Consider the following 57671-nt stretch of genomic DNA (forward strand, 5'->3'; position numbering starts at 1 on the left):
GGCTGAAAACGGTGCATCATCATTCGCTTCACGAGCAACGACAGTTTCACCATCTTCAAGCGTGCCTTCAATCGCTTTTACTTCCAGCGGTGAAGGCATGTATTCAACAACGGCATCAAGCACCGCCTGAACACCTTTATTCTTAAAAGCAGAACCACAAGTCACTAACACCACTTCATTATTAAGGGTGCGCGCTCGTAGACCCGCTTTTACATCCTCAACGGACAAATCCCCTTCTTCAAGGTACTTATCCATCAATTCTTCATTTGCTTCTGCTGCGGCTTCCAACATCTGCTCACGCCATTCAGTAGCAACATCAACAAGATCAGCGGGAATATCTTCCAAACGGTAAGTCATCCCCTGATCTTCTTCATTCCACATGATGGCTTTCATCAGCACCAAATCCACCACGCCTTTGAAATCTTCTTCAGCGCCAATGTTAATTTGGATTGGAACAGCATTAGCCCCCAAACGAGACTTTAATTGCTCAACAACAGAAAAATAATCCGCTCCCGTACGATCCATCTTATTGACGAATACCATACGAGGCACTTCATATTTATTTGCCTGACGCCAAACCGTCTCAGTTTGAGGCTGAACGCCAGAAGAACCACAAAGCACAACGACAGCACCATCTAACACACGTAAAGAACGCTCTACCTCAATGGTAAAATCTACGTGTCCAGGCGTATCAATAATATTGATACGGTGCTGATCAAACTGCTGACTCATCCCACTCCAGAAACATGTTGTTGCTGCTGAAGTAATCGTAATACCACGCTCTTGTTCTTGCTCCATCCAATCCATCGTTGCTGCGCCATCATGCACCTCACCGATTTTATGGGATAGACCAGTATAGAAAAGAACGCGTTCAGTCGTCGTCGTTTTACCTGCATCAACGTGCGCACAGATACCGATATTTCGGTAGCGGTTGATAGGGGTTTTACGTGCCACTGTGTATGCTTCTCCGGACGATTAGAAACGGTAGTGAGAGAATGCTTTGTTCGCTTCTGCCATACGGTGAACGTCTTCACGTTTCTTAACAGCAGAACCTTTGTTCTCAGCAGCATCTAGGATCTCGCCTGCTAGACGTAGAGCCATTGATTTTTCACCGCGCTTACGAGAAGACTCAACCAACCAACGCATAGACAATGCTGCACGACGAGCTGGACGTACCTCTACAGGTACTTGGTAGGTAGCACCACCAACACGGCGAGATTTAACCTCAACCATTGGTTGGATAGACTCTAACGCTTTTTCGAAGATAGCCATTGGCTCTTCAGTTTTAGCGCGTTCTGCTACAGTATTTAGGGCACTGTATACAATGTGCTCTGCAACAGATTTCTTGCCACTAACCATTACGTGGTTAATGAATTTTGCAAGCAACTGACTTCCATGCTTAGGATCTGGAAGTACTTCACGCTTAGCGACGACGCGTCTTCTAGGCATTTTTATATCCTCTTCAGGTTAGCCCGAGACAATAGGATTACTGCTCGGCCTTACTGTATTAAAAAATTATTTCTAAACGATGAACTAAGTAATGAAACTTACTTAGGACGTTTAGTACCGTACTTAGAACGGCCTTGCTTACGATTTTGTACGCCTGAAGTATCCAAGCTACCACGTACTGTGTGGTAACGAACACCTGGAAGGTCTTTTACACGACCGCCGCGAATCAGCACTACGCTGTGTTCTTGCAGGTTGTGACCTTCACCACCGATGTAGGAAGTTACTTCGAAGCCGTTAGTCAAACGAACACGACATACTTTACGCAAAGCTGAGTTAGGCTTTTTAGGCGTAGTTGTATATACGCGAGTGCAGACACCGCGGCGTTGCGGACAAGCTTGTAACGCAGGAACGTCACTCTTTGCCACTTTACGTTTACGTGGTTTACGAACCAACTGGTTAACGGTTGCCATTAGACAAGCTCCAAAAATCCAATTCTTATGGCGGAAATCGCCAAAATTAAGGAGGCGCAAGTTTAATTTGCGCCTATAAAACAGTCAATAGGGAGGCGACTAAAAAATCGCCTCCCTATCGATTTAAAGCAAAGAATTAGTCTTTCAGTGCTGCACTTAATGCTTCTTCCACATCAGATGCACTTACTGTAGGACTTCCTTCATTTGCCATTTGCGCAGAATCTTTCTTCTTCTTACGCTCACTGTGGTAAGCCAAACCTGTACCCGCTGGGATCAGACGACCTACAACAACGTTTTCTTTCAAGCCACGAAGATGGTCTTTCTTACCTGTTACCGCACCTTCCGTTAAGACACGAGTTGTCTCTTGGAATGATGCCGCAGAGATGAAGGACTCTGTTGCCAAAGAAGCTTTGGTAATACCTAGCAACACACGCTCAAACTTAGCAGGGAATTTACTCTCTACTTCGGCTTTTTCGTTTGCATCTAGAAGTTGAGTTAACTCAACCTGATCACCTTGGATAAGATCTGTATCACCAGACTCACCCACTTCTACCTTACGTAGCATTTGACGAACGATAACTTCAATGTGTTTATCGTTAATCACAACACCTTGCAAACGATAGACTTCTTGCACTTCATTAGTAATGTAGTCAGCCAAAGCTTCTACACCTTGAAGGCGCAAAATATCGTGTGGGCTCAAAGGACCGTCGGCGATAATCTCACCTTTTGCCACTTCCTCACCATCGAAGATGTTGATTTGACGCCATTTTGGAATCAGCGTCTCAATTGGATCACCGCCATCTTGTGGCGAGATTACCAAGCGAATCTTACCTTTTGTTTCTTTACCGAAACTCACCACACCGCTGGCTTCTGCCATAACAGCTGGATCTTTAGGACGACGCGCTTCAAACAAGTCTGCCACTCGTGGAAGACCACCGGTGATATCCTTGTTACCTTGCGATTCCTGAGGAATACGAGCCAATACTTCACCAGACTTAACCGTTGAACCATGATCCAAGCTCAACAAAGCTTTCTCAGGCAACATGTACTGTACTGGCGAGTCGGTACCAGGAATATGCACTGGATTACCTTCTGCATCGACCACAGAAATCATTGGACGAAGATCTTTACCCGCCGAAGGACGGTCTTTCACTTCCATGACCTCAATGGTAGTCAAACCGGTCATTTCATCAGATTGGCGACGAATGGTGACATTCTCTTCCATTCCGCTGAATTCCAGACGACCTTTCATCTCAGAAACGATTGGGTGAGTGTGTGGATCCCAGTTAGCAACGATCTGGCCAGCTTCAACAGCATCACCTTCACGAACACTCAATACCGCACCATAAGGTAGCTTGTAACGCTCTTTCTCACGACCAGCTTCATCAGCAATTGCCAATTCAGAGGAACGAGACGCCACAACCAAATGACCCGTATCACGTTCAATACTCTTCATTTTATGGAAACGAACAGTACCTGCGCTCTTCACCTGCACACTATCGACAGCAGATGCTCGAGACGCCGCACCACCGATGTGGAAGGTACGCATGGTCAACTGTGTACCAGGCTCACCGATTGATTGCGCTGCCACAACACCGATTGCTTCACCAATGTTAACTTGATGACCACGCGCCAAGTCACGACCGTAACACTTGGCACACACACCATGACGCGTATCACAAGTAATAACAGAACGGATCAACATCTCGTCAACGCCTGCTGCTTCGATATCACGCACATCGTGCTCATCAATCAAAGTACCAGCCGAAAGCACTAGATTGCCTTTGGTGTCATTAACATCTTGCGCAACCACACGACCAAGAACACGCTGGCCTAGAGGAACAACAACATCACCACCTTCGATCATCGCATTCACGACGATACCATTGGTTGACCCACAATCTACTTCAGTGATTACCAAATCCTGCGCAACATCAACAAGACGACGAGTCAGGTAACCAGAGTTCGCGGTTTTCAATGCCGTATCAGCTAGACCCTTACGAGCACCGTGAGTAGAGGTAAAGTACTGAAGTACTGATAGACCTTCACGGAAGTTCGCTGTGATTGGTGTTTCGATGATGGAACCATCTGGTTTCGCCATCAGACCACGCATACCACCTAGCTGACGCATCTGAGCCACACTACCACGGGCGCCGGAGTCGGCCATCATGTAGACAGAGTTAAAAGATTGTTGCTCAACCTCTTCACCGTCTTTATTAATGGTTGTCTCTTTTGCCAAGTTATCCATCATAGCTTCAGTAACGGTTTCATTGGTACGAGACCACAAGTCAATTACCTTGTTGTATTTCTCGCCCTGCGTCACCAAACCATCAGCATACTGATATTCGATTTCTTTTACTTCTTCTTCCGCTTTAGCAATGATTTCTGCTTTTTCTGGCGGAATAACGAAGTCATCTACACCAACCGATGAACCGGATGCTGTTGCGTACGCGAAACCTGTGTACATCAACTGGTCAGCAAAGATACAGCTCTCTTTCAAGCCAACTTTACGGTAACACTCGTTGATTAGGTTAGAGATCGCCTTTTTCTTCATTGGTTGGTTAACCACTGAGAATGGTAGGCCATCTGGCACGACATCAAACAATAAAGCACGACCAACAGTGGTATCTGCAATGAAAGTAGAAGCGACTTTCTCGCCTTCTAGCGTCGTATCAACTTGGTTAATACGTACTTTTACTTTGGCATGCAAATCAACTTGTTTCGCGCCGTATGCACGGTGTACTTCTTTGATGTCAGAAAACGCCATGCCTTCACCTTTGGCATTGATTTTCTCACGTGTCATGTAGTACAAGCCTAATACCACGTCCTGAGAAGGTACGATAATAGGCTCACCGTTTGCAGGTGATAGGATGTTATTCGTCGACATCATCAAAGCACGCGCTTCAAGCTGAGCTTCGATCGTCAAAGGAACGTGAACCGCCATTTGGTCACCGTCAAAGTCAGCGTTGTACGCTGCACAAACTAACGGATGCAATTGGATTGCTTTACCTTCAATCAACATAGGTTCAAACGCTTGGATACCCAAACGGTGAAGTGTTGGTGCACGGTTTAGCATTACTGGGTGTTCGCGGATAACTTCATCAAGAATATCCCACACCTCAGGTGTTTCACGTTCTACCATTTTCTTCGCCGCTTTGATGGTTGTCGCCATGCCGCGCAACTCAAGCTTAGAGAAGATAAATGGTTTAAACAGTTCCAGCGCCATCTTCTTAGGAAGACCACACTGATGTAGACGCAAAGATGGACCTACTGTGATGACAGAACGACCAGAATAGTCTACACGCTTACCAAGTAGGTTCTGACGGAAACGACCTTGCTTACCTTTGATCATGTCTGCCAAAGATTTCAGTGGGCGTTTGTTAGAACCAGTGATAGCACGACCGCGACGACCATTATCAAGCAAGGCATCAACAGACTCTTGCAACATACGCTTTTCGTTACGTACGATGATGTCTGGAGCCGATAGCTCTAATAGACGCTTCAAACGGTTGTTACGGTTGATTACTCGACGGTACAAATCGTTCAAGTCAGATGTCGCAAAACGACCACCCTCAAGCGGCACCAATGGGCGCAGATCAGGCGGAAGAACTGGCAATACATCAAGCACCATCCACTCTGGGTTGTTACCAGAATGATAGAAAGCTTCAACCAATTTCAAACGCTTAGACAGCTTCTTGATACGAGTTTCAGAATTCGTGCTGTTTAGCTCTTCACGCATTCTGTTGATTTCTTCCGGCATATCCAGATCGCGTAGTAGCATCTGAACCGCTTCAGCACCCATGCGGGCATCAAACTCATCACCAAACTCTTCTAGCGCTTCAAAGTATTGCTCATCATTAAGCAATTGACCTTTATCAAGCGTCGTCATACCTGGATCGATCACGATGAAAGACTCGAAGTACAAAACTCGCTCAATATCACGCAAGGTCATATCCATGATAAGACCGATACGGGATGGCAAAGATTTCAGGAACCAAATGTGAGCGACTGGCGATGCAAGCTCGATATGCCCCATGCGTTCACGACGCACTTTAGACAGAGCCACTTCAACGCCACACTTCTCACAAATAACACCACGGTGTTTCAAACGCTTGTATTTACCACACAAGCACTCATAGTCCTTAATAGGACCAAAGATTTTTGCACAGAACAAACCGTCACGTTCTGGTTTGAACGTACGGTAGTTAATGGTCTCAGGCTTTTTAACTTCGCCATAAGACCATGAACGAATCATATCTGGTGATGCCAAGCCAATGCGGATCGCATCAAACTCGTCAGATTGTCCTTGTGATTTTAGAAGACCTAATAAGTCTTTCATGGATATTCGCCCCACTCATAAGGCTGGGGAATAACTTCCCCAGCAGGTCAAATGTGATTCGTGCTTATTCGTTTTCCAACTCGATGTCGATACCAAGAGAACGGATCTCTTTCACCAACACGTTGAAGGACTCAGGCATGCCTGGTTCCATGCGGTGATCGCCATCTACGATGTTCTTATACATCTTAGTACGACCATTCACATCATCCGACTTAACCGTCAACATTTCTTGTAGCGTGTATGCCGCACCGTATGCTTCTAGTGCCCATACCTCCATCTCACCGAAACGCTGACCACCGAACTGCGCTTTACCACCCAGCGGCTGCTGAGTAACCAAGCTGTAAGAACCAGTAGAACGCGCGTGCATCTTGTCATCAACCAAGTGGTTCAATTTCAACATGTACATGTAACCAACCGTAACAGGACGCTCGAAGGCATCACCAGTACGACCGTTGTACAAGGTAACCTGACCACTTTCATTCAAGCCAGCTAGACGCAACATACGTTTAATTTCTGCCTCTTTCGCACCATCAAAGGCACCAGACGCCATTGGAACACCACCTTTAAGGTTGGCTGCCAAGGTTAGAATTTCTTCGTCTGTAAAGCTGTCCAGATCTTCCGTACGTGCACATTGCAAGTCACCTTCATAGCCATTGTAGATTTCATTTAGGAATCCACGTAACTCAGTCACTGCTTCTGCTTTTTCACGCTCTGCCGCAAGCATTTCATTGATCTTGCGACCCAAACCTTTCGACGCCGCACCCAAGTGAGTCTCAAGAACCTGACCAACGTTCATACGCGAAGGAACACCTAACGGGTTCAACACGATGTCCACAGGATCACCGTTCTCATCGTATGGCATGTCTTCTACCGGCATGATTTTAGAGATTACACCCTTGTTACCATGACGGCCGGCCATTTTATCACCAGGCTGAATACGACGTTTAATTGCCACATAAACTTTCACGATCTTAAGAACGCCAGGCGCTAAATCATCACCTGTTTGTAGTTTACGTTTCTTGTCTTCAAATTTCGCATCAAGCTCTTTACGACGCTCGATCAAAGCCGCTTGCGCTTTTTCAAGCTGCTCGCTTGCTTCTTCGTTTGCCACACGAATCTTAAACCACTCTGGGTGATCTAAATTCGCTAGGTAATCCTCAGTGATCACTGCATTACGCGCTAATCCTGGACCACCTTCAGCTTGCTGACCCACTAGGGCTTCAGCCAAACGTTCGAATGTCGCTTTCTCAACAATACGGAATTCTTCGTTCAAGTCTTTACGAACTTGATCCAACTGAGATTTCTCAATGGACTTAGCACGCTCATCTTTCTCGATACCATCACGAGTGAAGACTTGTACGTCGATTACAGTACCGCGAGTACCTGTTTTAACACGCTGAGACGTATCTTTAACGTCCGAAGCTTTTTCACCGAAGATGGCACGCAATAGCTTCTCTTCTGGCGTCAGCTGAGTTTCACCTTTCGGTGTCACTTTACCAACCAGAATATCGCCTGGCTCAACTTCCGCACCGATGTAAACCACACCAGAAGTATCAAGTTTCGATAGCGCACCTTCACCAACATTCGGAATGTCGGCTGTAATCTCTTCAGGCCCAAGCTTAGTATCACGAGCCACACACGTCAGTTCCTGAATGTGGATGGAAGTAAAACGATCTTCCTCAACCACACGCTCAGAAACCAAGATGGAATCCTCGAAGTTAAAACCGTTCCAAGGCATGAAAGCGATACGCATGTTTTGACCAAGAGCCAAATCACCCATATCAACAGAAGGACCGTCCGCCATAATATCGCCAGACGCTACTTTTTCACCCTTCATTACCAAAGTACGCTGATTAATACAGGTATTTTGGTTTGAACGAACGTATTTCGTTAAGCTGTAGATATCCACACCCGCTTCACCAGCTACCGTTTCTTCCGAGTTAACTCGAACAACGATACGACTAGCATCAACAGATTCAATCTCACCACCACGACGTGCAACGATACAAACGCCAGAATCTTTCGCGACGTTTTTCTCCATACCTGTACCGACTACTGGCTTATCTGCCTTAAGTGTTGGTACGGCTTGACGTTGCATGTTCGATCCCATCAAGGCACGGTTGGCATCATCGTGCTCAAGGAATGGAATCAAAGACGCCGCAACAGATACAACCTGGCGTGGCGATACGTCCATCAAGTTTACTTTTTCTTTTGGAATCAAAGTGGTTTCGTGCATATGACGAACCTGAACCAACTCATCAACCAAACGGCCTTCTTCATCTACATTTGCAGACGCTTGGGCAATAACGTATTTCGCTTCATCAATCGCTGAAACGTAAACCGTTTCATCAGTGATCTTGCCATCAATTACTTTACGGTAAGGCGTCTCTAGGAAACCATAGCTGTTAGTGCGAGCATAGGTAGACAAAGAGTTGATCAAACCGATGTTTGGACCTTCCGGAGTTTCGATAGGACAAACACGACCGTAGTGAGTAGCGTGTACGTCACGTACCTCAAAACCAGCACGCTCACGTGTCAAACCACCAGGCCCCAATGCCGAAACACGACGCTTGTGCGTGACTTCAGAAAGCGGGTTGTTTTGGTCCATGAACTGTGACAATTGGCTAGAACCGAAGAACTCTTTGATTGCCGCCGCAACTGGCTTAGCATTCAACAAGTCTTGTGGCATTAGGCCATCAGCTTCTGCCATTGACAGACGCTCTTTAACGGCACGCTCAACACGCACCAAACCAACACGGAATTGGTTTTCTGCCATTTCACCAACAGAACGAACACGACGGTTACCAAGGTGATCGATATCATCAACCATGCCGTTACCATTACGGATATCCAGCAAGGTTTTTAGAACAGCAACGATGTCTTCGTTATCTAGGACACCAGAACCTGTATCTTCATCACGACCAAGACGACGGTTGAATTTCATACGACCAACAGAAGAAAGGTCATAACGATCTTCAGAGAAGAACAAACCTTGGAATAGACCTTCAGCAGATTCTTTGGTTGGTGGCTCGCCTGGACGCATCATGCGATAGATCTCAACCAACGCCTCTAACTGATTGCTAGTCGGATCAATGCGTAATGTATCGGAAATGAATGGACCATTATCCAAGTCATTTGTATACAGGGTTTCCACTTCAGTGATGCCTGAAGAAACCAAAGCCTCTAGAAGATCAACAGACAACTCAGTATTGGCTTCTGCGATTAATTCACCTGTTGATGGGTGAACTAGGTTCTTAGCCGTTACTTTACCAAGCATGTATTCAAGTGGCACAGAAAGACGGTCTAAACCCGCTTTCTCAAGAATACGAATGTGCTTAGCCGTAATACGACGACCTTCTTCAACAATCACTTCGCCATTGCCGTCTGCAATATCAAACAATGCCGTATCACCACGAAGGCGATTCGCAATCAACTCCATCTCAAAACCATCACGATTCAAGTAGAAGCGTGTTGTTTCGAAGAAAGTATCTAAGATTTGCTCTGTACCGCAACCTAATGCACGCAACAAGATGGTTGCAGGCAATTTACGACGACGGTCAATACGAACAAAGACGCAATCTTTTGGATCAAACTCGAAATCCAACCATGAACCACGGTATGGAATGACACGAGCTGAATGTAACAATTTACCTGAAGAGTGTGTTTTACCACGATCGTGATCGAAGAACACACCAGGAGAACGATGCAATTGAGAGACAATTACACGCTCAGTTCCGTTGATAACAAAAGTACCATTGTCTGTCATGAGCGGAATTTCGCCCATGTAAACTTCTTGCTCGCGGATGTCTTTGATGGCCTTGTTAGAGGACTCTTTATCATAAATGATGAGTCGAACTCGAACTCGCAAAGGTGCCGCGTAGGTAACACCACGCAATTGACACTCTTTAACATCAAATACTGGCTTGCCTAAACGGTAATCGACGTATTCTAGCGCCGCATTGCCGGAAAAACTGACCATTGGAAAGACAGATTTAAAGGCCCCATGCAGACCTAATTCCCCACGCTCTGCAATCGCTTTACCTTCTTGCAGAAAGTTGCGATAGGATTCAAGCTGAATTGCCAGCAAGTATGGCACATCCAAAACGGGCGGCAGTTTACCGAAATCCTTACGGATACGTTTTTTCTCAGTGTATGAGTAAGCCATCAGCATTCCCCAGCTTGTGCACATTGACGCAAAAGGCCCAAATCAGGCCTTACCATTGAATGAGAGAAAACTCTCTCATTTTAAAAAATTCTTTTCAGTTTATTTGAGTTTCTGAAACCCAAAAAGGCCGGTGACAATAAAGTCACCAGCCATTTCGACTAGCGGTCGAAATCTGGAAATGCAAGTATCATTACTTGATTTCGACAGATGCACCAGCTTCTTCAAGAGCCGCTTTAAGTGCATCAGCGTCTTCTTTAGAAACGCCTTCTTTAACAGTCGCTGGAGCGCCGTCAACCATGCCTTTAGCTTCTTTCAAGCCAAGACCAGTTGCTGCACGAACAGCTTTGATTACGTTAACTTTCTTATCGCCTGCAGCAGTAAGAACAACGTCAAATTCAGTTTGAGCTTCAGCAGAAGCACCCGCTTCAGCAGCTGGGCCAGCAGCAACAGCAGCTGCCGCAGTTACACCGAATTTTTCTTCCATTGCTTCAATCAGTTCAACAACGTCCATTACAGACATTTCTGCTACTGCATTGATGATATCTTCTTTAGTTAGAGCCATGACTCAGATTCCTAGCATTCTTTATAATCACCCGTAGGTGATAAAACAAAATATTTATCAAGAAGGGATACGGTAAATCGTATTAAGCCGCTTCTTGCTCTTTTTGATCGCGTACTGCTGCAAGAGTACGTACAAACTTGCTGGTTGCGCCCTGCATAACACTCATCAGTTTCGCAATCGCTTCGTCGTATGTAGGCAATGATGCCAAACGATCAATGTCGCCTGCTGCGATCAACTCACCGTTGAACGCTAATGCTTTCACTTCAAACTTGTCGTTTTGTTTCGCGAAAGATTTCAACAAACGAGCCGCCGCACCTGGGTGTTCGTTTGAGAAAGCAATCAACGTTGGACCAACAAAGCTCTCAGTTAAGCACTCGAAGTCAGTACCTTCAACTGCACGGCGAGCCAAAGTGTTACGTACGACACGTACGAATACACCTGCTTCACGCGCTTCTTTACGAAGTGCAGTCATGCTGCTCACGGTAACACCGCGAGAATCAGCAACAACCGCAGACAACGCAGTTTTAGCTACTTCACTAACTTCGGCGACAATGGCTTTTTTGTCTTCTAGACCTAATGCCACTGGTTTTCTCCTGGATTAGCAGGGAACAAGTTCCCCTATTTTTACCAACTCTCCGATAAATCGAAGTACTTGCTGGTGAGTTAGATCCAGTATATCTGAATCGGGCCACACCATCTGCGCAGGACAAATATTTTTCAACATTTGATTAAACGTTTCGTTCCTGCGGTCTTTGACGGCCTGCTCAGTAAACGAATACTAGGCAGACCCCAAAGCGCATGATCTAGAAGCTTACTTAGCTGAGCTAAGCGCACCTAAATCAATTTGTAAACCTGGCCCCATTGTAGAAGACAAGGTTACTTTTTTCAGGTAAACACCTTTAGCAGACGCAGGTTTAGCACGACGTAAGTCAGCCAATAGCGCCTCTAAATTACCCTTGATAGCATCCGCTGCGAACTCGATAGAGCCAACGCCAGTGTGGATGATACCATTTTTATCAGTACGGTAACGAGCTTGACCCGCTTTAGCGTTCTTAACCGCTGTCGCAACATCAGGTGTTACTGTGCCAACTTTTGGGTTAGGCATTAGACCACGAGGACCAAGAACCTGACCCAGTTGACCAACGATGCGCATTGCGTCTGGAGAAGCAATAACCACATCAAAATCCAAGTTGCCAGCTTTAACTTGCTCAGCCAAATCTTCAAAACCTACAACGTCAGCACCCGCTTCTTTTGCAGCTTCAGCATTTGCACCTTGAGCAAATACAGCAACACGTACATCTTTACCTGCACCGTGTGGCAATACAGTCGAACCACGAACAACCTGATCAGATTTACGTGGGTCAACACCTAGATTGATAGAGACATCAACTGACTCTTTAAATTTCACAGTAGAAAGCTCAGACAAAAGAGCAACAGCTTCTTCTACAGAGTACAACTTAGTTGCTTCTACTTTTTCTGCGATCAAGCGAGCGCGTTTAGTTAGCTTAGCCATTAGTTCACACCCTCAACGTCTAGACCCATAGCGCGCGCACTACCAGCAATAGTACGAACTGCTGCATCCATATCAGAAGCAGTCAAATCTTCCTGCTTAGCATTAACAATCTCTTCTAGTTGAGCACGAGTAACCGTACCAACTTTTTGAGTGTTTGGACGTGGAGAGCCGCTCTTGATGCCAGCCGCTTTCTTAAGAAGCACTGCAGCAGGAGTCGATTTCGTTTCAAATGTGAAACTACGGTCATTGTAAACAGTGATGATTACAGGTGTTGGAAGGCCTGGCTCAACGCTTTGAGTTTTTGCGTTGAATGCTTTACAGAATTCCATGATGTTCACACCGTGCTGACCCAATGCAGGACCAACTGGTGGACTTGGGTTCGCTTGACCCGCTTTAACTTGTAGCTTGATATAAGCTTCGACTTTCTTAGCCATTTTAAACTCCAGATGGGTCACAGCCCGAAGGCTACCCGTTTATAGAATCAGGCCTTTTCAACCTGACTAAATTCCAAATCAACCGGCGTAGAGCGCCCAAAAATAAGCACCGCCACCTTGATTCGACTTTTATCGTAATCCACCTCTTCGACAACGCCGTTAAAGTCAGCAAATGGACCTTCGTTAACACGAACCACTTCACCCACTTCAAACAAGGTTTTCGGACGAGGCTTATCAACACCATCGTTAACACGTTGCAGAATTGCATCCGCTTCACGATCAGTGATTGGTGATGGTTTATCTGCCGTTCCGCCAATAAAGCCTAATACGCGAGACGTACCTTTCACCAAATGCCAAGAGTCGTCATTCATATCCATTTGTACTAAAACGTACCCTGGATAGAACTTTCTTTCGCTCTTGCGCTTTTTGCCATCTCGAATCTCAACCACTTCTTCGGTTGGAACCAAGATATCACCAAAATTTTCTTCCTGCCCCATAACCTGCACTCGCTCTAATAGCGAACGCATTACGTGCTTTTCGTACCCTGAGTACGCCTGTACTACATACCATCGTTTGGTCACGAGTAACTCCTAACTAATTACCGAGGACACAATCCAACTAAGGAGCGAGTCCACTCCCCATAGCACGAGGGACATAAAAACAACCACCGCCAATACTATCAAGGTCGTTTGAACTGTCTCTTGTCTAGTTGGCCACACTACCCTACGAATTTCAGTCTTAGCTTCTTTCGCCAAAGTGAAAAAAGCCTTACCTTTCGCAGTCTGAAGCGCGACAAAACCAGCAACAACAGCCAACACCAAAATAGCAATTAAGCGATACAATAGTGATTCGGTCGCATAATAATTATTTCCAATTACGCCAACCGCAACCAACAAAACAACAATCGCCCACTTAAACACGTCTCCGCGAGACGCTTGAGCTTCAGCACTCGAACTCATACTTTAGGTGATCCCTAACTAAGAAATAGGATACGATTAATGGCAGGCCAAGAGGGACTCGAACCCCCAACAGCCGGTTTTGGAAACCGGTGCTCTACCAATTGAACTATTGGCCTACATTCGTATGGGCGGAGGATGATACCTAAACATGCTTGATTAAGCAAGGGTATCTGCCCAAAAAACAGACAATAAAAAAGGCGGTTAAACCACCCATCTTTTGCGAAGAAGAACTGGAGCTCATGAGCAGACTTGAACTGCCGACCTCACCCTTACCAAGGGTGTGCTCTACCAACTGAGCTACATGAGCATTGGAGCGGGTAGCGGGAATCGAACCCGCCTCTTCAGCTTGGAAGGCTGAGGTAATAGCCACTATACCATACCCGCAAATGGTGGAGGGAGGTGGATTCGAACCACCGAAACTTTCGTGGCAGATTTACAATCTGCTCCCTTTGGCCACTCGGGAACCCCTCCACTTACTCAGTGCTATAACGCAACACCCCAAAAGGTGGGAGCCATTATATGAATCACTTTGCTAATTGCAAGCACTAACAAGGATTTTTTTCTATTTTTATCATCATCTTGCTTAAATCAAAGCGTGATAAGAAGACTTGCCAGTCTGCCGGCCTAACCGGTTGCTTAATATCAATTTGATGCAAGGGCACATTGCGAAGATGTTCATAAGTGTCGACCGAATAACCGGTCAGTTTCTCAATTCGCTGACTGGCTTGCTCTGCTCGAGCTTGCGATGAATACAATCCAAGCGAAATGCGATTTTTCATTTCAGCCCGATTAATCACAAAACTGTCAATCGACTTACCTGCCAGGTTTTTCACAATATCACTGGCCTTTTCCGGCGTCTCAGGTGCGGCAATATACAACCAAAACTTGGGCCGCTTGCCGGTGACTTCATTATCGTCATAAGACCACCCCATCTCGGCCAGCTCAGCTTCAACCTCTTTCAGACTCGATTGATGCTCTATTTCCATACGAGGGCACAAAAAAGCCTCTTTGGCCTGAGTTCTTTTCTCGACGACTTTATTTAACGCGTCAACTAAGTCATCGTTTGACACCACACCCGCATTATAATCCTCTTCTGTCACCGCTGGTGCTTCTGATAAAAGATGAATTTTTTCACTAACAGGTGGACCATAAATACTTTCTTTGCTTTGCTCAGGCTGATCCTGAACAAAACTGTGCCAACTCAAAAAAGCGGCATTAATTAAAACAACAAATAGAAAAAGCCACTTCATTTACTGCCTCTTTATTAACTCATCACCAACTATCTTAGCCCCTAAGGCCACTAAGTTTGGTTGATATTCCATTTTGACCTGCAGAGAATCCAGCAAGGCTTTAGCATCTCCCCCCGTGGCTACCCATTTATAATGGGAGTAATCCCGATAAATTCGCTCCAAAAAGCCTAACACCATTTCATGGCAACCTTCCGTTACTGCTCTCGCCGTTGAATTCGGCAGCCCTTCCCCAATAACGACTTCATTTTTTGTGTATCTAATTCTGGCTGTGTTTGAAATCAACGCGGCTTCCATCATAGCTAACCCGGGAGTGATATATCCCCCAAGATGCTTACCATCTTTGTTAACGACATCCACTTTAATAGCTGTACCAACATCTACCACCACAACATCACCTTCAATAAAATGATGTGCCGCCACCACACCAAGCCAACGATCAACACCTAGCCGCTCAGGCTCTTTATACGCATTACTAACTCCGCACTGTATTAACCGACTACTCAATACAATTAAAGCGACATCAGGATATACAAGCTTAACATTCGAGCTAAGCAGTTCACTCTGCTCTTCAGATCGAACACTGGCTAAATAAATCACATCAGGTGTAAAACCAGTCTTTTGAGGGCAAACTTCTTGTCGAAGAACCCACTGTACTTCTGAATCAATAAAAGCGGTAAATTTAACGATCGTATTTCCCGCATCAACAACCAAAACTCTATGCACTGTAAATACCTATTTCAGATCCTAATTGATCAAAAACAAACGCTAAGGATTTACAGCTATTTTTTTGATGTTGCCCGGTTTTATTTCGAATAAGTGCACCCTGCACTACTCCAAATACATCCTCATTTCTCATTATAGTTTTGCTCTTCTTTACACTGTTTAATGCTAATTTTTTTGAACTACTCAGGCTCCTTCATTAAGAACCTAAACTTAAAACCAATAACATATAGCGGTCTAAGGACTGACCGCCAATAAAAGCAAACGCCTTATTTATGACCGTATATCTGATAGAACATAAGACATTTCTAGAATAGCATATCTAGACTGGGTCGCATTATATACGTTAATGCAAGCAATATGACAGAGTATCGACTTTCCCCTCAAAAGATCATGTGAATTTATAAAGGCGCAAATTCAGATAATAAGTGCACCACTCATGGTTGAGTAGGTGGCAAGAGAGAAGACGGCATTCTATCTACAATCACTATGAGTCAGACATAACACAACATCGCGCTCAATATCGAAGAAAGCACTCGGCTAAAAGACAGATATCACTGAGAAGCATGGATTATGTTGAGTTTGGCCTGTCACTTAAATGGAGTCCTGAACAAATAGCAGAAATCAGTCAGTTGATTGGTTAGCCACGAATGGATTTATGACTATGTGCATGAGAGTGTTACTGAAAAACACAAGCGGAAATATATTTCGCAAATCTTTATGCTTCTTGAGAACGCGGATTGAATGAAAGTTTTAATGGTCAGCTCAGTCAATATATTCCAAAAGGAACGGATCTCAGAACTGTGACTAATCAGGAGATTGCGAAGGTGCAAAGGTCGCTAAACCTTAGGTCAAGAAAGTGCCTTGGCTATAAACAACCTGCGGTCGTGTTCGATGAACTACGAAGCGCAGCTTAATTTAGGGAGTAGTGCACTTCAGAGTTGAATTCGCGCCTCTTTAAGCTGATTAAGGAAGGTTAATCTCTTAACACAGAGAGGCCGTTTCTCTGAAAGACCCAAAGGGCATTGGCTAAGCCGTAGCCGGTGAACTTGTTCATACCTGCCTTAAGTAGACCTGCCACTAAAATAAAGAAACTTAAATTAAACAAACAGTTACTTAAGCCTTTTTGAAATCAGAATTCGGGCCAATTAATAATTTTTCCACTCCAATTTTCAAAGGCCTTTGCCAGCCCAATAACCTTAAGATCCTCAAATCGAGGGGCGACAATTTGCAAACCAATAGGGATACCACTTTTTGAAAAGCCACAATTAATCGAACACGCCGGCTGTTCTCCCATATTCCACGGCATCGTAAATGCAATATGCTCAAAAGGTTTTTGTGGGTCATTCGTGGGTGAGGCCCACTCTGCAGGATAAGAGACATTGGGATTAACAGGAGAAAGAATGACATCAACCTCTTGGAACACAGCAGCACAGGCATCACGCATCGCCAATGTACCATCAAAACCAGCAATAACATCAAGAGGGTCCGCTTTGCCTCCTGTTTTTGCCCATTCATAGATATATGGCAAAATAGTTTGGCGTTTTTCTTCGGTCAACTTTAACATCGTGCTCCAAAAACGTGCTCGCCAAAAAACATCTAACCCATCCAACCACTCTCGTTTTAATATTGGCTCTATCTCAATGATCTCAGCACCTTCAGCTTCAAAACGTTTTGCCGCTTCAATTATAGCTGTTTTGACTTCTGGCTCCGCTTCAATACCGCAGCCTGCATCCAACATCAAACCAATTTTCATACCGCGAACGTCTGCAGCGGGCACATTCCAATCCAACGCCTCATAATTAACCGAGGTAGCATCACGCCAATCTGGCCTTGTGATTGTTGGCATTACCATAATGGCATCATCCACTGTACGCGTCATTGGACCTGCAGCACGTCCAGTATAATAAGGATAAATGGGAATACGACCTAAAGTAGGCTTAAAACCAAAAAGCCCCGTCCAACCCGCAGGAAGACGAACTGACCCTCCAATATCCGTTCCAATATGTAACGTACCTAACCCAGCCGCTCCCGCGGACGCCGCACCTGCCGACGAACCTCCAGGGTTTTGTGTCAAGTCCCATGGGTTACGGCTCAAGTTATGAAATGTAGAAAGGCCCGATGACAACATACCGTAATCTGGGCAAGTCGTTTTGGCAAAAATAATAGCGCCGTCTTCTTTTAACCTAGCCGCTGTCGGGGCATCTTCTATAGCCGGTGCTTTATCCGAAGCTGCTGTCCCCAATGGAACAGAGTCACCTTGAGTCGCAATTAATTCTTTAAGGGTCACAGGCACACCATCAAGAGGGCCGCAAGGTTTATTCTTTTGCCAACGTTCCGTAGAAGCTTTCGCTTGCTCTATTGCCCATTCAGGTTTGAAAGCATAAAGTGCGTTTATTTTAGGCTCAACCCTTTCAACACGCTCAATAAGCCAGTTCATGTACTCTGATGGCGTCGTCTCACCACTGACATACGCCTGCAAAAGGGCGCGAGTATTTAGTTCAGAAAAATCAGTCATTTTCTAAAGTCCGTATGATAATAGAGGTTTTATTAAAAAGTCTGCGCACCTGATGACTCAGGATAGAGGTTTACCTACCCGATGCGATTTACGTCCAATTTTATTGAGCGTCGGTTCAGCAGACAATAAACGCTCGGTATAGTCTTCCTGTGGATTATCAAGCACTTGCCGAACGGAGCCGATTTCCACCAATTTACCTGATTGCATAACTGCAACACGGTCACAAAGCTCATCAACCACGCCAATATTGTGGGTAATAAACAAAACAGAAATGCCGTATGTGTCGCGCATATTGAGAATTAATTTCAGTATTTGAGCCTGCACGGTCAAATCAAGAGCAGAAGTAGCTTCGTCAGCAACAATCAATTTGGGTTTAGTAATGAGAGCTCTAGCAATGGCAATACGTTGACGTTGCCCACCGGAAAATTCGTGCGGGTATTTATCCATATCTTCAGCCATGAGACCAACCTCTTCAAGCAAAGCTCCGATTCGGTCTCGTAACGCTTTGCCTTTTGGCGCATTTACTTCAAGGTGAAGTGGCTCTGCAATAATGCGAGCAATGCTATGACGTGGATCTAATGAACTGTATGGATCTTGAAAAATCATTTGAAAACTAGCCCGTAGACGACGGAGTTTAGTGGCCCCTAGTGCAAAGATATCTTCGTCCTCAAACAACACATTGCCGTCTGTTGGCTTATCAAGCGCCATTACAATCCGAGCTAAGGTCGATTTACCAGAGCCGCTTTCACCAACAACCCCTAGAATTTGACCTTTCTCAAGTTTAAGCGACACATTATCAACTGCTTTCATCATGGTGTTGCCAATGCCAAATTCTCGTGAAAGGCCAATAATTTCAAGAATGTTTTTACTCATACTGAGCCTCTCATGCCAGCGGAAATAACATCGAGACCAGCACGCGCTCTACGTGGCAAAGCCGACAAAAGTTTACGGGTATAATCATGATTGGGATTACGCAACACCCGTTCCGTTTCTCCCTGTTCCATCTCATCACCTCGATACATAACCAATGTACGATCAGCAATACGAGCAATAACGCCAAGATCATGAGAAATTAGAATCAAGGCAATACCAAGCTCACTTACTAAATCATCAAGAATATCGAGAATTTCAGCCTGAACCGTCACATCAAGTGCCGTCGTTGGTTCATCCGCAATCAGCAAATCAGGTTTCAACGCAAGAGCAATGGCAATACCAACACGCTGACGCTGCCCTCCTGACATTTCATGAGGGTAAGAATCCATTTTTCGTTTTGCATCGGGTATTTTTACCATCTCAAGTAACCGTAAAACCTCTACATTGGCTTCCGCACGGTTAACATTACGATGCAATCTAATGCCTTCCGCAATTTGAGCTCCTACTTTCATCGCTGGATTCAATGCCGTCATGGGCTCTTGAAAAATCATGCCAATACAAGATCCTCGCAGTTTGCACAGCTGCCGTTCTGACATCGCTAAAATATTTTCACCATTAAATAATATTTCACCTGAAGCCCTTGCTGTTTTGGGCAAAAGCCCAATAGTCGCTAATGACAACACTGATTTCCCTGAACCACTTTCACCGACAATACCCAGAGTTTCGCCTTTGTCTAATGATAGATTTATACCATGTACGATTTCCGTTGCTGGACCGCTTTCATTTTGAAAACTTACCTTGAGATCTTTGATATCAAGCATCATGTTGATTGCCTCCGTCTTGGATCAGTAAGATCGCGCAAACCATCACCCAATAAGTTCAACCCCAGCACTGCGATACAAATAGCAATACCTGGGACAAAAACTAAATGCGGCGCAATTGTCAGATAAGTTTGAGCATCGGCCAACATACGCCCCCAACTAGGGGTTGGCGGGGCAATACCAAGACCAAGAAACGAAAGACCTGCTTCAGTGAGAACACCCAACCCAGTTTGAATGGCTATCTGTACAATAATTTGTGCCGCAATATTAGGAATAACATGCTCAACCGTAATACGTGCGCTGCTTTTCCCCGCCATACGTGCCGCCAAAATATAATCACGAGCCCATATCTGTAATGCCGCGCTACGGGTGACACGAGCAAAAACGGGAACCATAAACAATGCAATGGCAACAATAGTCGTCGTCGGTCCCCCTCCTAAAATTGCAGCTAATAAAATAGCGGAAAGCACCGGAGGAAAAGCAAATAGCACATCATTGACACGCATCACAAAAGCTTCAAATCGACCACGTTCGGAGGCCGCAGCAACCCCCAATAAGGTGCCAATAAAACCGCCGATAGCAATGGCTGAAAAAGCGATGCCCAGTGACACCCATGCTCCAGCCATGATCATCGACAACTCATCACGGCCAAAATGGTCTGAGCCTAAAATGCCACCATCACCAGGGCCTTTTAGACGATTACCAATATTAATTGTCACGGGATCAACGGGCGTCCAAAATTGACTAAGGATAGCCGCAAAGACAAGCACTGCGGTAATAACACCACCAATAATGAGAGACCAAGGAAGACGTTTCATCGGCGCACCCTCAAACGTGGATCAAGCACTGTATACAAAGCATCCACAAGAAAATTAATGCTCATAACAATCGCTGCAAAAAACAGTACTACATTTTGAATAACGATCAAATCACGCTGCGCCAGCGCCTGATAAGCCAGTGTTCCCATTCCAGGCAAAGCAAACACATTTTCCACCAGCACAGCGCCAGCAATCAGTACTGAGATCTGCATACCAAGCATGGTCACAATAGGAATCATTGCATTGGGGACAATATGTCGCCAAAGTGCGTGACTAGGCGTTGCCCCTTTCGCTCTCGCGGTGCGGACAAAATCCTCATTAGTGATTTCAATAACGGCGGCACGTGTCACTCGTGTTAACACTGCCGCTTGCGGAATAGCCAAAGCGACAGAAGGCAAAGCAAGAGCGTGAAGCGCAGGCCAAAAACCGGCTTCCCAACCTGGGAAACCACCTACAGGAAACCAATCAAATGTCAGTGCTAAACCTAAGATCAATAAAAGCCCAATCCAAAAATTAGGCACTGCGATGCCAATTTGTGAAAACAAAGAAGCGAACATATCCACCACACCATTAGGTCGAGCTGCGGCAAGCACGCCCAATGGAACGGAAATAAGTACAGACAGCAAAGCGGCAAGACACGTTAATGGTAACGTGACCGTTAAACGCTCACCAATCAGTTGCGCAACCGAAGTCGAATAGGTGTAGGAGTCCCCAAGGTCACCGCGTAATAAACCGATCAACCAGTCAGCGTAACGCACCAAAAATGGTTGGTTAAGTCCAAGTTGGTTTCTCAAAGCTTCAAGGGTATCTGGCGCGGCAGACATACCAAGTATAATTTCAGCGGGATCACCGGGGACAGCCTCCATTATCAAAAAAATAACAAAGGAAACCACTAGCAGGGTTATTATTAACCCGACAAGCGATTGTGCAATATAGCGCATTGTTTAGTCCTTGGATTCATTTAACTGGTTGCCTATTGTAATTAACAGGCAACCATAAAATTATTCGTTCCAGAAAACGTCTGTCACGTCATTAGAAGGAACAGGTCCATTTCGCCACATACCATTAAGACCTTGTTTCCAAATACCGATCTTAGGTCTTGCATAAAGAAAAAGAGCAGGGACATCTTGCGCTAGAATTTTCTGAGCATGCTGATAGCCAGATACTCTTTCTTGCTCCGTGGTGGCATTCGATACATCCACCATGGCCTTATTGAAGTCAGGGTTATCATAGTTAAAATAGTATGGATCGCGAGCATAAATACCAATATCTAGCGGCTCCGCATGACCAATAATCGTCATATCATAATTAGTGTCTTTAAAGACATCTTGAACCCATTTCGCTGGGAATTCAGATGTCTCGATTTTCATCGTCACCCCAATCATAGAGAAATAAGCCTGCATAATTTCTGAGGCACGTTCAGCATAGGTTCGATTTGGCACTTTCATAGTGAAAGTAAAACCATTTGGGTAACCTGCTTCGGCCAACAGCTGTTTCGCTTTTGCCGGATCGTAAGGCAGAGCCGTCGTCAAATCTTCATAACCAGCATCAGAGGGTGAAAAATGGCTCCCTATTGGCGTACCTAAACCAGCATTCGTTGCATCGATAATAGCTTGCCTGTCTGTCGCCATCATCAGTGCTTGCCTTACTCGCACATCATTAAACGGCTTTCTGGCATTGTTCATGCCAGCAATGACTTCCATTCCAGTGGTACCAATAACCGTCTCAAACGCGTTATTTTTTTCAAATTGGCTAACAAGTTCTGGGGCAGTAAACTCTGGAATGGCATCAATACCGCCAGAAATAAGAGCAGCGGCTTGTGCCTGTGGATCACCAATAAAACGAAAAACAACTTGTTCTAATTTCGGCGCCTTACCCCAATAATTTGTATTTTCAACCAATGTCACTTGATTGCCTTTCTTCCATTCAGAAAACTTAAATGGCCCTGTACCTACAGGATCGGTGGCATTAGTCGTTTCACTCGAAGGCTCAATCATGACCGCTGCGGGAAAACCAAGCCAATATAATAAATCGGCGGAAGGTTTTGATAAGGTAAGCACAAGTGTATCTGTATCAAGCGCTTTAACACTTTCAATGGATTTATACAGCGATTTCTGTGGATTAACAGAATCCTCAGCAAGAATACGATCAAGCGTGTATTTGGCTGTCTGCGCATTAAATGGCTTACCATTTTGGAAAGTTACGTTATCACGAAGATCAAAGGTATAAGTCAGCCCATCTGTAGAAATATCCCAATTTTCGGCAAGTTCTGGCTCAATGTTACCGTCTTTATCGATTGTCACTAGACCTTCAAAAAGGTTCTGCCAAACAACTTGTCCAATAGCCACCGGTGCCGCTGCGGTTGGATCAAGCCCTGATGGTTCAATACTCATACCAAGCACAAGATCGGTACGTGGTGCGGCTACGGCACTACCTACAACAAGCAAACTAAGAGCCGTAGTGGCAACAGTCAAGATAGAACGAAAATGACTTGTCATAAAGCGGTAACCCCTTACTAATGATTTTGGCAAAACAGGTCGAATCAATTTGTTTCTAGTTTGCCCAACAGCATAGTGCAAATGCAATGAAAATTATTAGCGCGCAGTGATATCAAAAGCGTTGCACTCTGAAATCAACCTCAACTGTTATCATGCACGAATCTTGCTTGTGTCGGGAGGAACTCTTCTAAAAAGTCGGCGAGCTTGGCCGCTGCAAAACTCGGGGCAGTCGTTTTTGCTCGCCCAAGTTGTAAGTCCGTCGTAATTTCAAACTGTTGCTCAAAAGGACGAACCACAAGCTCACCAGATCTAATCTCACGGATAACAGACATAGCTGGTAAAATAACGACGGCAGTACGATGACAAGCCAACTCTTTCTGTAATTCAAGAGAAGAGGTCGTAAAGGCCGCCTCAATGGGTTCAAAACCTGCGTTTCGCTGGCGCTGATCAAACGTACGTCGAATACCAAATGATCGATCTGGCATCGCCATCGGATACTTACGTATCAACTCAAGTGGAATGTTATTCAATTGCGCTAATGGATGATCAAATGCCATCACAACGTTATGATGGATATTAAGTTTAAAACGAACATCTATCTGTTGCTCTGAAGGAGAAAACATAGTGACCGCCATATCTGTGTTGCCATTAATAACCGCATTGATGGCTTCTTGTGCCGATGACACGGTCACTTCAATTGATACGGCTGGGTATAACTTATAAAATTCAGCCAGCGCTGGCGCTAAAATAGCATTGATAGCAGCACCATTAATATGAATAGAAACATTTCCTCGTTTTAACCCACGAAGATCATCAATCACTTGTCTAGCATTTTCAAGATCACGCATCATGCTTCTAGAACGCGCAGCAAGTACTTCTCCGGCAGCGGTTAATATAATGCCACGGGCGCCACGCATTACTAATGGCGCACCAAAATAGTGTTCAAGGTTTTCCAATTGACGACTAATCGCTGTAGGTGAAACCCCAAGTGTCTCTGCTGCCTGCCTAATCGATCGTGAACGAACCAGTTCATTGAAATAAGTAATAGCTTGAAGTTGCATAACACTTCTCCGAGATTCAGTGTCCCAACATTTAATCGAAGCAATTTATCCCAAGCAAGGTATTTAACACAGTATCAATATCAAAAATGCATGCTAGCATTGCCTGTTTCCAGCATACAAAAATACATAGACCTATCTCACTTTAAAAACCTGTAAAAATAAAAATGATGATCGGCATGCCGTTAATAACACGCTTAGATAAGCATAATATTGCTTAGTTTATTGGACTTTTGACATAGAAAGGCTTAGTCGACATTTGTCGCTGTAAAAGATGAGAAAATTCTCAGTGTTGGAGGAGATGAAGCTGTTAAGGAACATGCAATCAAGTCGAGCTACGCGCCTTCACAGTAGCAATGTTGCATGCAGTAAATGCGGAACATTGTTGATAGCTGATTAGGTCTGCCATTCTCTGGTTTAGGATAAAACGGCTCAAAAACCGCTTCTAGTTGATCCCAAGGCATCAACTCATTCATGCGAGAAAGGAAAATTCCCTTACGTGTTTTACGGCGTTTGTTGTTGAACTCGCTGGCGGCAAAAGTGAGTTGGTGTGACATGGTTGAGGCGCGAAGGCTTAAAACGCGATTGTCTCATGGCAGGGACTCATTCGCATGTTCCCTAATGCTGACATTGAGCTAGGTTCCACACTCACCGCGCCTGAAGTACTATCAAGTTTTGTAGCTGGAAAAATAGTACCTCATACTTTTCAGAGAAATAAAGCAATTCAAAGGCAGCGGCTAGAGTCGTTTTTCCAACAACACCATAGCGGCCTTATTCGAGCTAAAGGCATTATTCATATTTACGAAACAAACGTAACCCGGTCCCTAGCCTAAAAAGAGTGATTCAATTTAGTGGTGAAAAACTGTCATTTATACCCACATAACTTTCACTATCGGCCACAAGTTTAGTCTTAATAGGTATTAAATCGTCCCCATTTATTTGATCGCCTATGAAAAAAAATAGAAAAACTCAGTCAAAGTGAGTAGGTTTAGACATATCATTCAAAAATCGACGATTGAAAAACAATTAATTCATTGTTTCCTAACACTAATTTCTCCTCCATGAAGCGCGAAAATTTGACCGTTTTCTTCTAACAAAAGTGCACCCTTCTCATCAATGCCTTTCGCCACACCCTGCCTTTGTTGCGACACAGACATCACTTTAATGGCCTGATTATATAGCACATCATAGGCTTGCCAATGAGACTGAAAGTGCTTCATGCCATTACCACCTTCAAACAACTCGCACACACCAACCAACTCTTTCGCCAATTCCGCCAGAATAAAATTTCGACTTGGACGCTGTGGTAAGCGTGACACCAGATCTGTCCATGGTTGATCAACACTTGCCATGAAGCTCTCTTCCATTTCAACGTTAAGGCCGATGCCAATTATGACATCACAAACATCTTGATCTGCTACCATTTCCAACAAAATACCACAGACTTTTTGGCCATCGATTTGAGCATCATTTGGCCATTTTAGACCTGGGTTAGGAATCCCAATTTTCTTCAACACTCTAGCCACCGCCACACCAGCGGCTAGACTCAAACCCTCCACCACACTCGGCCCATTTTCAAAGCGCCATACAAAAGAGAAAGTAAGGTTCTTAGCAACGCCGGATTCCCACTGACGACCGCGACGACCGCGGCCGTTGGTTTGACGCTCAACGGAAAACAAAACAGGGAGTTTTCCACCCTGTGCGATGTAAGCTTTTGCGTCACCATTAGTTGACTCGGTTTCAAAATCGAGTGAAATAGCAACCTTTTGAGGTACACCTTGTTCCCGTAACGCTCGCTCAGACAGTAACTCAAGAGGGGCAGGCAAACGATAGCCTCGCCCTTTCACTGAATGCACCCTAACGCCAATTGACTCTAGTTTTTTTAGCTTTTTCCACACAGCGGCACGAGTCACCCCTAAAGCTGCCCCTAATTCTTCACCCGAGTGGAATTCATTATCACTAAGCAAGGCCAATACCGCTTGCATCTACAAACCTCTATCTAATCTTTACTTTATTAAGCCATTTTTTGAAAGGCTGGAAAATCATTACCAACATTTGGCTGTAGCCAATTTACATCAGGGTAATCGCAAGTTTTATCAACCGCATGCACCGCGTAAGCATGACGTGATTTTGTCGAACGGTTAGCATAACTTAAATGCGGAAACTCACCATTTAACAAAACCAAAGACCCTTTTGGCACAGGCAAGGAAACCAATTCATCCGCTTGCCATTGATGTTCTTTCAGGGCCACCATTTTTGTCTCAATCGATCCCGCCGCGTCCCTTTCGAAGCGTTTTAACAAGCCTGCAGTATGGCCTTTTGGAATCCCCCACAAACAACCATTTTCGAGAGTAGCGTCCTCGATCGCGAACCACAGCCCAATAACACTCATTGGGTTGGTGTATAAGAAGGTACTGTCTTGGTGGCAGTTCACCTCACCACCAATACCAGGTTGCTTAAAGATATACATGGACTGTGCCGCTCTTGGCTCCCGCATTCCAAGTTGTCGCAGCATAGAACCCCATACCGCCGCCAATGAAAAGTCGCGAAAGACATCGTCTTGAGAATGCAAACCATGACCAACTTTATTAATCGATAAATCAAGGGACTGCTTCAACTCCCCTTGTTCATCAAACGCTTCCTCTTCAAAGAAAAAGGAAATTTTACCCGCCGAATCCATAAAGTACTGGTCTGTATGACGCGATTGCTCATTAGTGGTAAAAATGGAACGATACTCACTTGGGTCAAACGTGGACAACAAAGATGACATTCTATCCTTTAAAACATCACAAACAGCTGCCGACACCAACGACTCTAGGACTAAGTAGCCATCTGTATGGTACTGCTCAACTTGCTGTTTTGTTAAAACAACAGAGGGTAATTCAATCGACATCCTATTCACCTCATTTAACAAGATAACATTATGCTAATTCACATTGGCTTGAAGAAAAAATGACACTTCCTTCATCAAAGACGAAAAATTAGGGTTCCAAGACACTCTCGCCGCATGATCGCTTTTGCTTGTGAGCTCATCAGAACCTTCACCAAACCAGTTGTCCGGATCATTTCGACAGGCCTGATAGACCTCTGGGTCAGACAAATACCAACCACAAATACGATACTCACCTTGCGCCCCATAATACGGGTTTTCAGGATCGCCATGAACCGCCATATGCGAAAGACCCAGAATGTGATTTTTCGGCCAACGGGTATTATAGACCTTCAAACGATCCGTATTGGTGTTTCTTTGGTCTTTACTATAAAGCACCATCTGGCTTTTGGGGCCGATCATTGCATTTTCAAACAGCTTTTCAGTCACCTTCGAGTCAACCGTTTGATCTTCTGCTGATAACGCAACAAACACAGGTAAATCCTTAGGATTGTCCATGACTTTCTTGCGTACTTCTTTTGCTAACTTGTACACCTCTGCTATAGCATGAACAGGGATTGAAGCGTATTTCGCAAAGTCATCACTCGGGTAGTTATCCAGCCAATCTTTAAAAGGCGCTAATAATGGTGCAACCCAATCAATCGAACTATTTACTTTAAATAAAGGTGAAAACAAAACCGCACCGGCCACACTATCAGAGTGCTGCCATGCATACTCAATGGCTAACGCCCCCCCTGTTGAAAAACCACCGACATAAAGCACATCAACCTCTTGCTGAAACGCATCGGCGGCATTCTGAAAAGACTTCCGCCACGCCTGTCTTGAAACGTTAATTAAATCAGCGGATTGCGTCCCGTGCCCCGCCAACAAAATAACTCGCACTTGATAACAAGCTTGCTGTAACGCATGCGCTGGATCTCGCATGGAAAAAGGTGAGTCTGACAAACCATGTGATAACAAGACACCTATCTTTGTTTTGCCGCTACAATTCTGATCATCCGGCATCAATTCATACGGTAAAACAGCCGCTAATTCTCTATCCTGCTGATTTTCATCTACCCAGACTTTATGCTGCCTAACATATTCTTTGGTGCGCTCGACATACTGTTGAAATAACTCAGCCTGTCGATACCCTAGCTCAGTCCCACTGTTAGTTGCCCAAGCAGGCCATAACCAACAACAAAAACCGAACATTAGAATTTTAGACCACATTATCATCCCCTTGAATTCTGTGTTTGCATTATTTACCCATTAGTCATAGCACATTATGCTAAAATGAGATATCCATCAGCCAATTAATCACTGTTATGTCGCCGCCATTTCCAAACGCTGAACTAGTTCCCTCTTTATGGTTTCCATTGGTTAAAAAATTCTACCAAGCCCATTATCCGAGTGGTAAACCCAATAAAGCAGACCCCATTTGGGCGATCAAAGAAAACGGCACGATTTTAGCCGTTGCTAGACTGAAACAAATAGGCAACAGCCAGTTACTGACAGGTATGGTAACCAGCCCCAGCAGACGAAACACAGGATTAGGACAACACCTACTCTCGAATTTGCAGCCCATCTTAAAACAAAAAGCCAGCTTCTGCTTTGCTCTTGACCATCTGACCGATTTTTATCAACGCGGACACTTTACCATCATCAACGAAGAAGCCTTACCCAAGGAATTAAGAGCCCGCTTTAACGCTTATCGGTCGCAGGGGCGAAATATCACTGCTATGCAGTATTCTTTTCCTTAAAATGTACTTAAACAATCTTAAATCACTAAATGCATTGCCGCCATATTGACCTATTTCGACCCACTCCAGTACCTTTGTCCGCACTCAAGCAATACTTAATAACAATACCGACACTCGAGGTTCTAATGACCATCAGCCTTCCCAAACATTCCAAAATGCTTACGCCAGATTTTACCTTTGGTGTTGCGACAGCATCCTTTCAAATTGAAGGCGCCAACACCACAGATGGTCGTTTGACCAGTATTTGGGATACTTTTTGCGCCACCCCAGGCAAAGTCTTAAACGGCGACGATGGTTCTATTGCCTGCGACCATTATCATCGCTGGGAAGAAGACGTCGATCTAATTTGCAGTCTTGGAGTAGATGCCTACCGACTGTCTATTGCTTGGCCGAGACTGATGGATGAGAAAGGGCAAGCCAATGAAAAAGGCTTGGCTTTTTACCGACAATTACTCAAGGCGTTAAAAGCCAAAGGGCTTAAAACCTTTGTGACACTTTATCACTGGGATCTACCACAACATCTTGAAGATCATGGAGGCTGGGTAAATAGAGAAACCGCCTTCCAGTTCGTCAAGTATGCGCAACTAGCAACAAAAGAGTTAGGCGAATGGGTCGATGCATGGGCCACGTTCAACGAACCTTTCTGTGCGGCCATTCTGGGCTATGAATATGGCATTCATGCACCAGGTTTAACCTCACCACGATTTGGCCGCCAAGCCGCGCACCACATATTACTTGCGCATGGATTAGCATTGCCTGTCATACGTGAAAATTGCCCTAATAGCCAAGTAGGTATCGTGCTAAACATGAATCAAACCTACCCGGCATCAACTAAATCCGAAGACCAATTTGCCGCCTTAGTACGTGAAGCATTAGACAACCAGTTTTTCATTGAGCCACTTTTAAAAGGCCAATACCCCAAATTATTAGAAAAAGTCTTACCCGATCACCTTCCTACCATCTTACCGGGTGACTTAGACATCATCTCTCGACCGATCGACTTTTTAGGAATGAACTTCTATACCTGTAATCACAATGAATACGATGAGAAAACATTGTTCCGTGATGTCAAAAACAAGCAGCAAGTAGAATACACTGACATAGGATGGGAAATTGCCCCGCAGGCGTTTAGTGAGCTTCTTATCAATCTCAACAAACAATACGACTTACCACCTATGTACATCACCGAAAATGGCGCCGCTTGCGCGGATGTCATGGAACATGGTGAAATCAATGACGATCAGCGTGTACGTTATCTAAACGGCCACATCAATGCCGTCAATGATGCCATCATGGCTGGCGTTGATATTCGTGGCTACTTCGCTTGGAGCTTAATGGACAACTTCGAATGGGCAGAAGGTTACAGCAAGCGCTTTGGCTTATGCTATGTGGACTATGAAACCCAAAAACGCACCATTAAACGTAGTGGTTATGCTTACCAAGCACTCTTAAATAATCGCTCCAATTAATGACCATAAATGTCATAAAAAAGACGACCAGTACCCAGCAGGCGTAATCGTCGTCTTTTAACCCATTTCTCCATAACATTACATAAGACTACAGATTTTCATCATAATACAGCATACCCTTATCAGATATTATTTTAAGATAGCCATTAAAGCGCACTTATTTTTGCTCTAATCCAAGGTGAAAAATGGCATCTTCCGTCTGGTTTATTATCTCCATCTGCTTAATTGCACTATGTGCTCTGCAGGGGGCGGCCTTGTTTTTCAAAAAAGATTCCGTTAAGAAAAACGGGCTCAATTTTGCACACCAATCACTTCAAAAATTCACCAAACAAGTAACGGCTTCCTTAGATGCCATACCTGATCCGGTTTGGATTAAAGACCAAAAACAGGTTTATATATACTGCAATGCTCCTTTTGAAGCACTCATTGGGCTACCTAAGAATCAACTCCTTGGTTTTACTGATGAAGACATTCAAACTCGCCAACATGCTCACCCAATCATCGACATTACCTCCAAAATTTCTCCTGGCTACAATGAAGAGTGGGTTACCTTAGCGGATGGTACGATGGACTTTTTTCAAATTGGCATTGCGCCCAGTTTTGATAACAAAGCCAAACTTGTGTCGACCTTAGGTTACGCCAAACGGCTTACGGAATACAAAGAACGTGAAAGCCAATTAAAAGACTCTGAAATACGCATCAACGAAGCATTAAAATTGACCAAGGTTGGCATATGGGAATGGGACGTCACCAATGATATCTGGTTTGCTACTCCCTCCTACTTCATTATGTTGGGGTACTCTCCTGTAGAAGGAGCAGCAAGCCGCAAACAGGAACTCGAAAAAGTCCACCCTGACGATAGAGCTGCTGTTTTAGCGACAATACAAAATATTCTCACCAATAAAAGCCCTTCCAACTATTATAAATACCAAGCACGTATCCGCCATAAGAATGGAGAATATCGCTGGATAGGAGTTCGCTGCATTGTGACGGAGTTCGATTCCAAAGGTAATCCTTCTCGTATGCTTGGTGTCCGTATTGATATTGATGAAATACGAAAAGCCAATGATCAAGTCGAATGGCTTGCCCATCATGACTCTCTTACCAAACTCCCTAACAGGGAATCGCTCAATCAAGCCTTCCATCAACTTATTAAAACAAACACTAAGTTAGCCCTGCTTTTTATCGACCTCGATCACTTTAAAAAAATCAACGACACCTTGGGACATGTTATTGGCGACCAATTATTGCAAAATGTTGCCGACAGAATGCGTCACCTTGTTAAAGATATCAGGCATATTGCTAGACAAGGCGGAGATGAGTTCATGATTTTATTACCCGCTGAAAACATGTCCAACATAGAAAGTAAAACCATCGAAATCAAAAACGCTTTGTCTGAACGTTATTACATTGATCAGCACCAATTCTTTATTACACCCTCAATAGGCGTCAGTTTTTATCCAGAAAACAGCGAAAATTTTGAGACTCTCTACAAACAAGCAGACACCGCGATGTACCATGCAAAAAATGCAGGCCGAAATCGATATGCTTTTTTCAACCAAGAAATGCAAGCGGCATCAACACGCTCCCTCATGTTAAGCAATGCCTTACATGATGCCTTATTGCAAAATGAATTTAGTTTACATTTTCAGCCTCAGGTCAGCCTTAGTACAACAGAGGTCATAGGTGCAGAAGCATTAATTCGTTGGCACAGCAAATCCCTTGGTCATGTAAGCCCAGGGGAATTTATCCCACTTGCAGAAGAAAGCGGTCAAATCCTCTCTATTGGTGAATGGGTTCTTAGAGAAACCGTAAGACAAATACGAACTTGGCTTAACAACGACATAAAACCCGTTCGAATAGCGGTAAACTTATCCTATGCTCAATTTCAAACGAATGATCTACCCATCCTTATTGCAGACATCCTAAAAGAGTTCAACGTATCAAGCGAATACCTTGAACTCGAACTGACCGAAAGAACAGCCGCTATCGATCCAGAACATACTGTTGCGACTCTAGAATCATTACAACAAATAGGCACTCATACTTCGATGGATGACTTTGGTACTGGCTACTCATCTTTAAGTTATTTACAGCGCTTCCCAATTTATAAGCTCAAAATCGACCAGTCATTTGTAAGAAATATGGCCAATAACTATAACGATCGCATTATTGTTGGCACCATTATTCTGCTTGCTCAACAACTTGGCATGCGGACCATTGCTGAAGGGGTTGAAACTGAAGAACAACTCGATCTACTGAAAACAATTGGGTGTGATGATGCGCAAGGCTACTACATTAGCCGGCCAATACCAGCAGAGAGATTCGAACTAGAGTTTTTAACGAAACATTGAATTTCATTCCTTTTCGAGGACGTTATTTCCGAGCCCGTCATAGGGCCTGAGGTGATCCTTCCTACCTCGACAGCACAAGATCCAAGATAGCGTAGCAGCTGACGATATTCGTTGTTTCGGATAGTGTGGAGCCTCTGAGGATATTAGAGACGACCTATATATGCCCTTTGCGTTCAATGATCTGAAGCTTCACTTCATTCTTAAATCATCTTGATAACATCGTACAAGATCCGAAGCAGCGTAAGCCGCTGACGACGTCAGTGACGCAAGGCGTCGCGGTTTCGGATCCTAAGTTTTCTACAGACGTAAAAAAGCCCTGACAGGATAACCTATCAGGGCTTCTTAATTTAAAGCTTGACGACGACCTACTCTCACATGGGATCCCCCACACTACCATCGGCGATGGCGCTTTTCACTTCTGAGTTCGGGATGGGATCAGGTGGTTCAACGCCTCTATGATCGTCAAGCAATTCGGTTTGCGTATCGTTCTGGTTCGAGCTCTTCTACTCTGCAACCAAAACACGCGAATACGTTGCTTGGATCTTTAACAATTCATTTTGAAATAACGTGGATCAAGCGATAAACCAGCTTCAATCGTAATCTATGTGTAAACCACTTTGGTGTTATATGGTCAAGCCTCACGAGCAATTAGTATTGGTTAGCTCAATGCCTCACAGCACTTACACACCCAACCTATCAACGTCGTAGTCTTCAACGGCTCTTTAGGGAACTTATGTTCCAGTGAGATCTTATCTTGAGGGAGGCTTCCCGCTTAGATGCTTTCAGCGGTTATCCCGTCCGAACGTAGCTACCCGGCAATGCCACTGGCGTGACAACCGGAACACCAGAGGTTCGTCCACTCCGGTCCTCTCGTACTAGGAGCAGCTCCTCTCAAATCTCAAACGTCCACGGCAGATAGGGACCGAACTGTCTCACGACGTTCTAAACCCAGCTCGCGTACCACTTTAAATGGCGAACAGCCATACCCTTGGGACCGGCTTCAGCCCCAGGATGTGATGAGCCGACATCGAGGTGCCAAACACCGCCGTCGATGTGAACTCTTGGGCGGTATCAGCCTGTTATCCCCGGAGTACCTTTTATCCGTTGAGCGATGGCCCTTCCATACAGAACCACCGGATCACTAAGACCTACTTTCGTACCTGCTCGACGTGTCTGTCTCGCAGTTAAGCGTGCTTTTGCCTTTACACTCTATGCATGATTTCCGACCATGCTGAGCACACCTTCGTGCTCCTCCGTTACTCTTTGGGAGGAGACCGCCCCAGTCAAACTACCCACCACACAGTGTCCTCGATCCCGATAAGGGACCTGAGTTAGAACCTCAAACGTACCAGGGTGGTATTTCAAGATTGGCTCCAATAGAACTGGCGTCCTATCTTCAAAGCCTCCCACCTATCCTACACAAGTAGGTTCAAAGTTCACTGTGAAGCTATAGTAAAGGTTCACGGGGTCTTTCCGTCTAGCCGCGGATACACAGCATCTTCACTGCGATTTCAATTTCACTGAGTCTCGGGTGGAGACAGTGTGGCCATCGTTACGCCATTCGTGCAGGTCGGAACTTACCCGACAAGGAATTTCGCTACCTTAGGACCGTTATAGTTACGGCCGCCGTTTACTTGGGCTTCGATCAAGAGCTTCGCTTACGCTAACCCCATCAATTAACCTTCAAGCACCGGGCAGGCGTCACACCCTATACGTCCACTTTCGTGTTTGCAGAGTGCTGTGTTTTTAATAAACAGTCGCAGCCACCTGGTATCTTCGACCGACTAGTGCTTACGGAGCAAGTCCTTCACACCGGCCGGCGTACCTTCTCCCGAAGTTACGGTACCATTTTGCCTAGTTCCTTCACCCGAGTTCTCTCAAGCGCCTTGGTATTCTCTACCTGACCACCTGTGTCGGTTTGGGGTACGGTTCCTGTATATCTGAAGCTTAGAAGTTTTTCCTGGAAGCAGGGCATCAACCACTTCGTCCAAAAGAGGACTCGTCATCAATTCTCAGCCTTAAAGGGTTCCGGATTTACCTAAAACCCCAGCCTACAACCTTAAACGCGGACAACCATCGCCGCGCTGGCCTAGCCTTCTCCGTCTCTCCATCGCAATATACACGAGTACAGGAATATTAACCTGTTTCCCATCGACTACGCATTTCTGCCTCGCCTTAGGGGCCGACTCACCCTGCCCTGATTAACATGGGACAGGAAACCTTGGTCTTCCGGCGGGGGAGTTTTTCACTCCCCTTATCGTTACTCATGTCAACATTCGCACTTCTGATACCTCCAGGATGCCTTACAGCTTTCCCTTCAACGGCCTACAGAACGCTCCTCTACCATCCAAGATAAATCTTGAATCCGTAGCTTCGGTGTACAGTTTGAGCCCCGTTATATCTTCCGCGCAGGCCGACTCGACTAGTGAGCTATTACGCTTTCTTTAAAGGATGGCTGCTTCTAAGCCAACCTCCTAGCTGTCTGAGCCTTCCCACATCGTTTCCCACTTAACTGTAACTTTGGGACCTTAGCTGACGGTCTGGGTTGTTTCCCTTTCCACGACGGACGTTAGCACCCGCCGTGTGTCTCCCGCGCTCATACTCATTGGTATTCGGAGTTTGCATGGGGTTGGTAAGTCGGGATGACCCCCTAGCCCAAACAGTGCTCTACCCCCAATGGCAATACGCGAGGCGCTACCTAAATAGCTTTCGAGGAGAACCAGCTATCTCCGAGCTTGATTAGCCTTTCACTCCTATCCACAAGTCATCCCCGGACTTTTCAACGTACGTGGGTTCGGTCCTCCAGTTAGTGTTACCCAACCTTCAACCTGCTCATGGATAGATCGCCCGGTTTCGGGTCTATTCCCAGCAACTAAACGCCCTATTAAGACTCGGTTTCCCTACGGCTCCACTATTCGCTTAACCTTGCTACTGAAAATAAGTCGTTGACCCATTATACAAAAGGTACGCAGTCACCGAATAAATCGGCTCCCACTGCTTGTACGTACACGGTTTCAGGATCTATTTCACTCCCCTCACAGGGGTTCTTTTCGCCTTTCCCTCACGGTACTGGTTCACTATCGGTCAGTCAGGAGTATTTAGCCTTGGAGGATGGTCCCCCCATATTCAGACAGGATAACACGTGTCCCGTCCTACTCGTTTTCATTAAAATGGCGTTTTCGTATACGGGGCTATCACCCTCTACGGCGACCCTTTCCAGAGTCTTCTACTAACACCAAATCAACTTAAGGGCTAATCCCCTTTCGCTCGCCGCTACTTAGGGAATCTCGGTTGATTTCTTTTCCTCCGGGTACTTAGATGTTTCAGTTCCCCGGGTTCGCCTCCACACAGCTATGTATTCACTGTGGGATACTCTACAAGTAGAGTGGGTTTCCCCATTCGGACATCTCGGGATCAAAGTCTGTTTATCGACTCCCCCGAGCTTTTCGCAGATTACCACGTCCTTCATCGCCTCTGACTGCCAAGGCATCCACCGTGCACGCTTGGTCACTTGACCATATAACCCAAAATAGTTTCCACTCAGAAGAGTGTCATATTAAGAATCACATACCAAAGAAGCTTTTGTCTCTTCTCTGGATTTACGATAATAGAAAGTCACTAGGTTAAAGTGCTTTCCACCGGTTTAACGCTTGATTCATCGTTATTTCAAAATTCGAATTGTTAAAGAGCAAGTTTAGTGCAAAGCACTAAGTCAGAAACTAACCAACACAATGTGTTGTGATTAGTGTCTTGCTTAACACTTTGTCTAAAACGCTTTTAAGATAGGTTGCTATGAGAACTCATAGCCATCAGATAATTTGTGTGAACGCTCACCAGTGCTTCATATCGTTTAAGGAGGTGATCCAGCCCCAGGTTCCCCTAGGGCTACCTTGTTACGACTTCACCCCAGTCATTGACCACTCCGTGGTAACCGCCATCCCCGAAAGGTTAAGCTAGCTACTTCTGGAGCAATCAACTCCCATGGTGTGACGGGCGGTGTGTACAAGGCCCGGGAACGTATTCACCGTGGCATTCTGATCCACGATTACTAGCGATTCCGACTTCATGGAGTCGAGTTGCAGACTCCAATCCGGACTACGACGTACTTTATGGGATTTGCACACTCTCGCAAGTTAGCTGCCCTTTGTATACGCCATTGTAGCACGTGTGTAGCCCTACTCGTAAGGGCCATGATGACTTGACGTCGTCCCCACCTTCCTCCGGTTTGTCACCGGCAGTCTCCTTAAAGTTCCCACCCGAAGTGCTGGCAAGTAAGGATAAGGGTTGCGCTCGTTACGGGACTTAACCCAACATTTCACAACACGAGCTGACGACAGCCATGCAGCACCTGTCTCAGAGTTCCCGAAGGCACCAAAGCATCTCTGCTAAGTTCTCTGGATGTCAAGAGTAGGTAAGGTTCTTCGCGTTGCTTCGAATTAAACCACATGCTCCACCGCTTGTGCGGGCCCCCGTCAATTCATTTGAGTTTTAACCTTGCGGCCGTACTCCCCAGGCGGTCTACTTATTGCGTTAGCTGCGCCACTAAGTCATTACAACCCAACGGCTAGTAGACATCGTTTACGGCGTGGACTACCAGGGTATCTAATCCTGTTTGCTCCCCACGCTTTCGCACCTCAGTGTCAGTATCAGTCCAGGGTGTCGCCTTCGCCACTGATGTTCCTTCCTATATCTACGCATTTCACCGCTACACAGGAAATTCCACACCCCTCTACCGTACTCTAGCCTGCCAGTATCCGGTGCCATTCCAAGGTTGAGCCCTGGGATTTCACATCAGACTTAACAAACCACCTACGCGCGCTTTACGCCCAGTAATTCCGATTAACGCTTGCACCCTCTGTATTACCGCGGCTGCTGGCACAGAGTTAGCCGGTGCTTCTTCTGGAGCTAACGTCAAAGTAATTTGGTATTAACAAACTACCCTTCCTCACTCCTGAAAGTGCTTTACAACCCTAAGGCCTTCTTCACACACGCGGCATGGCTGGATCAGGCTTGCGCCCATTGTCCAATATTCCCCACTGCTGCCTCCCGTAGGAGTCTGGGCCGTGTCTCAGTCCCAGTGTGACTGGTCATCCTCTCAGACCAGTTAGAGATCGTCGCCTTGGTAGGCCTTTACCCCACCAACTAGCTAATCTCACGCAGGCTCATCTAATAGCGGAAGGTCCGAAGATCCCCTCCTTTCCCCAAAAGGGCGTATGCGGTATTAGCATGCGTTTCCACATGTTGTCCCCCTCTACTAGGCAGATTCCTACGCGTTACTCACCCGTCCGCCGCTCGACGCCTGATAGCAAGCTATCATCGTTTCCGCTCGACTTGCATGTGTTAAGCCTGCCGCCAGCGTTCAATCTGAGCCATGATCAAACTCTTCAGTTAAAAAGTTTGCTTACTCAAAATTCGAAACACTAACAATTACTTAATAAAGCGAATTGACGTGTTTGACTCTCGTAAGACTTCAATTTTTTTTGAAGCCCCAGCGAGCGCCCACACAAATTATCTGATTATCTATTTTAAAGAGCGTTGCCGTGCCACTTAAGCTGCTTATCCTCTACTAGAGAGTGAAGCCCTGTCCGTGTCAGCGAGGGCGTATATTAAGGATCTACAGATTTAGTGCAACTGTTTTTTTCAGTTTTTTGATATTTTGGTTAAGTTTTACCGTTTAGGCATACAAATGCGCCAAAATCGTTTATCAATCATACAAAAAGGCCCCATTTATAAATCAAATGAGGCCTTTCGCTACATTATAAATACATTTTGTACTATTGCTTCTTATGACGCATTCATGGACGCCGCTTCTTTACGACGTTTCCATTCATATACCACGGCAAGCAAAATCGTCACACTGATCATCACTAGACCGAGTGCATTTACTGCTGGCGTTAATCCCGTTCGCACTTTGGAAGCAATATAAACGGTTAAAGTAGTATCGTAACCTTTTACAAACAATGTCGTGTTGTAGTTTTCGAATGACTGTAAAAATGCAATCGCGGCAGCCGAAATGATAGCAGGCTTTAGATAAGGCAATAAAATCCGACGAAATGCCTGCCATTGAGTCGCCCCTAGACTTAACGCTGCATTTTCTAAGGTACGATCAAAACGTTGTAATCTCGCCAACACCATCAACATCACATAAGCGGCAATGAAGGTTGTTTGAGCAACCACAGTCAAGAATATACCACCACTAACAGAAAGACCTTTCCAGAAGATCAAGGTGGAAATACCGACGATCACGCCAGGAGTCAGCAATGGCGACATCATTAACGAATACAGAAAGGTTTTGCCTTTGCCTTGCACCGTTGAAAGAAACAAAGCGCAACAGATACCAATAGGCACAGCCACCACCAACACGCCAGCGGCCACTAATATGCTTGTCCACAAGGCTTGCCACATGGCGCCATCTTGCGACAAAGCCTCAAACCATTTTAAGGTTGCACCACGCCAAGGCGATACGGTCGGGAATCGACTGTCATTAAAGGTCGCTAAGCCCATAATAATGAGTGGCGTAAACAAATATAAGAAGAAGATACCGATGTAAAAACGGACCCCGAATCGCATAATGCTTTCTGATTTCATTTTGCAATGTCTCCTAAGCCCACTTTAAACACTCGCATCACCAACGCGATAAAGCCGATACAGATAATCAATAGCAAGAAGGCATAAGCCGCCCCCTGATTCCAGTTACCCCCTTCAAAGAACCAGTTGTAAATAATCTGAGTAAACCAACGACTGCCAGGAGACCCTAACAAAGCGGGCACGGCGTAACTACCTGCCGCTAACATAAAGGTCATTATGCAACCTGTGGCAATACCGGGTTTGGCATGAGGAATGATGACGCGCCAATGGGTTCGAATCCAACCCGCACCAAGATTACGTGCAGCTTTAATCTGATTGGTGTCCAAACTTTCAATGGCATTATAAATAGGAAAGATCATAAACAAGATATAGGCGTAAACCATACCGATTAGCACACCTCCATCACCTGACAAAAATCGGATTGGTCGATCAATCAGGCCTAAGCCTAACAATGCGGCATTTAAAGGTCCTTTATACGCTAAAATAATGTACCAAGAGAAGGTTCGAAGAATTTCATTAATCCAAAAAGGGATGATTAGTAACAATAGGCATAAAGCGGCCTTTTGAGGTGTCGCCACTTTTGCCAAGTAAAATGCAATCGGATAACTCACAATAAGGGTTAGTGCTGTTACTAAGACACTAGACCAAATGGTCTTAAAAAAGATTTTCAAATGAATATGGTTACTAAACAAAGTTTCATAGTTAACCAAGGAGTAGGTATCTTTTGGCCCCCCCATATCGGCTGGTAAAAGATTGGGGCGGAAAGAGTAATCCACCATTAGAAGTTGCGGCAAAATCACCAAAGCGATCAGCCAAATGGCAATCATACCCACAATGCCAATGGCTAACCCACTGCCAAAGCGAGCCTTTAGCTGATTAAGCATTGCTATCACCTCCAATTACAATGGCATCATTCATATTGTAAGAAAGTGATAAGGCCGCTCCCTTTGCTAAAGCCTCATTGTATTGATGAGCACCCAGTTGAATCGTCAGGTTCTGCTTTGAAGCCGAAGTTGATGAGGTGCTCAGTGTTAGATAAGCTCCTTCAAAGTTCACTTCTTCTATCTCCACAGCAATGCTTAACATGCCCTCTTCAGCCTGTAAGCGAAAATGCTCAGGTCGAATAAACAAGGTGGCTTCTTCGCCAACCGACAAACTTGATTGAACCCGGCCCCGCAAAATACCGAGGTCACCACAAGAAATCTCTGCAATACCGTTATCAACACGCTCTACTTTGCCTTTCAAGGCATTGTTTTCACCCACAAAAGATGCAACAAAAGCGGTTTTCGGATCCCGATACAAAGTAATGGGGTCGGCCACTTGTTGTATACGACCAGCAGACATTACCGCCACTCTATCAGACATGGTTAAGGCTTCACCCTGATCATGCGTAATATAGATGAAAGTAATGCCAGTTTTACGTTGAATCTCTTTTAACTCTGTACGCATGTGCTGACGAAGCTTTAAATCCAACGCAGACAAAGGCTCATCTAGCAATAGCACTTGCGGCTCAACCGCTAACGCACGAGCAATGGCAATCCTTTGTTTTTGACCACCAGACAGTTCTGACACTTTCTTATGACCACTTCCTTCTAACGCAACCAATTCTAATAAACGATCGGAAGCTTTCTTACGCTCACTTTTCGAAACTCCGCGGACTTCTAAGCCAAACTCAATATTTTCCGCCACTGTCATCAAGGGAAAAAGCGCGAGGTTTTGAAAAATCATCGACGTTGGACGTTTATTAGCCGGCACGCCTAACATGTCTTGACCACCGATTTTTACGTTACCTTGTGTCGGGTCTAAAAAACCACTGATCATGTTTAATATGGTTGTCTTACCACAACCAGAAGGCCCTAAAAAGCTGAAGAATTCACCTGATTCTATCTTCAAATCCGATTGTTGAATCGCCGTAAAATCGCCAAATTGCATGACAACATTGTCTAAATGAACGCTACTATCCATTGGTTCTCTCAAATACTAAAAATGAATGTAAAAAAAGCCCCTCGAAAATACCTTCCGAGGGGCTTTATCAAACGCTTTATGCTGACAAGTAACGGTCTTGATATTCGTTACGCAGCGCAACATACCAAGGTTCTTGTATTGGCCACCACCATAGGTTGGCAAGATCCTGCTGTGTATAGGAGTCTTGGAAAAACTGCTTAGTTTCGGCCGGTAACAAAGCATCCGCCCCTTTGGCCGTTGAGTTATAGCCAGTCGCTTTAACGAACATGGCACCCGATTCTGGTGTGTAATACCAGTTGATGAATTCGTAAACTGAATCAACGTTATTGGCATTTTTAGGAATGACAAAACCTTCCATCCAAGCCAAGGCCCCTTCTTTTGGCGCACCGTAAGCCACAGGCTCACCTTCTGCCTTTAATTTGAAGGCTGTGCTATCCCAAGTTTGACCAATGACTGCACCATTTGCCCGGAACGCACCTTGCGCCTCATTCTCAGTTGACCAGAATTGAGCAATGGATGACTTATTCTCTACTGCCACTTTTAGGATCACATCAAAGTTAGCACGCATCGCTTGCTCGTTTTTATACGAATCAAGCAAGGGGTAAGGCAACTTGCCTGCTTTTTCTAACCATAAACCAATACCAACCAATGCCGAGTGACCACGAACCGTCACACCACCTGCATTTTCCGGCGTCCAAAGATCCCCATAACTTAGATTCTTTGGATCAAGCTTGGCATATTCTGTGTTGTAGGCAATCGCTTCCGTACCCCAGTCAGAAGGTGCGAAGTAGCGCTTACCTTTAACGATACCACCAACATCTGAACCTGCTAGCGCGCTATCAAGACAACCACTCCAATTAACACGTTTCACATCAAGAGGTTGAATCAAATCGTAATCAACGTAACCCGGAACACGATCGACTGTTGGCATAATGATGTCAAAGCCTGTGCCATCAGTTGCACGCAATGAGTTCATTAACTCATCATTCGTACCATAAGGTGTAAAGGTGGCATTAATACCTGTTTTGGCTTTAAAGTCCGCCAACATTTCATCGGTAATGTAACCTGCCCACGCATAAATACGCAGTTCTTTGTTGGCTGCAATAGCACGGTTTATTGAGAATGGTGTAGCCGCAACTGCACCGGCAACCGAGGCACCTTTGACAAACTGACGACGTGAAAGTGTCATGTTCGAGCTCCTTTTATCGTTAATTGTTGTTACTTAATCAAAACGGAAATAACACAGAAATTCAACATTTATTAAACAGTCGTTTAATAATCCATCAAATTTAGCGGAGAATCATGACGATAAAGTGACCGCCCGACCTTTTCATCATAGCAACACGAATGCCATAGGCGTCGCCAACAATCAAAACTCCGTCGCAAAAAGGCCAACAATCTATATTGGACTCGAATCTAAACCGCTCCTCGCAATTGTAACAATTCTGTCATGAGATGAGATTAAGGTAGCCAACAAGCGTAATAATTTGTTAACGGCAGGTCTTGAATTGAAAATATCCCACGTCACTCGCACAACAACAATGAGTTACCTAATCATTGCGGCCATGCTCATTGCTTTACTTTTGTGGAGCTTAATGCAATTTCGTGGTGCCTTTAAGCAAAGTGATTCATATGCTCAAGTATGGGAATACTCTGCCATTGATTTAAAACAGCAGATTGAAAGCTACCTTTCCTCTGGTGAGGCTTCAACATTACAGTCTGCCCAGGAATTTATTCGAAGCAAAATTTACCCTACATTGGAAACCTTACCGGATGACATCAAAAACCCTATTCAACAACCCCTCGCAGAAATTCAGCAAAGTCTAGAATCGGATGTCAGAGCAGCGGGTAAATTATCCGGTAGTCCATTTGCTTTAATTGAAAACAATGAACGTCAAACCTTGCTCTCTCTCCATGCCTTGGCCGATAAAGTTAGCCTCTATCTTGACAGCAATAGCCTGACTGATGCTGCGCCCTACTTAGCCAATCAGGCCTATTTGTATGCCGACCTTGCCCATGTTAGCGCCGCAAAAAATGAGTACTTAGCGAAGACCACCGAAGAGAACCTTGAACGCTTAAAAGAAGCACTTACTCGCTTTCAAGCCCAGATTAAGACGTTCTCTGAATTACCTATCTTGTCATTAGAGGACGAACAAGACACGGATGCCGAAGATGATCTTTCGGCATTAATGGGCTGGGACACGAATGAAGATGACGACATAGTGGATCCACTCGAAGAAGCCAAAAGTGAGTTACATACTTGGTCACATCGCTACCTTAAAGACGTCAGTTCTAGTCTTACAGGCATTCAACAAGCCACGGCAGCACAAACTAAAATCCGACGACTCATCGGTCAATTGGAAGCAACGTTAAAAGCGGGGACGGCCAATATTCAGCAGAGCGCTGAAGATACGCAACAACAAACACTCATGGCTTTTTCTTTGTTTGTTCTACTCATGGTCATCACCACCATTGCCGTGCATATTTTCCAAAATAAAGTCGTCGTTAAAAGCGCTAAAGATCTTTATAACGCGGTAAAGGAATTGGTTGAACACCAAAACGTCCAAACACTAAAAGTGGGTAAAACCAAGAACGAACTATCGGATGTCGCCCATTATTTAAATCGATACCTAGAACAAGTCAGTGTACAGCGCCAGCAGAGAGACACAGAATTAAACAACATTTCAGAGTCTCTAAATGAAATGCTCACCGCATTCGGCCAAGTACATAAACTCGGAGTGGATTCAAAGCAGAAGCTGGATAACACCCTAGACCTGTCTAGCCAAGTGGAAGTTCTTGCCAACAAAGCCGAGGGGCGAGCCCAAGAAGTGGCGAATTATGCAACAGACACCAACACAGCCATGACACACAGTGTCGATCAGGCGGCGGCATTAGCACAAGCAAATCAGACCACAGTTGAACGACTCGAAAGCAGTCGTAGTGCCCTGAACAATTTGGATAAATCCGTCTCAAGTGCTTCTTCTATTGTTGGTGGTATCAAAGACATTTCGGAACAAACAAACTTGCTTGCTTTGAACGCTGCCATTGAAGCGGCTCGTGCGGGAGAGCATGGACGAGGCTTTGCTGTTGTCGCATCGGAAGTCAGAACTCTTTCAAGCCGAACCCAGCAATCATTAGAAGAAATTACAGACATTTTTGCTTCTTTGAACTCCGCCACTGGGAAGCTCAAAAAGAACATCGAATTAATTGAGCATGCCTCTCAGGAGCAAATCACTCTTACCCAAGCGCTTGGGCAATCCGCTCAAGACGTTTTAGAAAAGTCACAACAATCCACTCATCTCGCCAAAAAAGCATCAGGCTATGCGGCTGAACAAAAAACAGGCATGAATCGTTTAAACGAGGCGGTAGTACAGATACGTGAACAAGCCAATGAGTCAGAAGCCTTTATGTCACGAGTAACGGACAATATTAAGCAGAAAATCCAAGACATCACCACCACACTTGGCATCCGCTAGCCAAGCATTTCTCATTCATAAAAAATCCAGCCTGAGCTGGATTTTTTATTCAAGTGAGCAAATAAAGACCTTTAAAATAACACTCGAGCTTTAATGGTGCCGTCGACTTCTTTGACTTTTTCCAAAGCCAACTCTCCGGTTTCCGCATCCACATCCATTACCATGTAACCGAGTTTTTCCGTTGTACGCAAATACTGGCCAGTAATGTTAATACCATGTTCAGAGAAAATAGCATTAATGCGTGATAGCACTCCTGGGCGGTTTTCATGGATATGAAGAATACGATGATTGTCTGCTTGTGCTGGCAAGGCTACCTCAGGGAAGTTCACCGCAGCAATGGTCGTACCCACATCAGAGAACTTAACCAATTTTTCAGCGACTTCAACACCAATGTTTTCTTGAGCTTCCATGGTGCTACCACCAATATGTGGTGTCAAAATAACATTATCCAAACCACGTAAAGGAGACACAAACTCCTCATTGTTACCCTTTGGCTCAACAGGGAAAACATCCACCGCCGCACCAGACAGGTCTCCAGCTTTAATCGCTTCCGAAACCGCGCCTAGATCGGCGACTGTACCTCGTGACGCATTCATGAAAATAGAGCCTTTTTTCATGTAAGACACTTCTTTTTCGCCAATCATCAACTTGGTTGAAGCGGTTTCTGGTACATGCAAACTGATGACGTCGCTGGTCGACAACAATTCTTTCAAACTCTTAATTTGGCGTGCGTTACCTAGTGGTAATTTGGTCACAATGTCATAGAAACATACTTCCATGCCTAAGGATTCCGCCAACACACTTAATTGAGTACCAATACTGCCATAGCCGATAATACCCAAACGTTTACCGCGCGTTTCATAAGAACCCACCGCAGATTTAATCCAACCACCACGATGACAAGCCGCATTCTTGGTAGGAATGCCGCGCAACAACAAAATCAATTGACCAAGTACTAATTCAGCCACACTTCGAGTATTGGAGTAAGGGGCATTAAAGACCACAATGCCTTTTGCACTCGCCGCATCTAAATTAACCTGATTGGTACCAATACAAAAACAACCAATCGCCGCTAGTTTATTCGCATGAGAAAGTACTTTTTCAGTTAACTGAGTACGAGAACGAATACCAATAAAGTGAGCATCGGCAATTTTTTCGATCAACTCGTCTTCAGCCAATGCTGTCTTATGGTATTCAATGTTGGTATAGCCTGCGTCTTGCAATGCATCCAAAGCGGATTGATGGACGCCTTCCAATAACAAAATTTTGATTTTTGCTTTGTCTAATGAAGTATTGCTCATGGCTCGTTCGACTTCTCTGTTTTTAGGGTGGGGGAAATTTACGGCGATATGTTAACACAGAACATTCTATGTCGTATTCAGAATACTGGAATGTGATTCATTATGATAAGAACAAAACTCATGAATAATAGGATGGCATCGAATTTGCCACCCTATTACGGCTCAGCTTAAACAGACTTTCTTTGTAAATAAACACCGGTTTCCACATGATGGGTATAAGGAAATTGGTCGAACATGGCATATCGAACCACTTGGTGAGTGCTCGCCAGTGATTCCAAATTCGCTTTCAAGGTTTCTGGGTTACAGGAAATATAAAGAATCTCATCGACTTTACGAATCAACTCAATGGTTGCCTCATCTAAACCGGCTCGTGGTGGGTCCACCAGCACCACGGAAGGCGAAAGCGTTTCCATACCGGCTTGCAATAAACTCTTTGGTAATTCAGTCTCACCATTCAATGCCGCCGCCACATCTTCACTGGCCATTTTCACGACCTGAACATTCTGCATGCCATTAATGGCAATGTTCAATTGCGCTGAATTAACCGATACTTTTGAAATTTCAGTTGCCACGACACGATCAAAATGTCGCGCTAATGGAATCGAAAAATTACCATTACCACAATACATCTCTAATAGATCGCCACTTGCCTGTTTGGTCACATCCAATGCCCAAGTCAGCATTTTTTCATTAATACCCGCATTAGGTTGCGTAAAACTGTTTTCCACTTGTTGATAATGAAACTTTTGACCATTCACGGTTAAGGTTTCCATGACAAAATCGCGAGTAAGCACTTGCTTACGCTTGCGGCTTCGACCAATAAAATGACAAGCAGGAAACGCTTTATTCAATTCACCTGCTGCCGCATTCCATTCATCATCAATTGGCTTGTGGTACAAAAGACTGATCAGGGCTTCGCCCGTTGTTGTGGTTAAGAAATCCACCTGAAACAATTTATGACGCAACACGGTCACGTCACGAATGGCGTCCAACAACTCTGGCATCAACGTATTAATCAAGGCTGACGCCGCTAAAAATTGGTCTGTACGGATCGGTGTCCTAGGGTCCGCTGAATCAAACATGGCATAAAACAAATCATCGCCATCATGCCAAATACGGAATTCAGCACGCATACGATAGTGACATGGTTCACTGTCAAAGACTTCCATTTCCGGCAGGCCTAGATCGGCCATTAATTGATTCAGCCCAGCTTGTTTCTCCGCTAACTGTTGTTGATATTTCTCAGGTTGGATCTGATCCGGTCTCATGACATGTTCTCTATGATGGCGATGGTTATACAGGTACCATTGACGAATAAAAGCGCGGCATTATACGAGTTCCTGCCGCACAAATCTAATGCAATGGAAATGTACGAAAAATCGAAAAAGCAACCAAATACCTACTTTACTTTAGATACTGTGGTCCAAGAAGGATTACCAAGGCCATAGTCAATGAAAATTTACCCTGATAATCGTCCTCGGCTTCATGGGTGAATTGTGGTTTTAATTGGACACTTAACCAGTCTCGATACAGTCGTCGTTCGTATTGTACATTATATAAGAAACTATCAGGTTCAAGACTGTGATCACCAGACTGCAAAAAGCTAAGCTGGTAGCTCATGCTATTTTTGTCATCGATTGCATGATACGCAAACACGTTTTCACGTCCATAGAACTCACCTTCTTGATCCAACCAAACGACACTAAAATCCGCCCCATAATGGAATCTATCTTGCGGGTAAAGAGAAACACTCACACCATATCGAGCCCCTACACCTTTGGAATAATACGCAAAACCTTCTTGCTTCTGATACCAGCGCCAACCACCATGATCATGACCTTGGTTAAAGCGTAGGCGCATAAATGGATCTAATGGAAAATCCACCAGCACACCCGCATCAAAATCAGCACCTAAATCTTCTCGGACAAAATTCACCGCCGCTGAAAAGCTGGTTTTGAATGCCGATTCAACCACTGAGCCTTGCTGTGATGACTCGCCAAGCTCATTCTCAGGAATGATCGAATCACCATTCGACTCAATCACAAATCGTAAGCGCTTTTCGGTATTCGGCAGCTTCATCCGCGCACTGAAATCAAAAAATCCCGACGAGTCCTCTTCTTCAAAAATGGGGCCAAACCGCATCCGAACAAAACTGTCTGACTGACCATCACTGTCTTTGCCGGATAAAAAAGCGTCGGTACTATTTGACCAACGCCCAATGGTCCGTGAAACATTCGTATGAGTGCTTTGCCACCAGGCTGAATCCGGCTCTTCCTCTAAAGGCTCCACAAGGTCATCAGCATAACCAAAATTCGACAGCACTAAGAGCCCCCCCGTCAGTAGACAGCAGTGAAAATGACATCTCATTGAGGTCTTAATCTCTTAACATTTGCTGAATCATCAAAGAAGAGTTCTCGGCAGCAATTTTCAAATACTCTTCAAAGCTCTTAGGAGACTCTTTGCCTGCGATATCAGACAAGGCTCTCACCACCACAAATGGGGTCTCAAATTTAAAACAAACTTGCGCGACGGCCGCCGCTTCCATTTCAACCGCCACCAACGCAGGGAAGATCTCGCGAACAGACGCGACTCTGACAGGATCACTCATGAAACTGTCACCGGTTCCAATTAAGCCCACCTTGGCGCGAGCATCCGTCGCGGAAGCAACCGCTTGTCGAGCTTTGTCGACTAATGCGGTATCCGATTGGTAAGCTTCTGGCATACTGGGCACTTGCCCCATCACATAACCAAAAGCCGTGACATCAACGTCATGGTGTATTACTCGATCCGAAATCACCACATCACCCACTTGCAATTCTGGATCATAGCCACCAGCAGAACCGATGTTAATAACATAATCTGGCTTAAATTGAGAGAGTAAAAGCGTCGTCGACAAGGCTGCATTAACCTTACCAATACCCGACTTCAATAACACCACTTCCTTGCCTTCAAACTGTCCGATAAAAAAATTACAACCCGCAATGGTTTGTTCCGTGACATCCGTCATCCAAGCTTTAATGACCGCCACTTCCTCGTCCATGGCACCAATCAATCCAATCACACTCATACTGACTCCTAATTCATTTCTTAAAGCACGACGTGTCGTACAAACTGTTTAATTTTTTCACCCGAATGGGGCGATGGTATTTTATATAAAGCCACAGTATCTGGTTTATCTTGCCAACCTTGAATTGCGAAAAGACGAACATCAGGAAACCTATTTTGCAATTGCATCAACAATGCATTGGGTTGCGGCTCTAGCAACACAATGACGGCATCAGAATGATACGGTAATACCAAATCAAAACTCGACAAATCCGCTAACCATTGAGTCGTCACCTGCTGTGCCTCTAACTCGCTATACCAAATGGCTTTTGTCACTCGACTGCCGCCCACCATAATCCAAGACTGACCTTGTTCAGGATGGTAAGCCGGCATAATACCATCACGCTGCAGCGCTTGAGCCAAGACCTGATATAAGCTGTAATCAAAGGGACAACCGAATAAATGAAAGACCTGCTCATCCAGCGTTTGTAATGGCGTACTGTTCACCCAAACGATCGGTAGATTATTTCGATCATGTTTCACCTGTAGGGCCTTGGTCATTTTATGCTGCCCTTCTCGGTCCTGATCACAGCCAATTAAAATGGCATCAAACTTCACAATGGTGGTGGATTGAGTAAAAAAACTGTCCGCCGATACAAAGTCCTTCACTTTACAGCCCAAACGAACAAGCGCGGTGTGAATTAAACCACTGTTGGGGTAATCATTGGCAATCCAAGCCACCAATTTACCGGTTGTCGCCTGCTCTTCTAACGAGCTCATGGGTGTTTGATCTTGTCCTGGACAAACCACAGGTAGATTGAATTGAAGGGCATTATTTCGCAAAATTTTATATTGAGCGCCTAAGTGGTTCGCTAACGTTTTAATCATCCAAATAAACAGATCCCTTGCTGACATGTCGTGCATAGCAACGAGTTCCAATTCATTGCCTTTCATCTGAAGCGATAAACGTCGCTCAGCCATATCGTTAGACATCACCATCATAAAGAGCAATCGCAACAAGGCCATGACCTTGTTATCTACCTCAAGTACTTTAAGTGACACAGGCAGGGCAATATCCAATAAAGCACGATTTGCTTCAACCCCCATTGCCTCCATTACCTTAGCACTTTCAGTCATGAGAGCCTCCCCCAAGATTACTTCACGCGCCGTATCATCAGGACGACCAATATCCTCTAAAATCGATAGTGTTAAACTCAACCAACCTTGAAATTGCTGTGTTTTTATTGTGCTGGGTAACTGTGTTAAATACACCAGTTCTTGTTGCAGTGCTTGAGCATCCACCTTTTTCTCCATCGCACTTGATAATGGCTGCAATTGATCAAGTTGCCACTTCAGACTGGTTTCTTGCGTGACATTCCGTCCTACCAATAAGATCCCGCGATAACCTAATTCATTGTGATAAGAAAATGCCTGCCACTGATAAATCCGCCCCAATCTATCGATTGTTAATTCAAAGCTGCGCCCAACCGCACCTTTTAACGCTTCTTGAATAATTTGATGGCAGGATATAGGCAAAAAGTCGAATAAGGTACGAGATCGTTCAGCCTCAGGGAAGATCTCTTTAGCTTCCATATTAAGGACTTGTAATTCCGCCACTTCGTTACTGAAAATAATGGCACTATGAACCGATTCAGAGAGCAGACTAAATTGATCGTCTTTCGCCTTAATGGCTGCTCGATAATGACTAGTCTGCTCTTGAATCGGCTGTAATTCATCGAACAATGGCAGGGGTTCTTCCCGCCGGTAAATAGTCTGTTCAAGAGGTACAAAGAGCAATTTTTTGATGTAGATATTTACGAGCCAATAAAAACCCAGCAAACTCACCGCGACAAACAGCAACAAAGGCAATGCGACGCGTAGAGAATCGCTCAGTATGTTTTCTGCTTGTTCTATTTCAAGCCGGAATGCACCTTGTAATGCAGAATCCAATTGAAAAGCATAAGACAAGGTCGGAACAGATGGATCATTATTATCCGATGAGGCTTCTTCTAACAGCAAACGATTATTCAACTCATCAAACAAGCGTACAGCCGTCACTTGAGCGCTTGATAACAACTCGTTGCCTAACGTTAAATTATCATTCAGCGAAATAAAGCCATATAGAAACCCAAGGTTTTCCATCTCAGAAGAGAGTATTTTTTTCTTATACATTAATAAAATAGCGTCATCTTTTGTTACCACCGACACCCATCGACTGATTTGACCTTTTGCCAACAGTGGATGAAAATCGGCTTGTGTAAACAGGCGAGCTCTCGGGTCCATGGCATGAAAGTCGTCTCTCCAATCTATGTAGAAGAAATCCAAACCGCCAGAAAACAGAATATCGTGATGACTAAACAGCAGGTCCAGCGCTTGGCCTACTTCGTAATCCCTGACAGTCAGATCCTGTACAATAAATCTCATCTCTGATTCCGCACGGACCAGATAAGAAGCCAATGTCTGTTCCACGATTTGATGCTTTAATTGCAGTGCTTGCTGGGCAGAGGATCGATCATAAGTACTGGTAAAATACAGCACACCCAAAACAATTATAATCATTAGGGATGCTGTCATTAACAACAAAGTCTGCTTAAGCCGATCTTTCAAACTAATACTTACTGCCATTTTTTCACCGAATAATGATAAGCCTGTTGCAACATCAACCCCAAACTTTCTGGATCTATGTCTTCCGGTAGTAAAGGTGATCTCGCCATATAAAGGTTTGGTAGGTTTCGCCCTTCTAAATCCAACTTAATGGCTTCTGCTATCGCGATGGATAAATCGTCCCAGTAAAATAAGGTATTCGCTTTGATATGATGGCCTTTTAGTTCAACCAATTGAGCACTAAAGGCTCCCCAAACATTTGTCTGAACTCTGTTATAGGCTTCGTTTTTTCTTAACACCTGCAGTACACCTGCCGCAATATTCTGCGAACAACTGAAAATAAAGTCCGTTTCTTGATTCGACAACAGGGTTTCTGTTCGCTTAGCCGCTTGCTGCACATCATCTGCAACAATATAAATGCTCTCTACTTCACGTCCATAGCGATTCATCTCATCTAAGAAACCATCACAACGCATTTGCCCTAAATAACTTTCAGGTAGAACCAGAGCTGAAATACGAGCCGTTGACGATAATTGGCGATCCAGATAACTGGCCAACATCTGTACCGTCTTGAATTGATCAAACCCTACATACATTAAAGGTGGTCGTGGCAGCCAATGCACTATTGGCGTCGCAAAATCGAATAAAATGAGCTTACCTTGCCCTTGAATCAAAAATCGTTCAAAAAGCCGACGCAGACTGGCATTGAATTGTGTCGCAATGATGTAATCTGACTCCATCTCAATCACAGGTAGATGTGCAATAAAATCAGTACCGTAACCAGATCGATCAACATAGGTATCCAAGCGATACACTACGCCTAACTCACGCATGCGTTTTTTAAAAGCCCTCAACATTAATCGATTTTGCCAACCATCTACGTCTCCAAACAATAGAAAGACAACACGAATGGGCTCTTGTTGAGATATTCGAAGAGGGTTCGGTGGCGAATTAACAAGCGTCGTAAATTGCTCAGACAGAGGACTTTGTTGAGGTAGCAGCTGAAAAAAAGACTGTTCTGTCATCACCTCTTCAGCAAAACTGGCTGCCAACAACGGCCCGCTAACACTAGCAAGATTCAAGCATAAGATGAGCAGCAGTCGTCGCATTTTCCAGCCTAATCGGATCATTCCCTATTATTATCCCAAAATATCTAACTTTCAGCGAATGGGAAACAACAAATGCGTTAGGAGACGTAAATAAATGCTAGAAACAGCAAGCACGAAAAGAAAAGCATATTTCAGACATAAAAAAAGCCGACATAAAGTCAGCTTTTTTTAAAATATGGTGCGGAAGGAGAGACTCGAACTCTCACGCCGTGAAGCACTGGAACCTAAATCCAGCGTGTCTACCAATTCCACCACTCCCGCAAGGAATGGCGAGCATTATAGGCAAATCATTTTGGTGGTCAACTGTTTTTTACTAGTTTTCATAAAAAAAGTAAAAAAAATCCCATTCCCAAGCCTTATACTCGCTTAAACCTGTTTAAGCCTTAGAAAGTACGACCATCACTGTACTCGCCATGCTCATAACGAACCGCCATCTCTTCTAGGTCAATGGTCTTAATGCGTGACGCCTGACCAGCACAACCAAAGGCTTCATAGCGATCAATACACACCGCTTTCATCGCCTTAATACTTTCTGTTAAGTATTTACGAGGGTCAAAATTGCCTTTGTGCTCTGCCAAACTGCGACGAATTGCCCCTGTGGCCGCTAGGCGTAAATCTGTGTCTATATTCACTTTACGAACACCATAACGAATGGCTTTGACAATCTCTTCAACTGGTACACCATAGGTTTCAGGAATTTCACCACCAAACTCATTGATGATGGCTAGCCAATCTTGCGGCACCGAAGATGAACCATGCAACACAATGTGGGTATTCGGCAAACGCTCAACAATGGTCGCAATGCGTTCAATGTCCAAGATATCGCCGGTAGGTGGACGAGTAAACTTATAAGCACCATGACTAGTACCAATGGCGACGGCCAAAGCGTCAATACCCGTTGCATTGACAAAATCCACCGCTTCTTGAGGATCCGTTAACATCTGATCATGCGACAGGATACCTTCCGCGCCGACACCATCCTCTTCACCCGCTTGACCTGTTTCAAGAGAACCTAGTACACCGAGTTCACCCTCGACAGACACACCACAAGCATGAGCAAACTCCACCGTGCGACGTGTCACATCCACATTATATTCGTAACTGGCAGGGGTTTTACCATCGGCCATAAGAGAGCCGTCCATCATCACAGACGAAAAACCCAATTGAATAGAGCGCTGACAGATCGCTGGCGACGTACCATGATCTTGGTGCATCACCACAGGAATATGAGGGAAGTCTTCGATTGCCGCGGCAATCAAATGACGAAGAAAGTGTGATCCAGCGTACTTTCGAGCCCCAGCTGAAGCCTGCATAATAACCGGCGAATTCACTTCGTTAGCCGCTTCCATAATGGCTTTCACTTGCTCCATGTTATTCACATTAAAAGCAGGTAAGCCGTAGCTATGTTCGGCGGCATGATCCAATAGTTGGCGCATACTGATTAAAGGCATAAAAAAGTTTCCTCTGACAATTTGTCTAATATTGTATTTATGACAGATTAAGTGATGTTTCCATTCACTCTGTTTTTAATCACAACTTCTGCTAATCACAGTTGTCATGTGGCTTACGCCTTATCGTTATTGTCATACTCAACTTAATGTCGAGTAGGTCACTCTCTCGTAGATCGTCGCTGGCGGTTCAGTCACCAGCGACTTAGGCTGTTAGCCCTTATTATGTAAAACAGTCTTATGCTGTTCTTTATAGTATTAATTTTGCGCGCGTGATTCTAACATAGCAACCGCTGGTAACACTTTTCCTTCAACAAACTCAAGAAAAGCGCCACCACCAGTTGAAATATAAGACACTTGCCCAGCAATGTCATATTTGTCGACTGCAGCTAACGTATCGCCGCCACCAGCAATCGAGAAACCAGCACTGTTCGCAATCGACATAGACAAGGCTTTCGTACCTTCACCAAATTGATCAAATTCAAACACCCCCACTGGGCCATTCCAGATAATGGTTTGCGATTCTTCTAATAAGGCTGAAAAAGCAGCGGCGGCCTTTGGGCCAATATCCAAAATCATATCATCCGCTGCCACGTCTTTAGCATCTTTGATCGTCGCCTTAGCATCCGCAGCAAACTCGGTGGCCACAACAACATCTTCAGGTAATGGAATGCTGGTTTTCGCCATCAAGGCTTTTGCTTGCGGAATCAAGTCTTCTTCATACAATGATTTCCCCACGGGAAAACCCGCGGCGGCTAAGAAAGTATTGGCAATTCCACCACCCACAATCAATTGGTCTACCTTGTCAGACAAGGACTCCAATACTGTCAATTTGGTCGATACTTTAGAACCACCGACAATGGCCGCCATTGGACGAGCAGGATTTGCCAAGGCTTTTTCCAATGCATCTAGCTCAGTGGCCAACAAAGGACCCGCACAGGCAACTGGCGCAAATTTCGCAACACCATGAGTAGAAGCTTGAGCTCGGTGTGCCGTCCCAAAAGCATCCATCACAAAAACATCACATAAGGCCGCCATTTTCTTCGCTAAGGCTTCATCGTCTTTCTTTTCACCTGGGTTAAAGCGCACGTTTTCCACCAAGACTAATTGCCCTGCTGTCACCTCAACACCGTCCAACCAATCTTTCACTAAGGGTACATCTTGACCCAATAAAGCCGACAAGTGTTGCGCTACTGGCAACATAGAGAATTCTTCTTCGTACTGACCTTCTGTTGGACGACCAAGATGCGACATCACCATGACTCTGGCGCCAGCCTCTAATGCCAACTTAATGGTCGGCAAGGCAGCACGAATTCGAGCATCACTGGTAACCTTGCCATTTTTCACTGGCACATTAAGGTCTTCGCGGATCAATACACGCTTATTCGCCAGATCCAAGTCTTTCATCTTAATTACTGTCATAGGAATGCCCTCAATAGTTTTCGTTACTAAGCCATGCCTTAATGCATGACACTCGCCCAATACTTAGCCACGTCCAACATTCGGTTGGCGTAGCCCCATTCGTTATCAAACCAACATAATATTTTCACCATGTGACCATCAATGACTTGCGTTTGAGTACCATCAATAATCACGGAGCGTGGATCATGATTAAAATCCACCGACGCGTGGGCCTCTGTTGTGAACCCCATTAAACCAGCATATTTATCATTCGCCGCTTGCTGCAACTGCGCATTGACCTGTTCCACAGTGACAGGCTGCTCGGTTCGTAACACCAGATCAATCAAGGACACATTCAAGGTCGGAACACGCACCGCATTACACCCCATCTTGCCATCTAGCTCTGGCATTAATCGAGTAATGCCTCGCGCTAAACCGGTATCCACTGGAATGATAGAGCTCAGTGCGGCACGGGTTAAACGCAGATCTTTGGTGTGATAACCATCAATGACGGGCTGATCATTCATCGCCGAGTGGATCGTTTGGCTGGTACCATGTAGCACACCGGCAAACTGCTGAACCGTCTCCAACACAGGAATAAGGCAATTGGTTGTACATGATGCGGCCGAGACAATCTGATGTTGCGCCGTTAATTCATGATGATTGAAACCATATACCAAAGTACTGTCCACATCGGAACCCGCCGGTTGTGACAAAAGTAATCTCGGCACACCTGCGTCTAAATAAGCCTGAGCACCATCACGATCACTGAAACTGCCAGAACATTCTAACACTAGGTCTAACTCTAATGATTGCCAATCCACACCCTCTGGCTGTGCACTCGAAAAGCACTGAATAGTGTCATCACCGATTTGCAATGTATTGCCTTGCGTCGCAACAGACTGAGGAAAGCGACCATGCGTCGTGTCATAACGGGTGAGGTAACTCATTGTCTCGACATCAGACAATTCATTAATTGCCACCACTTGAATGTGGTCGCGGAAATTATTTTCGTATAAGGCTCGCAACACTGAACGCCCTATTCGACCATAGCCATTAATGGCGACTCGTAACATAGTCCTACTACTTCATCGCAAAAGGAAAGAAAAAAGAGACGCGCGTACGCGTCTCTTTTCAGTATCGATCAATATTACGCCGTTAGAACTTTCTCTGCCGTCGCAACCACATTTTCAACGGTGAAACCAAAGTGCTTAAGCAAATCACCGCCCGGCGCTGATTCACCAAAGGTAGACATGCCTACCATCGCACCGTCAAAGCCAACGTACTTGTACCAGTAATCCACATGCGCAGCTTCAATGGCAACCCGTTTAGTGACAGACGCTGGCAAGACAGATTCTTTATAAGCCGCATCTTGCGCGTCAAAGGTGCTTGTAGAAGGCATTGAAACAACACGAACCTTTTTACCTTTTGCCGTTAACGCTTCAGCAGAAGACATGGCGAGACCCACTTCAGAACCCGTCGCGATCAAGATAAGCTCTGGCGTGCCAGTGCAATCTTGTAACACATAACCGCCTTTCTCGACATTCGCTAGAGTCGCTGCATCACGCGCTTGAGCTGGTAGGCCTTGACGAGAGAATACCAAAGACGTTGGACCATCACGACGCTCGATCGCGGCTTTCCAAGCAACCGCGGTCTCAGCCGCATCACATGGACGCCAAACCGACATATTCGGAGTCATTCGCAAATTAGCAAGCTGTTCAACTGGTTGGTGAGTTGGGCCGTCTTCCCCTTGACCAATGGAGTCATGAGTGTAAACAAAAACGTTTTGAATCCCCATCAAAGCCGACATACGTACCGCATTACGCGCGTAT

Annotated in this window: 42 protein-coding genes, 5 tRNA genes, 3 rRNA genes and 2 pseudogenes (2 of these 52 cut by a window edge); 6 read left to right on the forward strand and 46 right to left on the reverse strand. The window is 45.0% G+C overall.

All coding sequences use genetic code 11. The annotated features are described in order from the left end of the window. The 17 genes from fusA to MAR181_RS17130 form a co-directional block, all read right to left on the reverse strand. Positions 1-954, reverse strand: the 5' portion of a protein-coding gene (gene fusA / locus MAR181_RS17050) for an elongation factor G (protein ID WP_013797844.1). The gene continues 1140 nt to the left of window position 1, outside the view; 954 of the gene's 2094 nt are visible here — the first part of the coding sequence; the start codon lies at positions 952-954; its stop codon lies beyond the left edge, outside the window. A gap of 21 nt (positions 955-975) precedes the next feature. Then, a complete protein-coding gene (gene rpsG / locus MAR181_RS17055; RefSeq protein WP_013797845.1) occupies positions 976-1449 on the reverse strand; it encodes a 30S ribosomal protein S7 in 474 nt (157 codons plus the stop codon). A 98-nt stretch (positions 1450-1547) separates the two neighbouring features. Beyond that, positions 1548-1919 carry a 30S ribosomal protein S12 gene (gene rpsL / locus MAR181_RS17060; protein ID WP_013659444.1) on the reverse strand — a complete coding sequence of 124 codons (372 nt, stop codon included), beginning with the start codon at positions 1917-1919 and terminating at the stop codon, positions 1548-1550. A gap of 136 nt (positions 1920-2055) precedes the next feature. After that, a complete protein-coding gene (gene rpoC, locus MAR181_RS17065) occupies positions 2056-6258 on the reverse strand; it encodes a DNA-directed RNA polymerase subunit beta' (RefSeq protein WP_013797846.1) in 4203 nt (1400 codons plus the stop codon). A 64-nt stretch (positions 6259-6322) separates the two neighbouring features. Further along, positions 6323-10423, reverse strand: a complete 4101-nt coding sequence (gene rpoB, locus MAR181_RS17070) for a DNA-directed RNA polymerase subunit beta (RefSeq protein ID WP_013797847.1) — start codon at positions 10421-10423, stop codon at positions 6323-6325. A 190-nt stretch (positions 10424-10613) separates the two neighbouring features. Continuing rightward, positions 10614-10985: a 50S ribosomal protein L7/L12 gene (rplL, locus tag MAR181_RS17075; RefSeq protein ID WP_013797848.1), complete on the reverse strand. Its 372-nt coding sequence runs from the start codon at positions 10983-10985 to the stop codon at positions 10614-10616. 82 nt (positions 10986-11067) lie between these two features. Beyond that, positions 11068-11568 carry a 50S ribosomal protein L10 gene (gene rplJ / locus MAR181_RS17080; RefSeq protein ID WP_013797849.1) on the reverse strand — a complete coding sequence of 167 codons (501 nt, stop codon included), beginning with the start codon at positions 11566-11568 and terminating at the stop codon, positions 11068-11070. A 228-nt stretch (positions 11569-11796) separates the two neighbouring features. Beyond that, positions 11797-12498, reverse strand: a complete 702-nt coding sequence (rplA, locus tag MAR181_RS17085) for a 50S ribosomal protein L1 (protein WP_013797850.1) — start codon at positions 12496-12498, stop codon at positions 11797-11799. Then, complete coding sequence (rplK, locus tag MAR181_RS17090) at positions 12498-12932, reverse strand: 50S ribosomal protein L11 (protein WP_013797851.1); 435 nt, start codon at positions 12930-12932, stop codon at positions 12498-12500. Before rplK ends, rplA begins: the two co-directional genes overlap by 1 nt. A gap of 47 nt (positions 12933-12979) precedes the next feature. Next, positions 12980-13513 carry a transcription termination/antitermination protein NusG gene (gene nusG / locus MAR181_RS17095; protein WP_013797852.1) on the reverse strand — a complete coding sequence of 178 codons (534 nt, stop codon included), beginning with the start codon at positions 13511-13513 and terminating at the stop codon, positions 12980-12982. A 9-nt stretch (positions 13514-13522) separates the two neighbouring features. Further along, a complete protein-coding gene (gene secE / locus MAR181_RS17100) occupies positions 13523-13891 on the reverse strand; it encodes a preprotein translocase subunit SecE (protein WP_013797853.1) in 369 nt (122 codons plus the stop codon). Positions 13892-13931: 40 nt separating this feature from the next. Continuing rightward, positions 13932-14007: transfer RNA gene (locus MAR181_RS17105), tRNA-Trp, on the reverse strand. A 115-nt stretch (positions 14008-14122) separates the two neighbouring features. Continuing rightward, a tRNA-Thr gene (locus MAR181_RS17110) sits at positions 14123-14198 on the reverse strand. 2 nt (positions 14199-14200) lie between these two features. After that, positions 14201-14275, reverse strand: a tRNA-Gly gene (locus MAR181_RS17115). Positions 14276-14278: 3 nt separating this feature from the next. After that, positions 14279-14362 (reverse strand) — tRNA-Tyr (locus MAR181_RS17120). Between the two features lie 74 nt (positions 14363-14436). Next, positions 14437-15141, reverse strand: coding sequence for an SPOR domain-containing protein (locus tag MAR181_RS17125; RefSeq protein ID WP_013797854.1), 705 nt, complete (start codon positions 15139-15141; stop codon positions 14437-14439). Then, entirely contained in the window at positions 15142-15864 is a 723-nt protein-coding gene (locus tag MAR181_RS17130; protein ID WP_013797855.1) for a type III pantothenate kinase, read from the reverse strand. 692 nt (positions 15865-16556) lie between these two features. On the opposite strand from MAR181_RS17130, the pseudogene MAR181_RS18770 reads away from it, so the two are divergent. Continuing rightward, a pseudogene (locus MAR181_RS18770) lies at positions 16557-16778 on the forward strand (transposase); the annotation flags it as partial. A gap of 215 nt (positions 16779-16993) precedes the next feature. On the opposite strand, the gene MAR181_RS17135 reads toward MAR181_RS18770, so the two are convergent. The 8 genes and pseudogenes from MAR181_RS17135 to MAR181_RS18650 all read right to left on the reverse strand — a co-directional run. Then, a complete protein-coding gene (locus tag MAR181_RS17135; protein WP_013797857.1) occupies positions 16994-18379 on the reverse strand; it encodes an amidase in 1386 nt (461 codons plus the stop codon). A 57-nt stretch (positions 18380-18436) separates the two neighbouring features. Then, positions 18437-19252, reverse strand: coding sequence for an ABC transporter ATP-binding protein (locus tag MAR181_RS17140; protein ID WP_013797858.1), 816 nt, complete (start codon positions 19250-19252; stop codon positions 18437-18439). After that, positions 19249-20076 carry an ATP-binding cassette domain-containing protein gene (locus MAR181_RS17145; RefSeq protein WP_013797859.1) on the reverse strand — a complete coding sequence of 276 codons (828 nt, stop codon included), beginning with the start codon at positions 20074-20076 and terminating at the stop codon, positions 19249-19251. The genes MAR181_RS17140 and MAR181_RS17145 overlap by 4 nt, the downstream gene beginning before the upstream one ends. Then, the gene (locus tag MAR181_RS17150; protein ID WP_013797860.1) at positions 20073-20891 is read right to left on the reverse strand and encodes an ABC transporter permease; all 819 of its coding nucleotides are present in this window, start codon (positions 20889-20891) and stop codon (positions 20073-20075) included. Before MAR181_RS17150 ends, MAR181_RS17145 begins: the two co-directional genes overlap by 4 nt. Next, positions 20888-21832: an ABC transporter permease gene (locus MAR181_RS17155; RefSeq protein WP_013797861.1), complete on the reverse strand. Its 945-nt coding sequence runs from the start codon at positions 21830-21832 to the stop codon at positions 20888-20890. Before MAR181_RS17155 ends, MAR181_RS17150 begins: the two co-directional genes overlap by 4 nt. Before the next feature lie 60 nt (positions 21833-21892). Then, positions 21893-23389: an ABC transporter substrate-binding protein gene (locus tag MAR181_RS17160; protein ID WP_013797862.1), complete on the reverse strand. Its 1497-nt coding sequence runs from the start codon at positions 23387-23389 to the stop codon at positions 21893-21895. Positions 23390-23529: 140 nt separating this feature from the next. Further along, the gene (locus MAR181_RS17165) at positions 23530-24450 is read right to left on the reverse strand and encodes a LysR family transcriptional regulator (protein WP_013797863.1); all 921 of its coding nucleotides are present in this window, start codon (positions 24448-24450) and stop codon (positions 23530-23532) included. A 344-nt stretch (positions 24451-24794) separates the two neighbouring features. Continuing rightward, positions 24795-25004: pseudogene (locus tag MAR181_RS18650) on the reverse strand (transposase); the annotation flags it as partial. Positions 25005-25058: 54 nt separating this feature from the next. Between MAR181_RS18650 and MAR181_RS18775 the strand changes: the two are divergent. After that, the gene (locus MAR181_RS18775; RefSeq protein WP_013797864.1) at positions 25059-25280 is read left to right on the forward strand and encodes a GTP-binding protein; all 222 of its coding nucleotides are present in this window, start codon (positions 25059-25061) and stop codon (positions 25278-25280) included. A gap of 198 nt (positions 25281-25478) precedes the next feature. Here MAR181_RS18775 and MAR181_RS17175 read toward each other — a convergent pair whose 3' ends face one another. Genes MAR181_RS17175 through MAR181_RS17185 form a run of 3 tightly spaced genes read right to left on the reverse strand, consistent with a single transcriptional unit; the run spans position 25479 to position 28549 of the window. Further along, positions 25479-26432 (reverse strand): biotin--[acetyl-CoA-carboxylase] ligase, encoded by a 954-nt coding sequence (locus MAR181_RS17175; RefSeq protein ID WP_013797865.1) that lies wholly within the window; start codon positions 26430-26432, stop codon positions 25479-25481. Between the two features lie 29 nt (positions 26433-26461). Beyond that, positions 26462-27340: a phytanoyl-CoA dioxygenase family protein gene (locus MAR181_RS17180; RefSeq protein WP_013797866.1), complete on the reverse strand. Its 879-nt coding sequence runs from the start codon at positions 27338-27340 to the stop codon at positions 26462-26464. A 33-nt stretch (positions 27341-27373) separates the two neighbouring features. Beyond that, a complete protein-coding gene (locus MAR181_RS17185; RefSeq protein ID WP_013797867.1) occupies positions 27374-28549 on the reverse strand; it encodes an alpha/beta hydrolase in 1176 nt (391 codons plus the stop codon). A gap of 146 nt (positions 28550-28695) precedes the next feature. Here MAR181_RS17185 and MAR181_RS17190 point away from each other — a divergent pair, with 146 nt between their 5' ends. The 3 genes from MAR181_RS17190 to MAR181_RS17200 all read left to right on the forward strand — a co-directional run bounded on the left by MAR181_RS17190 (position 28696) and on the right by MAR181_RS17200 (position 32902). After that, positions 28696-29079, forward strand: a complete 384-nt coding sequence (locus MAR181_RS17190; protein ID WP_245546180.1) for a GNAT family N-acetyltransferase — start codon at positions 28696-28698, stop codon at positions 29077-29079. 125 nt (positions 29080-29204) lie between these two features. Next, the gene (locus tag MAR181_RS17195; protein ID WP_013797869.1) at positions 29205-30548 is read left to right on the forward strand and encodes a GH1 family beta-glucosidase; all 1344 of its coding nucleotides are present in this window, start codon (positions 29205-29207) and stop codon (positions 30546-30548) included. A gap of 185 nt (positions 30549-30733) precedes the next feature. Beyond that, positions 30734-32902: a putative bifunctional diguanylate cyclase/phosphodiesterase gene (locus tag MAR181_RS17200; protein ID WP_013797870.1), complete on the forward strand. Its 2169-nt coding sequence runs from the start codon at positions 30734-30736 to the stop codon at positions 32900-32902. Positions 32903-33254: 352 nt separating this feature from the next. Here the strand turns inward: MAR181_RS17200 and rrf are convergent. From rrf to MAR181_RS17235, 7 genes are all read right to left on the reverse strand, one after another. After that, positions 33255-33369, reverse strand: a 5S ribosomal RNA gene (rrf, locus tag MAR181_RS17205). Between the two features lie 160 nt (positions 33370-33529). Beyond that, positions 33530-36419: ribosomal RNA gene (locus tag MAR181_RS17210) — 23S ribosomal RNA — on the reverse strand. A gap of 334 nt (positions 36420-36753) precedes the next feature. Further along, positions 36754-38293, reverse strand: a 16S ribosomal RNA gene (locus MAR181_RS17215). Together the 16S, 23S and 5S rRNA genes form the textbook arrangement of a ribosomal RNA operon. Before the next feature lie 393 nt (positions 38294-38686). After that, the gene (locus tag MAR181_RS17220) at positions 38687-39490 is read right to left on the reverse strand and encodes an ABC transporter permease (RefSeq protein WP_013797871.1); all 804 of its coding nucleotides are present in this window, start codon (positions 39488-39490) and stop codon (positions 38687-38689) included. After that, positions 39487-40374 carry an ABC transporter permease gene (locus tag MAR181_RS17225; RefSeq protein WP_013797872.1) on the reverse strand — a complete coding sequence of 296 codons (888 nt, stop codon included), beginning with the start codon at positions 40372-40374 and terminating at the stop codon, positions 39487-39489. Before MAR181_RS17225 ends, MAR181_RS17220 begins: the two co-directional genes overlap by 4 nt. Beyond that, the gene (locus MAR181_RS17230) at positions 40367-41455 is read right to left on the reverse strand and encodes an ABC transporter ATP-binding protein (protein WP_013797873.1); all 1089 of its coding nucleotides are present in this window, start codon (positions 41453-41455) and stop codon (positions 40367-40369) included. The genes MAR181_RS17225 and MAR181_RS17230 overlap by 8 nt, the downstream gene beginning before the upstream one ends. Positions 41456-41531: 76 nt before the next feature. Further along, positions 41532-42644, reverse strand: a complete 1113-nt coding sequence (locus tag MAR181_RS17235; protein WP_013797874.1) for an extracellular solute-binding protein — start codon at positions 42642-42644, stop codon at positions 41532-41534. A 319-nt stretch (positions 42645-42963) separates the two neighbouring features. Here MAR181_RS17235 and MAR181_RS17240 point away from each other — a divergent pair, with 319 nt between their 5' ends. Further along, a complete protein-coding gene (locus MAR181_RS17240; protein WP_245546181.1) occupies positions 42964-44931 on the forward strand; it encodes a methyl-accepting chemotaxis protein in 1968 nt (655 codons plus the stop codon). Positions 44932-45002: 71 nt separating this feature from the next. On the opposite strand, the gene serA is transcribed toward MAR181_RS17240, so the two are convergent. The 11 genes from serA to tkt form a co-directional block, all read right to left on the reverse strand. Continuing rightward, a complete protein-coding gene (gene serA / locus MAR181_RS17245) occupies positions 45003-46232 on the reverse strand; it encodes a phosphoglycerate dehydrogenase (protein WP_013797876.1) in 1230 nt (409 codons plus the stop codon). Positions 46233-46399: 167 nt separating this feature from the next. Beyond that, on the reverse strand, positions 46400-47500 hold the full coding sequence (gene trmA / locus MAR181_RS17250) for a tRNA (uridine(54)-C5)-methyltransferase TrmA (protein ID WP_013797877.1): 1101 nt from the start codon (positions 47498-47500) through the stop codon (positions 46400-46402). 136 nt (positions 47501-47636) lie between these two features. Continuing rightward, positions 47637-48554: a hypothetical protein gene (locus tag MAR181_RS17255; protein ID WP_144011265.1), complete on the reverse strand. Its 918-nt coding sequence runs from the start codon at positions 48552-48554 to the stop codon at positions 47637-47639. A 52-nt stretch (positions 48555-48606) separates the two neighbouring features. Next, complete coding sequence (gene mtnN / locus MAR181_RS17260; RefSeq protein ID WP_013797879.1) at positions 48607-49299, reverse strand: 5'-methylthioadenosine/S-adenosylhomocysteine nucleosidase; 693 nt, start codon at positions 49297-49299, stop codon at positions 48607-48609. A gap of 20 nt (positions 49300-49319) precedes the next feature. Continuing rightward, entirely contained in the window at positions 49320-51902 is a 2583-nt protein-coding gene (locus MAR181_RS17265) for a hypothetical protein (RefSeq protein ID WP_013797880.1), read from the reverse strand. Beyond that, positions 51893-52990, reverse strand: coding sequence for a substrate-binding domain-containing protein (locus MAR181_RS17270; RefSeq protein ID WP_013797881.1), 1098 nt, complete (start codon positions 52988-52990; stop codon positions 51893-51895). Before MAR181_RS17270 ends, MAR181_RS17265 begins: the two co-directional genes overlap by 10 nt. A gap of 176 nt (positions 52991-53166) precedes the next feature. Beyond that, positions 53167-53251: transfer RNA gene (locus MAR181_RS17275), tRNA-Leu, on the reverse strand. Between the two features lie 122 nt (positions 53252-53373). Next, positions 53374-54441, reverse strand: coding sequence for a class II fructose-bisphosphate aldolase (gene fba, locus MAR181_RS17280; protein WP_013797882.1), 1068 nt, complete (start codon positions 54439-54441; stop codon positions 53374-53376). A gap of 255 nt (positions 54442-54696) precedes the next feature. Then, positions 54697-55860, reverse strand: coding sequence for a phosphoglycerate kinase (locus MAR181_RS17285; RefSeq protein WP_013797883.1), 1164 nt, complete (start codon positions 55858-55860; stop codon positions 54697-54699). 38 nt (positions 55861-55898) lie between these two features. Continuing rightward, complete coding sequence (locus MAR181_RS17290; RefSeq protein WP_013797884.1) at positions 55899-56915, reverse strand: type I glyceraldehyde-3-phosphate dehydrogenase; 1017 nt, start codon at positions 56913-56915, stop codon at positions 55899-55901. A gap of 74 nt (positions 56916-56989) precedes the next feature. Continuing rightward, positions 56990-57671, reverse strand: the end of a protein-coding gene (gene tkt, locus MAR181_RS17295; RefSeq protein ID WP_013797885.1) for a transketolase. The gene runs 1319 nt beyond the window's last position; 682 of the gene's 2001 nt are visible here — the last part of the coding sequence; its start codon lies beyond the right edge, outside the window; the stop codon is at positions 56990-56992.

The sequence above is a fragment of the Marinomonas posidonica IVIA-Po-181 genome, from assembly GCF_000214215.1.
GTDB classification, from domain to species: domain Bacteria; phylum Pseudomonadota; class Gammaproteobacteria; order Pseudomonadales; family Marinomonadaceae; genus Marinomonas; species Marinomonas posidonica.

Bases quoted from the DNA above. Each gene is read 5' to 3' on its own strand.
- serA (WP_013797876.1), bottom strand. From the start codon at position 46,232: ATGAGCAATACTTCATTAGACAAAGCAAAAATCAAAATTTTGTTATTG.
- MAR181_RS17155 (WP_013797861.1), bottom strand. From the start codon at position 21,832: ATGCGCTATATTGCACAATCGCTTGTCGGGTTAATAATAACCCTGCTA.
- MAR181_RS17165 (WP_013797863.1), bottom strand. From the start codon at position 24,450: ATGCAACTTCAAGCTATTACTTATTTCAATGAACTGGTTCGTTCACGA.
- MAR181_RS17200 (WP_013797870.1), top strand. From the start codon at position 30,734: ATGGCATCTTCCGTCTGGTTTATTATCTCCATCTGCTTAATTGCACTA.
- rpoC (WP_013797846.1), bottom strand. From the start codon at position 6,258: ATGAAAGACTTATTAGGTCTTCTAAAATCACAAGGACAATCTGACGAG.
- MAR181_RS17220 (WP_013797871.1), bottom strand. From the start codon at position 39,490: ATGAAATCAGAAAGCATTATGCGATTCGGGGTCCGTTTTTACATCGGT.
- MAR181_RS17195 (WP_013797869.1), top strand. From the start codon at position 29,205: ATGACCATCAGCCTTCCCAAACATTCCAAAATGCTTACGCCAGATTTT.
- MAR181_RS17270 (WP_013797881.1), bottom strand. From the start codon at position 52,990: ATGCGACGACTGCTGCTCATCTTATGCTTGAATCTTGCTAGTGTTAGC.
- rpoB (WP_013797847.1), bottom strand. From the start codon at position 10,423: ATGGCTTACTCATACACTGAGAAAAAACGTATCCGTAAGGATTTCGGT.
- secE (WP_013797853.1), bottom strand. From the start codon at position 13,891: ATGAGTTCGAGTGCTGAAGCTCAAGCGTCTCGCGGAGACGTGTTTAAG.
- mtnN (WP_013797879.1), bottom strand. From the start codon at position 49,299: ATGAGTGTGATTGGATTGATTGGTGCCATGGACGAGGAAGTGGCGGTC.
- rplL (WP_013797848.1), bottom strand. From the start codon at position 10,985: ATGGCTCTAACTAAAGAAGATATCATCAATGCAGTAGCAGAAATGTCT.
- MAR181_RS17150 (WP_013797860.1), bottom strand. From the start codon at position 20,891: ATGAAACGTCTTCCTTGGTCTCTCATTATTGGTGGTGTTATTACCGCA.
- MAR181_RS17235 (WP_013797874.1), bottom strand. From the start codon at position 42,644: ATGACACTTTCACGTCGTCAGTTTGTCAAAGGTGCCTCGGTTGCCGGT.
- MAR181_RS17285 (WP_013797883.1), bottom strand. From the start codon at position 55,860: ATGACAGTAATTAAGATGAAAGACTTGGATCTGGCGAATAAGCGTGTA.
- MAR181_RS17225 (WP_013797872.1), bottom strand. From the start codon at position 40,374: ATGCTTAATCAGCTAAAGGCTCGCTTTGGCAGTGGGTTAGCCATTGGC.
- MAR181_RS17265 (WP_013797880.1), bottom strand. From the start codon at position 51,902: ATGGCAGTAAGTATTAGTTTGAAAGATCGGCTTAAGCAGACTTTGTTG.
- MAR181_RS17145 (WP_013797859.1), bottom strand. From the start codon at position 20,076: ATGATGCTTGATATCAAAGATCTCAAGGTAAGTTTTCAAAATGAAAGC.
- MAR181_RS17160 (WP_013797862.1), bottom strand. From the start codon at position 23,389: ATGACAAGTCATTTTCGTTCTATCTTGACTGTTGCCACTACGGCTCTT.
- MAR181_RS17140 (WP_013797858.1), bottom strand. From the start codon at position 19,252: ATGAGTAAAAACATTCTTGAAATTATTGGCCTTTCACGAGAATTTGGC.
- fba (WP_013797882.1), bottom strand. From the start codon at position 54,441: ATGCCTTTAATCAGTATGCGCCAACTATTGGATCATGCCGCCGAACAT.
- trmA (WP_013797877.1), bottom strand. From the start codon at position 47,500: ATGAGACCGGATCAGATCCAACCTGAGAAATATCAACAACAGTTAGCG.
- rplK (WP_013797851.1), bottom strand. From the start codon at position 12,932: ATGGCTAAGAAAGTCGAAGCTTATATCAAGCTACAAGTTAAAGCGGGT.
- MAR181_RS17180 (WP_013797866.1), bottom strand. From the start codon at position 27,340: ATGTCGATTGAATTACCCTCTGTTGTTTTAACAAAACAGCAAGTTGAG.
- MAR181_RS17175 (WP_013797865.1), bottom strand. From the start codon at position 26,432: ATGCAAGCGGTATTGGCCTTGCTTAGTGATAATGAATTCCACTCGGGT.
- rplA (WP_013797850.1), bottom strand. From the start codon at position 12,498: ATGGCTAAGCTAACTAAACGCGCTCGCTTGATCGCAGAAAAAGTAGAA.
- MAR181_RS18775 (WP_013797864.1), top strand. From the start codon at position 25,059: ATGTTCCCTAATGCTGACATTGAGCTAGGTTCCACACTCACCGCGCCT.
- rpsG (WP_013797845.1), bottom strand. From the start codon at position 1,449: ATGCCTAGAAGACGCGTCGTCGCTAAGCGTGAAGTACTTCCAGATCCT.
- MAR181_RS17290 (WP_013797884.1), bottom strand. From the start codon at position 56,915: ATGTTACGAGTCGCCATTAATGGCTATGGTCGAATAGGGCGTTCAGTG.
- MAR181_RS17185 (WP_013797867.1), bottom strand. From the start codon at position 28,549: ATGTGGTCTAAAATTCTAATGTTCGGTTTTTGTTGTTGGTTATGGCCT.
- MAR181_RS17135 (WP_013797857.1), bottom strand. From the start codon at position 18,379: ATGACTGATTTTTCTGAACTAAATACTCGCGCCCTTTTGCAGGCGTAT.
- MAR181_RS17125 (WP_013797854.1), bottom strand. From the start codon at position 15,141: ATGAAGTGGCTTTTTCTATTTGTTGTTTTAATTAATGCCGCTTTTTTG.
- MAR181_RS17230 (WP_013797873.1), bottom strand. From the start codon at position 41,455: ATGGATAGTAGCGTTCATTTAGACAATGTTGTCATGCAATTTGGCGAT.
- rpsL (WP_013659444.1), bottom strand. From the start codon at position 1,919: ATGGCAACCGTTAACCAGTTGGTTCGTAAACCACGTAAACGTAAAGTG.